The sequence below is a fragment of the Streptomyces sp. WMMC1477 genome (genome assembly GCF_027460245.1).
GTDB lineage: Bacteria > Actinomycetota > Actinomycetes > Streptomycetales > Streptomycetaceae > Streptomyces.
Genome location: NZ_JAPZBD010000003.1, coordinates 1,701,301 through 1,757,838 on the forward strand (window position 1 = coordinate 1,701,301; position 56,538 = coordinate 1,757,838).

53 protein-coding genes, 1 tRNA gene and 1 riboswitch (2 of these 55 cut by a window edge) are annotated in these 56,538 nt (G+C 73.7%); of the genes, 29 read left to right on the forward strand and 25 right to left on the reverse strand.

From position 1 onward, the window contains the following. Together O7609_RS07765 and O7609_RS07770 are read right to left on the reverse strand one after the other, a co-directional pair. Positions 1-341 carry the 5' portion of an ATP-binding protein gene (locus tag O7609_RS07765; protein WP_269734219.1) on the reverse strand. 163 nt of this gene lie to the left of the window's left edge, so only the first 341 of its 504 coding nucleotides appear in the window; it begins with the start codon at positions 339-341; the stop codon falls past the left edge of the window. A gap of 187 nt (positions 342-528) precedes the next feature. Then, entirely contained in the window at positions 529-912 is a 384-nt protein-coding gene (locus tag O7609_RS07770; protein ID WP_269734220.1) for an STAS domain-containing protein, read from the reverse strand. 291 nt (positions 913-1,203) lie between these two features. Between O7609_RS07770 and O7609_RS07775 the strand changes: the two genes are divergently transcribed. Further along, on the forward strand, positions 1,204-2,145 hold the full coding sequence (locus O7609_RS07775) for an RNA polymerase sigma factor SigF (RefSeq protein WP_269743303.1): 942 nt from the start codon (positions 1,204-1,206) through the stop codon (positions 2,143-2,145). Between the two features lie 185 nt (positions 2,146-2,330). After that, positions 2,331-2,864 (forward strand): fibronectin type III domain-containing protein, encoded by a 534-nt coding sequence (locus O7609_RS07780; RefSeq protein WP_269743304.1) that lies wholly within the window; start codon positions 2,331-2,333, stop codon positions 2,862-2,864. Here the strand turns inward: O7609_RS07780 and O7609_RS07785 are convergent. From O7609_RS07785 to O7609_RS07815, 7 genes are all read right to left on the reverse strand, one after another. Beyond that, complete coding sequence (locus tag O7609_RS07785) at positions 2,848-3,483, reverse strand: TIGR03086 family metal-binding protein (RefSeq protein WP_269743305.1); 636 nt, start codon at positions 3,481-3,483, stop codon at positions 2,848-2,850. The genes O7609_RS07780 and O7609_RS07785 overlap by 17 nt on opposite strands. A 65-nt stretch (positions 3,484-3,548) precedes the next feature. Further along, positions 3,549-4,730, reverse strand: coding sequence for an imidazolonepropionase (gene hutI, locus O7609_RS07790; protein ID WP_269743306.1), 1,182 nt, complete (start codon positions 4,728-4,730; stop codon positions 3,549-3,551). A gap of 87 nt (positions 4,731-4,817) precedes the next feature. Then, on the reverse strand, positions 4,818-6,152 hold the full coding sequence (locus tag O7609_RS07795) for a formimidoylglutamate deiminase (RefSeq protein ID WP_269743307.1): 1,335 nt from the start codon (positions 6,150-6,152) through the stop codon (positions 4,818-4,820). Continuing rightward, positions 6,143-7,330 (reverse strand): allantoate amidohydrolase, encoded by a 1,188-nt coding sequence (locus tag O7609_RS07800; protein ID WP_269744325.1) that lies wholly within the window; start codon positions 7,328-7,330, stop codon positions 6,143-6,145. Before O7609_RS07800 ends, O7609_RS07795 begins: the two co-directional genes overlap by 10 nt. An 11-nt stretch (positions 7,331-7,341) precedes the next feature. Continuing rightward, positions 7,342-9,063, reverse strand: a complete 1,722-nt coding sequence (gene hutU / locus O7609_RS07805) for a urocanate hydratase (protein ID WP_269734226.1) — start codon at positions 9,061-9,063, stop codon at positions 7,342-7,344. A 210-nt stretch (positions 9,064-9,273) separates the two neighbouring features. Then, positions 9,274-10,392: a hypothetical protein gene (locus tag O7609_RS07810; protein WP_269743308.1), complete on the reverse strand. Its 1,119-nt coding sequence runs from the start codon at positions 10,390-10,392 to the stop codon at positions 9,274-9,276. Between the two features lie 233 nt (positions 10,393-10,625). Next, the gene (locus O7609_RS07815) at positions 10,626-11,846 is read right to left on the reverse strand and encodes an acetyl-CoA C-acetyltransferase (protein WP_269734228.1); all 1,221 of its coding nucleotides are present in this window, start codon (positions 11,844-11,846) and stop codon (positions 10,626-10,628) included. 327 nt (positions 11,847-12,173) lie between these two features. On the opposite strand from O7609_RS07815, the gene O7609_RS07820 reads away from it, so the two are divergent. Next, positions 12,174-12,998, forward strand: a complete 825-nt coding sequence (locus tag O7609_RS07820) for a Bax inhibitor-1/YccA family protein (RefSeq protein WP_269734229.1) — start codon at positions 12,174-12,176, stop codon at positions 12,996-12,998. Positions 12,999-13,185: 187 nt separating this feature from the next. Here the strand turns inward: O7609_RS07820 and O7609_RS07825 are convergent, their stop codons facing one another. Then, positions 13,186-13,419: a DUF4287 domain-containing protein gene (locus O7609_RS07825; protein ID WP_269734230.1), complete on the reverse strand. Its 234-nt coding sequence runs from the start codon at positions 13,417-13,419 to the stop codon at positions 13,186-13,188. Positions 13,420-13,536: 117 nt separating this feature from the next. Here O7609_RS07825 and O7609_RS07830 point away from each other — a divergent pair, with 117 nt between their 5' ends. Beyond that, positions 13,537-13,887 (forward strand): hypothetical protein, encoded by a 351-nt coding sequence (locus O7609_RS07830; protein ID WP_269734231.1) that lies wholly within the window; start codon positions 13,537-13,539, stop codon positions 13,885-13,887. Positions 13,888-13,950: 63 nt separating this feature from the next. Here the strand turns inward: O7609_RS07830 and O7609_RS07835 are convergent, their stop codons facing one another. Next, positions 13,951-14,820 carry a MurR/RpiR family transcriptional regulator gene (locus O7609_RS07835; RefSeq protein ID WP_269734232.1) on the reverse strand — a complete coding sequence of 290 codons (870 nt, stop codon included), beginning with the start codon at positions 14,818-14,820 and terminating at the stop codon, positions 13,951-13,953. 107 nt (positions 14,821-14,927) lie between these two features. Here O7609_RS07835 and O7609_RS07840 point away from each other — a divergent pair, with 107 nt between their 5' ends. Then, on the forward strand, positions 14,928-15,344 hold the full coding sequence (locus O7609_RS07840; protein ID WP_269734233.1) for a hypothetical protein: 417 nt from the start codon (positions 14,928-14,930) through the stop codon (positions 15,342-15,344). A gap of 261 nt (positions 15,345-15,605) precedes the next feature. On the opposite strand, the gene O7609_RS07845 is transcribed toward O7609_RS07840, so the two are convergent. Next, positions 15,606-16,988 (reverse strand): cystathionine beta-synthase, encoded by a 1,383-nt coding sequence (locus tag O7609_RS07845; RefSeq protein WP_269734234.1) that lies wholly within the window; start codon positions 16,986-16,988, stop codon positions 15,606-15,608. Between the two features lie 181 nt (positions 16,989-17,169). On the opposite strand from O7609_RS07845, the gene O7609_RS07850 reads away from it, so the two are divergent. Together O7609_RS07850 and O7609_RS07855 are read left to right on the forward strand one after the other, a co-directional pair. Continuing rightward, positions 17,170-18,234, forward strand: a complete 1,065-nt coding sequence (locus O7609_RS07850; RefSeq protein WP_269734235.1) for an SGNH/GDSL hydrolase family protein — start codon at positions 17,170-17,172, stop codon at positions 18,232-18,234. A gap of 86 nt (positions 18,235-18,320) precedes the next feature. Continuing rightward, positions 18,321-18,503, forward strand: a complete 183-nt coding sequence (locus tag O7609_RS07855) for a hypothetical protein (protein ID WP_269734236.1) — start codon at positions 18,321-18,323, stop codon at positions 18,501-18,503. Positions 18,504-18,568: 65 nt separating this feature from the next. Here O7609_RS07855 and O7609_RS07860 read toward each other — a convergent pair whose 3' ends face one another. Beyond that, the gene (locus tag O7609_RS07860; RefSeq protein ID WP_269734237.1) at positions 18,569-18,790 is read right to left on the reverse strand and encodes a hypothetical protein; all 222 of its coding nucleotides are present in this window, start codon (positions 18,788-18,790) and stop codon (positions 18,569-18,571) included. Positions 18,791-18,875: 85 nt separating this feature from the next. Continuing rightward, positions 18,876-18,958: transfer RNA gene (locus tag O7609_RS07865), tRNA-Leu, on the reverse strand. Positions 18,959-19,406: 448 nt separating this feature from the next. Between O7609_RS07865 and O7609_RS07870 the strand changes: the two genes are divergently transcribed. The 5 genes from O7609_RS07870 (at position 19,407) to O7609_RS07890 (ending at position 24,059) form a co-directional block, all read left to right on the forward strand. Next, positions 19,407-20,195: an ABC transporter ATP-binding protein gene (locus O7609_RS07870; protein WP_269734238.1), complete on the forward strand. Its 789-nt coding sequence runs from the start codon at positions 19,407-19,409 to the stop codon at positions 20,193-20,195. Between the two features lie 69 nt (positions 20,196-20,264). Further along, the gene (locus O7609_RS07875; RefSeq protein WP_269743309.1) at positions 20,265-22,796 is read left to right on the forward strand and encodes an ABC transporter permease; all 2,532 of its coding nucleotides are present in this window, start codon (positions 20,265-20,267) and stop codon (positions 22,794-22,796) included. 189 nt (positions 22,797-22,985) lie between these two features. Next, on the forward strand, positions 22,986-23,354 hold the full coding sequence (locus O7609_RS07880) for a hypothetical protein (protein WP_269734240.1): 369 nt from the start codon (positions 22,986-22,988) through the stop codon (positions 23,352-23,354). Positions 23,355-23,356: 2 nt separating this feature from the next. After that, positions 23,357-23,485 (forward strand): hypothetical protein, encoded by a 129-nt coding sequence (locus O7609_RS07885; protein WP_269734241.1) that lies wholly within the window; start codon positions 23,357-23,359, stop codon positions 23,483-23,485. A 409-nt stretch (positions 23,486-23,894) separates the two neighbouring features. Then, positions 23,895-24,059, forward strand: coding sequence for a hypothetical protein (locus O7609_RS07890; protein WP_269734242.1), 165 nt, complete (start codon positions 23,895-23,897; stop codon positions 24,057-24,059). 56 nt (positions 24,060-24,115) lie between these two features. Here O7609_RS07890 and O7609_RS07895 read toward each other — a convergent pair whose 3' ends face one another. Continuing rightward, positions 24,116-27,586 carry an AfsR/SARP family transcriptional regulator gene (locus tag O7609_RS07895; RefSeq protein WP_269743310.1) on the reverse strand — a complete coding sequence of 1,157 codons (3,471 nt, stop codon included), beginning with the start codon at positions 27,584-27,586 and terminating at the stop codon, positions 24,116-24,118. Between the two features lie 245 nt (positions 27,587-27,831). Here O7609_RS07895 and O7609_RS07900 point away from each other — a divergent pair, with 245 nt between their 5' ends. From O7609_RS07900 to O7609_RS07930, 7 genes are all read left to right on the forward strand, one after another. Then, positions 27,832-28,989 (forward strand): IS701 family transposase, encoded by a 1,158-nt coding sequence (locus O7609_RS07900; RefSeq protein ID WP_269734244.1) that lies wholly within the window; start codon positions 27,832-27,834, stop codon positions 28,987-28,989. Positions 28,990-29,125: 136 nt separating this feature from the next. Beyond that, positions 29,126-30,979 (forward strand): acyl-CoA dehydrogenase, encoded by a 1,854-nt coding sequence (locus tag O7609_RS07905; protein ID WP_269743311.1) that lies wholly within the window; start codon positions 29,126-29,128, stop codon positions 30,977-30,979. 55 nt (positions 30,980-31,034) lie between these two features. After that, positions 31,035-31,925 (forward strand): 4'-phosphopantetheinyl transferase family protein, encoded by an 891-nt coding sequence (locus O7609_RS07910; RefSeq protein ID WP_269734246.1) that lies wholly within the window; start codon positions 31,035-31,037, stop codon positions 31,923-31,925. A gap of 141 nt (positions 31,926-32,066) precedes the next feature. Further along, a complete protein-coding gene (locus O7609_RS07915) occupies positions 32,067-33,659 on the forward strand; it encodes an acyl-CoA carboxylase subunit beta (RefSeq protein ID WP_269737062.1) in 1,593 nt (530 codons plus the stop codon). Between the two features lie 46 nt (positions 33,660-33,705). Beyond that, the gene (locus tag O7609_RS07920; RefSeq protein WP_269734247.1) at positions 33,706-34,092 is read left to right on the forward strand and encodes an acyl-CoA carboxylase epsilon subunit; all 387 of its coding nucleotides are present in this window, start codon (positions 33,706-33,708) and stop codon (positions 34,090-34,092) included. A 214-nt stretch (positions 34,093-34,306) separates the two neighbouring features. Further along, positions 34,307-35,137: an AfsR/SARP family transcriptional regulator gene (locus O7609_RS07925; protein ID WP_269734248.1), complete on the forward strand. Its 831-nt coding sequence runs from the start codon at positions 34,307-34,309 to the stop codon at positions 35,135-35,137. Between the two features lie 213 nt (positions 35,138-35,350). After that, on the forward strand, positions 35,351-36,043 hold the full coding sequence (locus O7609_RS07930) for a mycothiol-dependent nitroreductase Rv2466c family protein (RefSeq protein WP_269734249.1): 693 nt from the start codon (positions 35,351-35,353) through the stop codon (positions 36,041-36,043). 94 nt (positions 36,044-36,137) lie between these two features. Here O7609_RS07930 and O7609_RS07935 read toward each other — a convergent pair whose 3' ends face one another. After that, positions 36,138-37,079 (reverse strand): aromatase/cyclase, encoded by a 942-nt coding sequence (locus O7609_RS07935; RefSeq protein ID WP_269734250.1) that lies wholly within the window; start codon positions 37,077-37,079, stop codon positions 36,138-36,140. A gap of 271 nt (positions 37,080-37,350) precedes the next feature. Here O7609_RS07935 and O7609_RS07940 point away from each other — a divergent pair, with 271 nt between their 5' ends. From O7609_RS07940 to O7609_RS07975, 8 genes are all read left to right on the forward strand, one after another. Then, positions 37,351-37,614, forward strand: a complete 264-nt coding sequence (locus tag O7609_RS07940; protein WP_269734251.1) for an acyl carrier protein — start codon at positions 37,351-37,353, stop codon at positions 37,612-37,614. A gap of 101 nt (positions 37,615-37,715) precedes the next feature. Further along, positions 37,716-37,877 carry a hypothetical protein gene (locus tag O7609_RS07945; RefSeq protein ID WP_269743312.1) on the forward strand — a complete coding sequence of 54 codons (162 nt, stop codon included), beginning with the start codon at positions 37,716-37,718 and terminating at the stop codon, positions 37,875-37,877. Next, complete coding sequence (locus tag O7609_RS07950; RefSeq protein WP_269734253.1) at positions 37,874-38,668, forward strand: cupin domain-containing protein; 795 nt, start codon at positions 37,874-37,876, stop codon at positions 38,666-38,668. Before O7609_RS07945 ends, O7609_RS07950 begins: the two co-directional genes overlap by 4 nt. A gap of 8 nt (positions 38,669-38,676) precedes the next feature. Continuing rightward, positions 38,677-40,521: an asparagine synthase (glutamine-hydrolyzing) gene (asnB, locus tag O7609_RS07955; protein WP_269743313.1), complete on the forward strand. Its 1,845-nt coding sequence runs from the start codon at positions 38,677-38,679 to the stop codon at positions 40,519-40,521. Further along, on the forward strand, positions 40,518-41,567 hold the full coding sequence (locus tag O7609_RS07960) for a PrpF domain-containing protein (RefSeq protein ID WP_269734255.1): 1,050 nt from the start codon (positions 40,518-40,520) through the stop codon (positions 41,565-41,567). Before asnB ends, O7609_RS07960 begins: the two co-directional genes overlap by 4 nt. Then, the gene (locus tag O7609_RS07965) at positions 41,546-42,763 is read left to right on the forward strand and encodes an acyl-CoA dehydrogenase family protein (protein WP_269743314.1); all 1,218 of its coding nucleotides are present in this window, start codon (positions 41,546-41,548) and stop codon (positions 42,761-42,763) included. Before O7609_RS07960 ends, O7609_RS07965 begins: the two co-directional genes overlap by 22 nt. Positions 42,764-42,989: 226 nt before the next feature. Continuing rightward, the gene (locus tag O7609_RS07970; RefSeq protein ID WP_269743315.1) at positions 42,990-44,456 is read left to right on the forward strand and encodes a dihydroorotase; all 1,467 of its coding nucleotides are present in this window, start codon (positions 42,990-42,992) and stop codon (positions 44,454-44,456) included. 179 nt (positions 44,457-44,635) lie between these two features. Then, positions 44,636-45,295, forward strand: a complete 660-nt coding sequence (locus O7609_RS07975) for a DsbA family oxidoreductase (protein ID WP_269743316.1) — start codon at positions 44,636-44,638, stop codon at positions 45,293-45,295. Positions 45,296-45,388: 93 nt separating this feature from the next. Here O7609_RS07975 and O7609_RS07980 read toward each other — a convergent pair whose 3' ends face one another. Beyond that, entirely contained in the window at positions 45,389-46,771 is a 1,383-nt protein-coding gene (locus tag O7609_RS07980; protein WP_269743317.1) for an NAD(P)/FAD-dependent oxidoreductase, read from the reverse strand. A 531-nt stretch (positions 46,772-47,302) separates the two neighbouring features. On the opposite strand from O7609_RS07980, the gene O7609_RS07985 reads away from it, so the two are divergent. Further along, positions 47,303-47,827 carry a universal stress protein gene (locus O7609_RS07985; protein ID WP_269743318.1) on the forward strand — a complete coding sequence of 175 codons (525 nt, stop codon included), beginning with the start codon at positions 47,303-47,305 and terminating at the stop codon, positions 47,825-47,827. 88 nt (positions 47,828-47,915) lie between these two features. On the opposite strand, the gene O7609_RS07990 is transcribed toward O7609_RS07985, so the two are convergent. Then, complete coding sequence (locus O7609_RS07990) at positions 47,916-48,254, reverse strand: helix-turn-helix transcriptional regulator (protein WP_269734261.1); 339 nt, start codon at positions 48,252-48,254, stop codon at positions 47,916-47,918. Positions 48,255-48,410: 156 nt separating this feature from the next. On the opposite strand from O7609_RS07990, the gene O7609_RS07995 reads away from it, so the two are divergent. Continuing rightward, entirely contained in the window at positions 48,411-49,463 is a 1,053-nt protein-coding gene (locus O7609_RS07995; protein ID WP_269743319.1) for a TerC family protein, read from the forward strand. A gap of 87 nt (positions 49,464-49,550) precedes the next feature. On the opposite strand, the gene O7609_RS08000 is transcribed toward O7609_RS07995, so the two are convergent. The 7 genes from O7609_RS08000 to O7609_RS08030 all read right to left on the reverse strand — a co-directional run. Continuing rightward, entirely contained in the window at positions 49,551-50,507 is a 957-nt protein-coding gene (locus O7609_RS08000) for a Ppx/GppA phosphatase family protein (protein ID WP_269734263.1), read from the reverse strand. Continuing rightward, entirely contained in the window at positions 50,504-51,061 is a 558-nt protein-coding gene (locus O7609_RS08005) for a DUF501 domain-containing protein (RefSeq protein WP_269734264.1), read from the reverse strand. Before O7609_RS08005 ends, O7609_RS08000 begins: the two co-directional genes overlap by 4 nt. Positions 51,062-51,123: 62 nt before the next feature. Beyond that, entirely contained in the window at positions 51,124-51,624 is a 501-nt protein-coding gene (locus O7609_RS08010) for an FtsB family cell division protein (protein WP_269734265.1), read from the reverse strand. A 115-nt stretch (positions 51,625-51,739) separates the two neighbouring features. Next, a complete protein-coding gene (gene eno, locus O7609_RS08015; RefSeq protein WP_269737063.1) occupies positions 51,740-53,020 on the reverse strand; it encodes a phosphopyruvate hydratase in 1,281 nt (426 codons plus the stop codon). Positions 53,021-53,398: 378 nt separating this feature from the next. Further along, positions 53,399-54,088, reverse strand: coding sequence for a LysM peptidoglycan-binding domain-containing protein (locus O7609_RS08020; protein WP_269743320.1), 690 nt, complete (start codon positions 54,086-54,088; stop codon positions 53,399-53,401). A 6-nt stretch (positions 54,089-54,094) separates the two neighbouring features. After that, positions 54,095-54,250: riboswitch (cyclic di-AMP (ydaO/yuaA leader) on the reverse strand. Positions 54,251-54,514: 264 nt separating this feature from the next. After that, positions 54,515-55,576 (reverse strand): transglycosylase family protein, encoded by a 1,062-nt coding sequence (locus O7609_RS08025; RefSeq protein WP_269743321.1) that lies wholly within the window; start codon positions 55,574-55,576, stop codon positions 54,515-54,517. A gap of 114 nt (positions 55,577-55,690) precedes the next feature. Next, positions 55,691-56,538: the 3' portion of a cytochrome P450 family protein gene (locus tag O7609_RS08030; protein ID WP_269737064.1), read on the reverse strand. Its footprint extends 397 nt past the window's final position; 848 of the gene's 1,245 nt are visible here — the last part of the coding sequence; its start codon lies off the right edge, out of view; its stop codon occupies positions 55,691-55,693.

A 56,538-nucleotide genomic window follows, 5' to 3' on the forward strand; every position in this document is an offset into this window, starting at 1 on the left:
ACCACCTCCACGCGCACCGACTTCGGGCCGCGCGCCACCCGGACCTCCTGGGGCCCGCCCGCGTGCAGGCAGGCGTTGGTGACCAGCTCCGAGACGACGAGCAGCACGTCCTCGGCCGCGGCCTGGGCGTCCCAGTCGACGGCGGGCAGCCAACCCCAGTCGTTGAGGGCCTCGCGGCTGAAGTCCCGGGCCCGCTGGACGGCCCCGCTGACGCCGAGCAGCCGCAGGCGACGTACCTGCCGCAGCTCGCGCACCTGCCCGGACGGCGTGGCGCAGGCAGCCGGAGCGTTTTCGGGCTCCGGGCCGATCTCGCCCGCCGGAGAGGGCCGGGTGGTGCTCATCAGTCCTTCACCTCACCGGTTCCCGAGTTGGACCTATGCCGCCAGCAGATACAGAGGGTCTCCTGCCCGTCCACTCGGCGGGAACACCCACCGATTCCCCCGGGCTGGTGTGATGCGGATTACGCTTCACCGGACGGACGCCGGGGCAGGGGTTCCGCGCGGTGCTCGGCGTGTCCCCGCGCACCGGTCAGGTGTCGGGCAGCGCCTCCAGTGCGTCGGTCAGCGAGTCGTGGACGGTGAAGACGGCCTTGGCCCCGGTGATCTCGAAGACCCGCGCCACGACGGGGCGCATCGCCGCGAGGTGGACGGCGCCCCCCGCGGCCTCGGCCTCCAGCCGGGCGGCGAGCAGCACGTTGAGCCCGGTGGAGTCGAGGAACTCCAGCTCCGAGCAGTCGACGAGGAGGTGCCTGCACCCCTCTTCAAGGGCTGATTCCAGTGGTGTACGCAACAGTTCGGCGGTGTGGTGATCAAGCTCACCCTCGGGCGTGACGACGGCGGTCTCCCCCGTGCGACGCACGCCGACCGTCAGGCGCCCCCGGTGGCTCGTGCTCCCGGGCATTCCGCGGTCCATGCACACCTCATCTGCGTCTTCATCTGCGTTTTCGCGGCCGGTCGCCCCCCTCGCCGCGCGCTGCTCGACCCCCCGTGATCGCACATTCGAACCCTACGCCTTGACGGCTCCCACGGGTACCGGAACGAAACGTCCTATCGGTACGATCCGGACATATCGCACTTGCCATCCCCGCGCAACACCGGATACCCCTAGAAAAGAACCAGCCAGTACGTCAGCCATGGAGGCGCCGCACCTAGCAGTGCACGTCACGGCCCCGGCAGCCTGATGCCGGTCAACGAGGAGGACAGCATGTCGCCCCAGCTCGACGAGATACACGCCGAGCATCCCCTGAGCGAGGGATCCGAAACCGTCGGCGCCGATGCCGTCGACTCGGACGCCGTCGACTCGGACGCCGTCGATTCCGACCCTGTCGATATCGACGCCGCCCTCGCCGGACTTCCCGAGATCCCCCCCTACGACGAGATCGCGCCACACGACGCGCGGGCCCTGTCCAAGACGCTCTTCGAGCGTCTGGCCTCCGCCGAGGAGGGGACGCACGAGCACGCCTACGTCCGCAACACGCTCGTCGAGCTCAACCTCGCTCTGGTGAAGTTCGCCGCCTCCCGTTTCCGCTCCCGCAGCGAGCCGATGGAGGACATCGTCCAGGTCGGCACCATCGGCCTCATCAAGGCCATCGACCGGTTCGAACCGGACCGGGGCGTGGAGTTCCCGACCTTCGCGATGCCGACGATCATCGGCGAGATCAAGCGGTTCTTCCGTGACACCTCCTGGTCCGTGCGCGTCCCGCGCCGCCTCCAGGAGCTGCGCCTCGACCTGGCCAAGGCGGGTGACGAGCTCGCCCAGAGGCTGGACCGCGCGCCGACCGTCTCCGAGCTGGCCGAGCGGCTGAACCTCTCCCGCGAAGAGGTCGTCGAGGGCATGGCGGCCAGCAACGCCTACACCGCCAGCTCGCTCGACGCCCAGCCGGAGGAGGACGACGCCGAGGGCGCCCTCGCCGACCGCATCGGCTACGAGGACCACGGCCTGGAGGGCATCGAGTACGTCGAGTCCCTGAAGCCGCTGATCGCCGAGCTGCCCTCGCGCGACCGCCGCATCCTCTCGCTGCGCTTCGTGGCCAACATGACGCAGTCGGAGATCGGCGAGGAGCTGGGTATCTCCCAGATGCACGTCTCCCGCCTGCTGTCGCGCACGCTCGGCAAGCTGCGCAAGGGTCTGCTCATCGAGGAGTGACCCGCCGGCGCACCGCGCCGTCCGGCACCCGCGCCCGGGGCCCGTCCGGACGCCCGCCTCCAGGCCGAGGCGAGCGTCCAGGCGGGCCCTCGCCGTGTGCGCGCGCCGAGTTGCGGAGGGTCACACCCGGCGCCGCAGAATGAGGGGACGGTAACCGGAAGCCCGTCGTCCCCAGGAGGTCTCCCGTGGCGTTCAGGTGCGCGATCGGCCGGGCGGTTCCGGCCGCGGTGACGGCCGTACTGGTCATGACGCTCACGACGGCGGCCGGGGCGTCCGGCACGGGCGCGGCGGCGGCCGGAGCGTCACCCGCGGGCCCGGGAGAGGCCGCGGGGGCCCCGGCGGGCCGCACGGGGGCGTCCGGCGAGTCGGTGGGCTCCTGGGCAGCCCCGGTCCCGCGGCAGCCTCCGCCGGCGTCCCAGACGGCTCAGGCGCCGCCCCCCGTGCCGCGCGGGCTCGACGCCCGGGTCGTCGGCCCGGGCACCGTCCTGCTGAGCTGGCTGCCGCCCGCCCCGGCCGAGGGGGCCACGCCCGTCGCGGGTTACCGGATCCACCAGCAGGGCACGGCCACCCCGGTCGCCGAGGTGGGGGCGCGCACGCTCCGGACGGAGATCACCGGGCTGGAGCCCGGCATCGGCTACACCTTCACCGTCCGGGCGGTGAACGCGGCGGGCCACGCCTCGCCGGACTCCCGCCCCGTGGACGTCACACTCCCGGAGTAGGGCCCGGGGCAGCGCCCGGAGCGGGGCACAGCGGAGCCCCGGCCGGGTCCCGGCCCAGATAGGCGACCAGCCGCTCGCCCGGCGGCGCCGAGGCCGGCACCGGACGGGGCGGGGCGAACAGCGGCGCCCGCTCCCCCGCGGCGGGCACCAGCAGCGGCGCCACCCGCAGCAGCCCGGCCGCCAGCGGCGCCGGAACCGGCCGCCCCGGCCGACCCCGGGCGCGGTGGACGTCCCAGCCGTGGACGGCGATCTCCAGGGCGCCCGCGCAGGTCACCGCGCGGGTGGCCACCGGGCACCCGCCCACCGCCACGGCCCGCCGACCCGGATCGGCGGCCGACCAGGCGGCCAGCAGCCCCCCGGCCCGGGCCCGCAGCGCCGGGACGGGGTCGGCGGCCTCCTCCGGTGGCTCGGGAGCCGGGAGGAGCGCGACGGCCCCGTCGTCCACGGCCTCCCGCAGCGCGGTGAGCGACTCGTTCAGATGGCGCAGCAGCGCCCGCAGATCCCACCCCCGGCACGGCGTGGGCCGCTCCAGCTCCGCGTGCGTCACGTCCCGCACCGCACCGAGGGCGAAGCCGATGGCCCGCTCCAACAACTCCGTGCCGTCCGGCCAGGCTGTCACCGGGCCCCCTTGTCCTCGTCCGAGCCGACCTTCTCGGCGGTACAGACGGACGGGGGCCCGGGAACTCATCGGTGCACGACGCGCGCCCCGCCCTGCCAGACGTCCGTCACCAGCGGAACGCCGGGACGGTAGGCGAGGTGGACGTGGCTGGGGGCGTCGAGCAACATCAGGTCGGCGCGGGAGCCCGGGCGCAGCCGTCCGACGTCCTCGCGCCGCAGGGCCGCCGCCCCGCCGACGGTCGCGGACCACACCGCCTCGTCCGGGGTCATGCCCATCTCACGCACCGCGACGGCGATGCAGAACGACATCGAACTGGTGAACGAAGACCCGGGGTTGCAGTCGGTGGACAGGGCGACGGTGACGCCCGCGTCGAGCAGCCGCCGGGCGTCGGGGTACTCCGCGCGGGTGGAGAACTCGCAGCCGGGCAGCAGGGTGGCCACGGTCTCGCCGTCGGCCAGCGCCGCGACGTCGGCGTCCGTCAGATGGGTGCAGTGGTCGGCGGAGGCCGCGCCCAGCTCCACGGCGAGCTGCACGCCGGGCCCGTAGGTCAGCTGGTTGGCGTGGACGCGCGGCTGGAGCCCGCGGGCCATGCCCGCGGTGAGGACGGCCCGCGCCTGGTCCCCGTCGAAGGCCCCGCGCTCGCAGAAGACGTCGACCCAGCGGGCGTGCGGCGCGCAGGCGTCGAGCATGGGCCCGGTGACGAGGTCGACGTACCCGGCCACGTCGTCGGCGTACTCGGGGGCCGCCACGTGGGCGCCGAGATAGGTGACCTCCTCCAGCCGAGCGGCGGCGATCCGCAGCGCCCTGGCCTCCTCCTGCGGCGTGAGCCCGTAGCCGGACTTGGTCTCCAGCGTGGTGGTGCCCTGGCGCAGCGCCTCGCGCACGTACCGGTCGAGGGTGGCGGCCAGCTCGGCGTCGGAGGCCGCCCGGGTGGCGGCGACGGTCGTGCGGATGCCGCCGGCCGTGTAGGCGCGCCCGGACATCCGGGCGTTGAACTCCTCGGTGCGGTCGCCGGCGAAGACGAGGTGCGAGTGGGAGTCCACGAAGCCGGGGAGGCAGGCCCGGCCCCCGGCGTCGTGGGCGGCGTCGGCGGCGGGGGCCCCGGCGTCCGGGCCGACCCAGGCGACGCGCCCGTCTTCGATGAGCACGGCCGCCCGCCGCAGAAGGCCGAGCGGCCCTTCGCCCAGCTCCGGATCGCCCGTGACCAGCGTTCCGATGTCACGGATGAGGGTGGTCGCGGCGGCCATGGGGCTCCTTCACGGGGGTGCGGGGGTGCGGGGGTGCGGGGGTGCGGGGTGCGGGGGTGGCGCGTGCGGCGGGGCGGGTGCGGTGGGTCAGCCGGTCACCGCGGAGACGGCCGCGGCCAGCGCGGCCGCCGTCTCGGGCACCGTCGTGTGGACGCCGTCGCGGACGACGTGCCGCCCGCCGACGACGGTGTGCCGGACGTCCGCGCCGCTCGCCGCGTACACGGCGGTCTCGGCGGCCAGCCGGGGCGGGGGACCGGCCGTGCGGACGCTGTCGAGGGCGACGGTGGTGAAGTCGGCGAGCCGGCCCACCGCGATGCGCCCGGCGTCGGGCCAGCCGAGCGCGTCGTGCCCGGCCTCGGTGGCGGCGTGCAGCAGCCCGGCGGCCGTCCAGTGCCCGCGGGTGCGGGTGCGCAGCCGCTCGTCCAGCTCCATCGCGCGGGCCTCCTCGAAGAGGTCGACGACGGCGTGGCTGTCGCTGCCCAGGGACAGCGGACTGCCGGCCCGCTGGAGGGCGACGGCGGGGCCGATACCGTCGGCCAGGTCCCGTTCGGTCGTGGGGCACATGCACACGCCGGTGGCCGAGCCGCCGAGCGCGGCGATGTCGGCGTCGGTGAGGTGGGTGGCGTGGACGGCGACCGTGCGGGGCCCGAGCACGCCGTGGTCGGCGAGCAGCTCGGTGGGGGTGCGGCCGTGCGCGGTCTGGCAGGCGTCGTTCTCGGCCGGCTGCTCGGACAGGTGGACGTGCAGCGGCAGGTGCCGGTCGGCCGCCCACAGGGCGACGGTCTCCAGCTCCTCGGCGGGCACCGCCCGCACGGAGTGGACGGCCGCCCCCAGGCGGGTGTTGCCGTCGGCCTTCAGCTCGCTCGCCCGCGTGGCCCAGCGCTCGGCGGTGCCGTCGGAGAACCGGCGCTGCGGCGGCGTGGGCGGCTGTCCGAAGCCGGCGGACAGGTAGCAGGTGTCGAGCAGGGTGATGCGGACGCCCGCGTCCGCCGCGGCGGCGGTCAGGGCGTGGCCCATGGCGTTCGGGTCGTCGTAGGGGGTGCCGCCGGGCGCGTGGTGCAGGTAGTGGAACTCGCCGACGCAGGTGATCCCGGCCAGCGCCATCTCCGCGTAGGCCGCCCGGGCGAGCGCGTAGTAGGTGTCGGGGGTGAGGCGTTCGGCGACGCGGTACATCTGCTCGCGCCAGGTCCAGAAGTCGCCGCCGCCGGCCTGGACGAAGCCGCGCAGGGCCCGGTGGAAGGCGTGACTGTGGGCGTTGGCCAGGCCCGGCAGGGTGAGGCCGCGGAGCGCCTCGGCGCCGGGCGGCGGGGCGGGCACGCCGTCGCGGACGGCGCTGACGTGGCCGTCCGCCACGTCCACGGCCACACCCGAGGCCACCCGGCCGTCCAGCCAGACGTGTTCGGTCCAGTAGGTCACCGGCACGCGAGGTCCTCCAGTACGTCGGCGAGGGCGTCGACCCCGGCGTGGCAGTCGTCCTCGGTGGCCTGCTCGGCCGGGGAGTGCGAGACGCCGGTGGGGTTGCGCACGAACAGCATGGCGGTGGGGACGGTGTCGGCCAGGATTCCGGCGTCGTGTCCCGCCCCGGTGGGCAGGACGGGCACGCCGTCGAGCCGCGCGGCGATGCGGTCGCGCAGGTCGTGCGCGAACTCCACCACGGGGGTGAAGGACTCGCGGGTGACGCCCACCCGGACGCCGTCGCCGCGGCCGTGCTCGACCGCCGCCCGCTCGATGGCGGTGACGACGGCGTCGAGCGTCGCCTCGTCGGCGGCCCGCGAGTCCAGCCAGCCGCGGACGCGGGAGGCGATGGCGTTGACGCCGTTCGGGTCCACCGCGACCTTGCCGAACGTGGCGAGCGCCCCGGCCGCCTCCGCCTCCGCACGGGCGGCGAGGACGGTGCGGGCGTAGGTGAGCATCGGGTCGCGGCGGTCGACGATGCGGGTGGTGCCCGCGTGGTTGGCCTCCCCGTGGAAGTCGAACCGCCAGCGCCCGTGCGGCCAGATGGCGGAGGCGACGCCGACGGGGTGCGGGGTGTCGGCCAGCGCCCGGCCCTGCTCGACGTGCAGCTCGACGAAGGCGCCGACGCGTGCCAGCCGGTCCGGGTCCGGCCCGAGGGCCTCGGGGTCCTGCCCGGCCCGCTCCATGGCCTGCGCGAGGGTGACGCCGTCGGCGTCCCGCAGTGCGCGCGCGGCCTCGGCGCCGAGCTTGCCGGAGCTGAGCCGGGAGCCGGTGCAGGCGACGCCGAACCGCGCGCCCTCCTCGTCGCCGAAGTTCACCACGGCGAGGGGACGGTCGAACTCCCGTCCCCGGGAGCGCAGCTCGTCCAGGGCGGCGAACGCGGAGACGACGCCGAGCGGCCCGTCGAACGCGCCGCCGTCGGGCACCGAGTCCAGGTGGGAGCCGGTGACGACGGCGTCCCCGGCGGCCGGGTCGCCCAGCCAGGCCCACTGGTTGCCGTTGCGGTCCGTCTCGCAGGCCAGCCCGCGCGCCGCCGCCTGGTCGTGGAACCAGGCACGGCAGTCAGTGTCGGCCGGGGTCCAGGCGTAGCGGCGGTAGCCGCCGGTCTCGGCGCTGCGGCCGATGCCCGCGAGGTCCCGCCACATCTCCAGGAAGGTCACGCCCGCTGCCCCTCGCCCTCGGAACCCCGGCGCTCGGCGCTCCCGGCGCCCTCGCGCATGGGGACGCGGACGGCGCGCTCGGCGGCGACCTCGTCCGCCCGCTCGTACCCGGCGTCCACGTGCCGGATGACGCCCATGCCCGGGTCGTTGGTGAGGACGCGCCGGATCTTCTCCCCGGCCAGCGGGGTGCCGTCGGCCACCGTGACCTGCCCGGCGTGGATCGATCGGCCCATGCCGACGCCACCGCCGTGGTGGACGGAGACCCAGGACGCCCCGGAGGCGACGTTGACCATGGCGTTGAGCAGCGGCCAGTCGGCGATGGCGTCGGAGCCGTCGAGCATGGACTCCGTCTCGCGGTAGGGGGAGGCGACCGAGCCGCAGTCCAGGTGGTCGCGGCCGATGGCGACGGGTGCGGACAGCTCGCCGCTCGCCACCATGTCGTTGAACCGCTCGCCCGCGCGGTCGCGTTCGCCGTAGCCGAGCCAGCAGATGCGGGCGGGCAGGCCCTGGAAGTGCACCCGCTCCCCGGCCATCCTGATCCAGCGGGCCAGCGACTCGTTCTCCGGGAAGAGGTCGAGGATGGCGCGGTCGGTGGCGTGGATGTCCTTCGGGTCGCCGCTGAGGGCGGCCCAGCGGAACGGGCCCTTGCCCTCGCAGAACAGCGGGCGGATGTAGGCGGGGACGAAGCCGGGGAACTCGAAGGCCCGGCCGTACCCGGCCAGCTGGGCCTCGCCGCGGATGGAGTTGCCGTAGTCGAAGACCTCCGCTCCCGCGTCCATGAAGCCGACCATCGCCTCGACGTGCCTGGCCATCGACTCCCGGGCCCGCGCGGTGAAGTCGGCGGGCTTCTCGGCGGCGTAGGACGCCATGTCCGCGAGGTCCACGCCGAGGGGGAGGTAGGCCAGCGGATCGTGGGCGCTGGTCTGGTCGGTGACGATGTCGATGGGGGCGCCCATGGCGAGCAGTCGCGGCACGAGGTCGGCGGCGTTGCCCAGCACGCCGATCGACAGCGGCTTGCGCTGGTCGCGGGCGGCGGTGGCCAGCTCCAGGGCGTGGTCGAGCGAGTCGGCCCGCACGTCGAGGTAGCGGTGCTCGATGCGGCGGTCGATGGCGCGCGGGTCGCAGTCGACGCACAGGGCGACGCCGTCGTTCATGGTCACGGCGAGCGGCTGGGCGCCGCCCATGCCGCCGAGCCCGGCGGTGAGCGTGATCGTCCCCGCGAGCGTGCCGCCGAAGCGCTTGGCGGCGACGGCGGCGAAGGTCTCGTAGGTGCCCTGGAGGATGCCCTGGGTGCCGATGTAGATCCAGGAGCCGGCGGTCATCTGGCCGTACATGGTGAGGCCGAGCTGCTCCAGGCGCCGGAACTCCTCCCAGTTGGCCCAGTCCCCGACGAGGTTGGAGTTGGCGAGGAGGACGCGCGGGGCCCACTCGTGCGTCGTCATGACGCCGACGGGGCGGCCGGACTGGACGAGCATCGTCTCGTCGGCCTTGAGCGTGCGCAGGGTGCGGACCATGGCGTCGAAGGAGCGCCAGTCCCGCGCGGCCTTGCCGGTGCCGCCGTAGACGACGAGCTGGTCGGGGTGCTCCGCGACCTCGGGGTCGAGGTTGTTCTGGAGCATCCGCAGGGCGGCCTCCTGCTGCCAGCCGAGCGTGGTGAGCTCGCTCCCCCGGGGTGCGCGCACCGTGCGCGGTCCACTCTGCCCTGCCTGTGCTGCCATGAGCCCCTGCCTCCCGGACGCCGGTGTGTGCCGCTTGAACGGATCGAAGTATTCACACACTCTACGAACTGAATATAACTAGTCAACACCGCCGGCGCCCCGGCACGGCGCACCGGGCCCCGGCATGACGACGTCGCCCCGGACGGATCGCGGTGCGACCGTCCGGGGCGGCGGAGGAACGGTGACAGGGCCCGCCTCGGCGGGCGGGGCTCACAGGGAGGCGATGACGCGGTCGGCCAGGACGTAGACCGTCTCGTCCTCGCACCCGAAGGTCAGGGCGTAGCCGCCGGAGACGCCGGAGCCGCCGAGCAGCACGGGCGGCTTCCCCGCGCGCAGGGCGTCGGCCAGCCGCTCCGCCGTCTCCCGGTGCCCCGGGGACAGGCAGACGGTGGTGCCGTCGGCGAACAGGTAGACGTCCAACGTGCCCAGGGGGCCGGGGCGCACGTCTGCCAGCTCCGTGCCCGCCTCGGCCACGGCGGCCAGCCGGGCGAGCGTGCGCTCGGGGTTGCTCTCCGGCGCACCGGCCTGCGCCGGAACCACCGGCTCACCCGCCAGGGTGTGGTGCGGGTTGGAGGGGTGACGGCGGCGGGCGGCGGCCCGCCCGGCCGCCTCGGCGTCCGCCCGCGCGGACTCCGCCGGGTCGACGTCGACGTGCCCGGCCTCGACGTGCGCCGCCTCGGCGGCGGGCTCGACACGCGCCTCGACGTCCACGGGCTCGGCGTCGTACTCCCCGTCGGAGTACGCCATGCCGTGCTGCTCGTGCTTGGCGTGCTGCTCGTGCTCGACGTCGGCACGCTCGGGGACCAGCTCCCCGGGGCCGGTCTCACCCCCGGGCTCCCCGGGGTTCCCCGGCCGGGCGGCGGGGGCCCGGTCGCCGGAGTCGCGGTCGGGCTGGCGCGGCACCACGGGCTGGCCGGCCGACGTCGCCACCTCGTCGAGGAGGGCGTCCAGCAGCGCGGCGTCCATGGCGCTCACGATGTGGTCGGAGTGGCCGTCGTAGGGCCCGGCCGCGAGCTCGGAGGCCAGGCCGGGGGGCGGCCCGTCGCCCAGCCCCTCGGCGTCCCGCGCCTCCTGGGCGGCCCAGAAGGCGCGCGCCTCGGCGAGCTCACGCTCGCGTTCGGCCGCGAGCGCGTCCGCGACCGCGGCCCGGACCTCCTCGCCGACGGGCTCCGCACGGGCGGCGGGCACGGCACGGCGTGCCCGGGTCGCGAGGTCACGGCGGAGTCCGGCCACCTCGCGGCGCAGCCCGCGCACGGCGTGCAGGGCGGCCCCGCCGAGGGCCGCGACGACCACGGCGGCCAGCAGCAGGATGAGGGATATGGCGATCACTGGACGTTCTCCCGACTCGGCTTCAGCCCCGATTCCTACCTCACCTTTACCGCGCCCCGGGCTCAAGCACAGCGGAAAACGTCACAAAACGTGCATGTACCCCCGAACGAACCTCTGGCCAAAGCCTTACTGAGCTGCGAAAAGAGTACGCCCCTGGGAGGTAGATCACATCCCAGGGACGTACCACCCCCGGGGTCACCCGGCCCGGCGGCCGGACGACCCGCGGGGCCGCGTCAGCTCAGGCGCTCCAGGACCATGGCCATGCCCTGGCCGCCGCCCACGCACATCGTCTCCAGCGCGAACTGCTTGTCGTGCCACTGGAGCGAGTTGATCAGCGTCGTCGTGATGCGGGCGCCCGTCATGCCGAAGGGGTGGCCGACGGCGATCGCGCCGCCGTTGACGTTCAGCCGGTCCAGGTCGATGCCCAGGTCCCGGTAGGAGGGGATGACCTGCGCGGCGAAGGCCTCGTTGATCTCCACCAGGTCCATGTCGCCGATGGTCATCCCCGCCCGGGCCAGCGCCTGCCTGCTCGCCTCGACGGGGCCGTAGCCCATGATCTCCGGCGACAGCCCGGAAACCCCGGTGGAGACGACGCGGGCCAGCGGCGTGATCCCCAGTTCGCGGGCCTTCGTGTCGGACATGACGACCAGCGCCGCGGCACCGTCGTTCAGCGGGCAGCAGTTGCCCGCCGTCACCAGGCCATCGGGGCGGAAGACCGGCTTCAGCCCCTCGACGCCCTCCAGCGTGACGCCCGCACGGGGGCCGTCGTCCTTGCCGACCACGGTGCCGTCCGGCGTCGTCACCGGCGTGATCTCGCGCTCCCAGAAGCCGTCCGCGATGGCCTTCTCGGCGAGGTTCTGCGAGCGGACGCCGAACTCGTCCATGTCCCGCCGGGTGACGCCCTTCACCCGGGCCAGGTTCTCGGCGGTCTGCCCCATGGCGATGTAGACGTCGGGGAGCTCGCCGGCCTCGCGCGGGTCCGTCCAGCCCTCGCCGCCCTGCTCGGCGCGGGCCTCCGTACGGGCCTCGGCGTCGGCGAAGATCGGGTTGTGGGTGTCCGGCAGCCCGTCCGAGCTGCCCTTCACACTGCGGGAGACCGTCTCGACGCCCGCCGAGATGAAGACGTCGCCCTCGCCCGCCTTGATCGCGTGCATCGCCATCCGCGTCGTCTGCAGGGAGGACGAGCAGTAGCGGGTGATGGTGCAGCCGGGCAGGTGGTCCATGCCGAGCTGCACGGCCACCACGCGGCCGAGGTTGTGACCCTGCTCACCGCCGGGGAGACCGCAGCCCAGCATCAGGTCGTCGATGTCCCGCGGGTCGAGCTGCGGGACCTTGGCCAGCGCGGCGCGCACGATCTCCGTGGTGAGGTCGTCGGGGCGCACGTCCTTGAGGGAGCCCTTGAAGGCGCGCCCGATCGGCGAACGGGCGGCGGAAACGATCACTGCTTCGGGCATGACGACTCCAGGAAGAACGGACGGGCCGGAACTCCTCGCGAAGCTACCCGTGCGTAGCGCCGAGGTCACGGTTCCCGTCGTGTGAAACGGCTCGCAACGGCGGCCCGACCGGCGCGACCGGCCCCGGCACGGACCGCGACCGGCGCGCCGGGGGCCACCGCGCAGGCCCCCGAAGAGGCGTCGCACGGGAACGCCTGTACGAAGGGTGTCACGTAAAGGGAACAATTTCCTCTCTTCCCCGCGTTGGAGCGGTGGACTACCGTGCGACTTTTGCTCAACCATTACCCTGATCGAAGACGCCGTGCCGTGCGGCCATGGAGGAGTGAGATGAGGAGCAGCAACCCGGTCTTCTCGCGACGGGGGTTCAGTCGGGACGGTTCCGCCGGCTTCCAGGCCGGCCAGCCGCAGGCCGGGAACCCCTACGCTGCCCAGGCGGGGAACCCGTACGCCCAGGCGCAGCCGGGCGTGGGCCATGCGCCCGCCGCCCCGCGCACCGACCGCATGACGATGGACGACGTGGTCTCGCGCACCGCGATGACCCTCGGCACCGTCGTCCTGACCGCCACCGCCGCCTGGATCCTGAACGTCGGCCTGGGCATCGCCATCGTCGCGCTGCTCTTCGCCTTCGGCCTGGGCATGTGGCAGTCGTTCAAGGCCAAGGCCTCACCGCCGCTCATCATCGCCTACGCCGTCTTCGAGGGCGTGTTCCTGGGCGCGATGAGCAACTACATCAACACCTACGCCCCCGGGGCCGCCATGCAGGCGGTCATCGGCACCATGGCGGTGTTCGGCGCGGTGCTGTTCCTGTACAAGTCGCGGATCATCCGGGTCAACGCCCGCTTCGCCCGCTTCGCCATCGCCGCCGGCATCGGCTACGGCGTCCTCTGCCTGGTCAACCTCGGCTTCGCGCTCTTCGGCGCGGGTGACGGCTGGGGCTTCCGCACCGGCACCGTCGGCATCCTCATGGGCATCGCCGGTGTCGTCATCGCCTCGCTGTTCCTCGCCCTGGACTTCAAGCAGGTCGAGGACGGCATCGCGTACGGCGCCCCGCGTGAGGAGGCCTGGCTGGCCGCCTTCGGCCTGACGATGACCCTGGCCTGGATCTACTTCGAGTTCCTGCGCCTGGCCTGGATCCTCAACAGCAGCGACTGACACTGCTGACGCGGCTCCACCGCCGCGACGAACGGCCCGCGAGGCGATGCCTCGCGGGCCGTTCCGCGTCTGCTCAGGGCGCCCTTCCCGGACTCCGCCCCACGGGTATCCGCGCCGCCTCGGTCAGTACCGCGTATCCGGCAGAACCGCACGGCGTTCCCGCGTGCCGCCGGCTCTGCGTGTCGGTTCAGTGCTTGCGTGCGGCCCGGCCGCGACGGCGGTCGTGCTCGTGGATGATGGCCTTCGCGTGGCCGTAGGCGAGGTTGTGCTCCCCGCGCAGCCAGCTCACCTTGTCCTCGAAGCGGAAGAACGACGGACCGTCGTCGACGGTCCGCATCCAGTCCCCCACTTCACGGCCCGTGCACTCGGGGATGCGGGCGAGCAGGTTCTGATGGGTCTCGTCGGAGAAGAGTTGGGACATCGGCGCCTCCGGACGCGTTCGCTGAGTCCTTCCCGACACCGTGCCCGAGGAGCGGGGCCTTGGCAACAGGCCCTCCGGGGGCCGAAGGCTTCCACCGGGGGCGCATAGGCTTGCGGCGTGCTCGATGTGATGCCCCTGATGACCGCCGTCGACGCGCTCGCCGACCGGCTGCGCGCCCTGCCGCAGAGTGCCCTGCGGCGCGGCGCCGCCGCCGAGGCGCTGGCACTGGCCCGCGAGCTCGCGGCACGGGCCCAGCGCGTCGAGGGGCCGGGGCACGCCCCCCGGGAGCTGCCGGACGCGGGCCTGTTCGCCGTCGGCGACCAGGTGGCGGTGGCCGGGCACGACCTGGCCCAGGCCCTGCTGGCCGAGACGGCGCGGGCGGGCGGCACGCCCTCGGAGGCGGTCGGCCGGGAGCTGGCCGAGGCGCTGGAGCGGGTGGCGGCCACGACCCGCGCCACCCTGCACTGAGCTCACGGGCTCACGGGCTCACGGGATCGGCCTCACGGACCGCGGGCTCGGGCGCTCGCGGGCTCAGGGCAGGAAGAGGCCGCGTTCGGCCGCCCGGGCGTCGAACTCCTCCAGCCGCGCCTGGGCGTCGGGGAGTTCGTCGCACATGGCCTCCAGCAGCACCCGGCCGAGGAGCATCGGCGCGCAGGCGGTGTCGAAGACCAGCCCGGTGCCGACGGCGGCCGGCAGCAGGATGTCCTCGGGGTGCGCGACGGGTGTGAAGGCGCTGTCGGCGACCGTGACGACGCGCAGCCCGGCCGCCCGGGCCTGCTCGACGGCGTCGAGGACCTCGCGCGGGTGCCGGGGCAGGGCGAAGCACATCAGGGCGGTGGCCCCGGCCCGCCCGGCGGCGTCGATGCGGTCGGCGAGCATGGTGCCGCCCTCGTCCAGCAGCCGCACGTCCGGGTGCACCTTCGCGGCGAAGTAGGCGAACCCGCGGGCCTGCGCGGAGGCGGCGCGCAGCCCGAGCACGGGCAGCGGCCGCGAGCCGGCCAGGACCCGTGCGGCCTCGGCGACGGGGGCGGGGTCGGCGAGCTGGGCGGCCAGCAGCCGCAGGTTGGCGATCTCCTCGCGCACGGCCTGCTGGTAGGCGTTCGCCGTGTGCTCGCCCTCGCCGCCCGGGGCTCCGCCGCCGGGGGTCTCCCGCAGGTGGCGGCGCAGCGCGGGGTAGCCGTCAAAGCCGAGCGCCACCGCGAACCGGGTCACCGAGGGCTGGCTCACCCCGGCCAGCTCGGCCAGCTCGACACTGGAGAGGAAGGGCGCGTCGTCGGCCCGCCTCACCATGCACTGCGCGATGCGCCGCTGCGTCGGGGTGAGCCGGTGCCCCTCGAACAGCTTGTGCAACCGTGCCGCCGCGCCGGACATGGCCTCCACCCGCCCTCCCTGTGCTTTCATCCCTCGCCGTTCCTGTATGACTCTATGCAAAGGGTGGGCGGGCCGGTGCGGCGACCGGGGGGTTAGCCCCCGTGCCTTCCGCACCAACGCGGCCTACCGTCACCGGTATGAGTGCGGTGGACCCCGAAATGAAGCGGGAACTGGACGCGACCCTGCAGACGCGCGAGGAGCTGGGCCCCGAGTACGACGACGCGCTCGTCGACTCGTTCCTGGAGAAGGTCGACGTCCGGCTGAACGAGATCGTGGACACCCGGGTGCGGCGGCGCCTGGCCGAGCAGCGCATGTCGGCCGTGCGGGAGGCGTCGTCCGGGCGTCGCGGGCTGGACGGCCCGTCCGGCCCCGGCGCCGTCTTCGCCCTGGCCGTGATCTCCCTGGTGCTCGGCATCCCGCTCTCCGCGGTGGCCGGGGACCAGGCGGGGCTGGCCGGGATCCTCGTCGCCTGGGCCGGGATCGTCGGCGTCAACGCCTTCCACTCGGCCGGCCGGCTGCCCTGGGGCCACCGCCGCGCCGAGGACGGGGACTGAGGCGGGAGGAGGGAACGGGGGACCGTCGAACCCCCGGTGTGACACCGGGGTCGGGACGACGACGGTCCCCCGGGGCGCGTGAGACGTGCCCGGGCGGCGCATTCTCCGGGAGCCGCTCCGGAGTGCCGCAACGCATCGGCGCCGTTGCCGACACCCGTCATGATGCCGGGCCGCTGTTAACGGACCGTTGCGCGGCCGTGACTCCTGTGCCACCGGCCGCGCACCGTGTTTCCGCCGTGTTCCACGGCCCGTCGAGAGCCCCTACTTGGCCAGGAACGCCAGCAGGTCCTGACGGCTGACGACACCCGTCGGCTTGCCGTCGAAGAGCACGATCGCCGCGTCCGCGTGCTCCAGCACGGCCATCAGGTCGTTTACCGGCTCGCCCGAGCCGACCTGCGGCAACGGTTCGCTCATGTGCTTCTCCAGCGGGTCGCCGAGGGAGGCGCGCTGGGTGAAGAGCGCGTCCAGCAGTTCCCGCTCGACGACGGAGCCGACGACCTCGGCCGCCATCACGTCCGGGTGGCCCGCGCCGGGCTTGACGATCGGCATCTGGGAGACCCCGTACTCGCGCAGCACGTCGATCGCCTCGCCGACCGTCTCCTCGGGATGCATGTGGACGAGCGAGGGCATCGCGCCGCCCTCCTTGTGGTTCAGCACGTCCGCGACCCGGGCCGCCGTCGGCTCACCCTCGGCGAGGAAGCCGTAGTCGGCCATCCAGTCGTCGTTGAAGATCTTCGACATGTAGCCGCGCCCGCTGTCCGGCAGCAGGACGACGACGACGTCCTCGGGCGTGAGCCGCTCGGCGACGCGCAGCGCGGCGACCACGGCCATACCGCAGGAGCCGCCCACCAGCAGGCCCTCCTCCTTGGCCAGGCGGCGGGTCATCTGGAAGGAGTCCTTGTCGGACACGGCGATGATCTCGTCCGTGACGTCACGGTCGTAGGCGGAGGGCCAGAAGTCCTCGCCGACGCCCTCCACCAGGTAGGGGCGACCCGAGCCGCCGGAGTAGACCGAGCCCTCCGGGTCGGCGCCGACGATCCGCACCCGGCCCTCGGAGACCTCCTTGAGGTAGCGGCCGGTACCGGAGATCGTGCCGCCGGTGCCGATGCCCGCCACGAAGTGGGTGATACGGCCGTCCGTCTGCTCCCACAGCTCGGGACCGGTCGTCTCGTAGTGGGACCGCGGGTTGTTCGGGTTGCTGTACTGGTCCGGCTTCCAGGCCCCGGGGGTCTCCCGCACCAGCCGGTCGGACACGTTGTAATAGGAGTCGGGGTGTTCCGGCGCGACGGCGGTCGGGCAGACGACGACCTCGGCGCCGTAGGCCCGCAGCACGTTGATCTTGTCCGTCGACACCTTGTCCGGGCAGACGAAGATGCAGCGGTATCCCTTCTGCTGGGCGACGATCGCCAGCCCCACGCCCGTGTTGCCGGACGTCGGCTCGACGATCACGCCGCCGGGCTTCAGCTCGCCGGAGCGCTCGGCCGCCTCGATCATGCGGACCGCGATGCGGTCCTTCACCGAACCGCCGGGGTTGAAGTACTCCACCTTCGCCAGGACGGTGGCCCCGGAGGCGGACGTGACGTTGTTCAGCTTGATCAGCGGGGTGTTGCCGACCAGCTCGATCATCGACTCGTGATACTGCAATGTGGTCTCCGCATCGGAAGGAGCGACCGCGATCGCGGTCCCGTGACAGCAGCCTATTCCGCGGACCCGCCTTACGGGGCGTTGCAGCGGGGACCGGGGCGGGCAACAACCGGATAGGCGCGCGAACGGGAGACGGGGCGGGCCGCCGACGGAACGGCGCGACGGGAAGGGCGGGCAGGGGATGTCCAGGGCGAGGGTGGCGCGGCGTATCGCGGCCGCCGCCGCGTACGGCGGGAGCGGGATCGGACTGCTGGGCGGCGCGGCGGTCGGCGTGCTGGTGGCGGAGGTACAGCTCACCAGACGGAAGGTCGGCGGCCCCCCGGAGCTGCCGCCCCAGGCCGACGGCCGGTACGGCGCCGCCTTCGGACAGCGCGGCGTCCCCGCCCTGCGCCTGGCCTTCCTGGGCGACTCCACAGCCGCCGGGCAGGGGGTCTACCGCGCCCGCCAGACCCCCGGCGCGCTCGTCGCCTCCGGCCTCGGCGCCGTCGCCGAGCGCCCGGTACGGCTGCGGAACGTCGCCCTCCCCGGCGCGTGCTCGGACGACCTCGACCGCCAGGTCAGCCTGCTGCTGGCCGACCCCGACCGCGTCCCCGACGTGTGCGTCGTCATGATCGGGGCCAACGACGTCACCGAGCGGATGCCGCTCGGCCGCTCGGTGCGGTACCTCTCGGACGCCGTGACGCGGCTGTGCTCGGCGGGCTGCGAGGTCGTCGTCGGCACCTGCCCGGACCTGGGCTCGGTGGAGCCCATGGGCCAGCCGCTGCGCTGGCTCGCCCGGCGGCTGAGCCGGCAGCTCGCCGCCGCGCAGACCATCGCCGTCGTCGCCCGCGGCGGCCGCACCGTGTCCCTGGGCGACCTCCTCGGCCCGGAGTTCGCCGCCAACCCGCGCGAGCTGTTCGGGCCCGACCGCTACCACCCTTCCGCCGAGGGCTACGCCACGGCCGCCATGGCCGTCCTGCCGACCGTGTGCGGGGCGCTCGGGCTGTGGCCCGAGGCCGAGGAGCGGCCGGACGCCGCCCGCCGCGAGGGCCTGCTGCCCGTGGCCCACGCCGCGGTGCAGGCCGCCTCCGAGGGCGGCACCGAGGTCAGCGCCGCCCGGGGCCCCTGGGCCCTCCTGCGCCACCGCAGGCGCCGCCGTCTCCCCGCCGAGGACCCGGCCCAGGCCCCGGAGACCACCGACCCGAACGCCACCGCGGACACCGACACGCGCCCCGACAGGGACGCCGGGGCCGGACGGGCGAACTGACCGGACGTCAACTTCGCCCGCTCCGCTGCCCATCCGTGGCCAAAACCCGACGCACAGTGTCAGTGGGTGCCCCTATTCTGTAACCCATGACCTTCTCCTCCCCGTCTCACGACCCGGCTCGCCCCGCCCCGGCCGACGACGTGAACGCCGCCATCCGGCGCCTGATGGAGCAGCCCGCCGACGCCCGGCGGGCCGAGGAGTACAGCCGCCTGCTCACCCTGTGGGCCCGCGCCGCGTCCGACACCTCCGCCTGGACGACCGCCGCCTGAGCCGGACGGGGACTCACAGCACGGCGATACCCAGGAGCCACACCGCGGCAACGGCCGCCCACCGGTCAAGGCGCCGGCATGACCGGCTGGCCCGTCTCGTCGACCGTGAGGGACCAGTCCGGGTCGTAGGGCACGACGGGCTCGGCACCCGGAACGCAGACGGGCTCGGCCGCGGAGGTAGCCGTTCCGTCGGTGGAACACGGCGGCTCGGGGAATGGCTCGCCCGTGCAGGCGGCCAGGACCAGCAGCAGGGAGAGGGCGGGGAGAAGGGGGCCGGGGGACGGCACGGGCGGCTCTCCGCGTCGACGGGGTGGGTGCCTGGGCGCGGGTGGGGGCTGGAAACGGCCCGTCCGGCGCCGGGGAGCGCCGGTGTGCCCGGAGCCGGACTCGAACCGGCACGGCCCACGAGGCCAACGAGGTTTAAGCTCGTCGTGTCTACATTCCACCATCCGGGCACCGACTTCCGGGTCCGCCAGGCGGCGGGGACCCGCTTCGAGGGTGCGCAACGAGAATAACCGGATCTGTGCTTCCAACGTCGCGTTCGGTGAACGATGTTGTCTTATTTTATTGCTGCCTGACGCTCCGTCAGACGTTACCAGCACGATCAGGCTCTCCGGTTGGCATATGCCGGTGGGTCAGGAATGTCGCAAAGTCGTCGGGTGGGCGGCGGGAAGGGCCCGGCCCAGGCCCGCCCGGGGCCGTCCGGTTTCGGCCGGGACCGGCCCCCCGGGGGGGCGCCGGAGACGGGTCGGGGTCGGAGTCATCCGGAGGTAGGACGGAGCCGCCGGGGCGGATACGCCGGAAGGCGGCCCCAAGACGGGCGGCAGGGCTGATCCCCGGGGCCGGGCGCGGGCCCACGATGGGGTGGTACCCCTTCGCCTGACCGAACAGGAGCCCGTTCCCGTGACCACCAGCACCACCCAGCCAGGCGCGCCCGCCACCGTCCGTACGGGGGCGGCGGCCGCCAGCGCCGCCGACCTGTCCAAGGTCTACGGCACGGGCGAGACGAAGGTGATCGCCCTGGACCGGGTCTCCGTGGAGTTCCGCCGTGGGGAGTTCACCGCGATCATGGGCCCGTCCGGATCCGGCAAGTCGACGCTCATGCACTGCATGGCCGGGCTCGACTCCGTCTCCAGCGGCTCCGCGCGCATCGGCGACGCCGAGCTGACGACGCTGAAGGAGAAGAAGCTGACCCGGCTGCGCCGGGACAAGATCGGCTTCATCTTCCAGGCGTTCAACCTCCTGCCCACCCTGAACGCGCTGGAGAACATCACGCTGCCCCTGGACATAGCGGGGCGCAGAGTGGACCGCGCCTGGCTGGACCAGGTCGTGGAGACGGTGGGCCTGAGCGGGCGGCTGAAGCACCGGCCCAGCCAGCTCTCCGGCGGGCAGCAGCAGCGGGTGGCCGTGGCCCGCGCCCTCGCCTCCCGGCCGGAGATCATCTTCGGCGACGAGCCCACCGGCAACCTGGACTCCCGCTCCGGCGCCGAGGTCCTCGGCTTCCTGCGGAACTCGGTGCGCGAGCTGGGGCAGACGGTCGTGATCGTCACCCACGACGCGGTGGCCGCCTCCTACGCGGACCGCGTGATCTTCCTCGCCGACGGCCGGATCGTGGACGACATGGCCGCGCCCACCGCCGACAAGGTGCTGGAGCGGATGAAGGGCTTCGACGCCAAGGGGCGCACGAGCTGAGCCCGGCGCTCCCCGTCGCGCCCGTACCCTCCCGCCCGGCCTCCCCCGAACCTCCCGTAGGACTCCACCATGTTCCGTACCGCTGTGCGCACTGTGCTCGCGCACAAGGCCCGGTTGCTGATGACCGTGCTCGCCGTCCTGCTCGGCGTGGCGTTCGTCGCCGACACCCTGGTGTTCACCTCGACCGTCTCGACCGCGTTCCAGAGGAGCTCCGAGAAGGGCTTCGAACACGTCGACGTGGCCCTCCGGCCCGACTCCGACGCGTCCACCACCCCCGGCGACGCCCCGGCGCTGCGCCAGGAGCTGCTGGACGAGGCCGCCGGGCTGCCCGGGGTCGCGCGCGCCACCGGCACCGTGTCCGGGTTCGCCGCCCTGGCGGACCGGGACGGCGACCTCGTCGGCCAGGGCTGGTCCTCACGCGGCGCCAACTACTCTCCGGGGGCGGACGGTTCGGACGACCGCTACCCGATGCGGAGCGGACGCGCGCCGCAGCGGGCCGGTGAGATCGCGCTGGACGCGAAGACCGCCGAGCGCACCGGCTACGAGGTCGGTGACACCGTGCGGATGTCCGTGGACGGACCCGTGCGCACCGAGGAGGTCACCGGCGTCTTCACCACCGACGACGGCAACGTGGCGGCCGGCGGCACGCTCGTCCTCTTCGACACCGACACGGCCCAGCGCCTCTACGGGGAGGCGGGCCAGTACGACGAGATCACGCTGACGGCGGCCGAGGGCACCTCGCAGGCGGAGCTGAAGCGGACCGTGGAGGACGTCCTCCCGACGACCGCCGAGGCCGTCACGGGGGCCAGGCTCGCCGACGACCAGTCGCGGATGATCGCGTCGGAGATGAGCGGCATGAAGACGAGCATGCTCGTCTTCGCGGGCATCGCGCTCTTCGTGGGCGTCTTCATCATCGCCAACACCTTCACCATGCTCGTCGCCCAGCGCACCAAGGAGCTGGCGCTGCTGCGGGCCGTGGGGGCGAGCCGGCGGCAGGTGACGCGGTCGGTGCTGATCGAGGCCACCGTCGTCGGGCTGGTCGCCGGGGTCGCCGGGCTGGCCGCCGGGGTCGGCATCGGGGCCGGGCTGCGTTCGCTCATGGGCTCCCTCGGGGTCACCGTCCCGGACGGACCGCTTCAGGTCGGCACGGACGCGATCGTCACCTCGCTGCTGGTCGGCGTCGTCGTCACCGTGCTGGCGGCGTGGCTGCCCGCCCGCCGGGCCGCCAAGATCCCGCCGGTCGCGGCGATGAACAGCGTCCACGCGAAGACCTCGGGCCGCGGGCTCCTCCTGCGCAACACGGTCGGCTCGCTGCTGGCCGGGGGCGGTGCGGCGCTGGTGCTGGCCGGCACCGGCATGGACGCGGACGCCGCCAAGGGCCCGATGGGGCTCGGCGCCGCCCTCCTGGTGATCGGCGTCTTCGTCCTGACACCGCTGCTGTCGCGGCCGCTGATCGCCGCCGCGTCCCCGCTGCTGCGCGTGTTCGGGGTCTCCGGGAAGCTGGCCCGGCTGAACGCCGTCCGCAACCCGCGCCGCACGGCCGCGACGGCCTCCGCGCTGATGATCGGTCTGACGTTGATCACCGGGATGACGGTGCTGGCCGGGGGTGCCCAGAAGGGCATCGAGAAGATGGCCACAAACGCCCTGAAGGCCGACTACGCCGTCTCCATGGCGAGCTTCAGCCCCCTGGCCCCCGAGGTGGCGGAGGCACTGGCCGACGACGAGCGGGTGACGGCGGTCAGCCCGCTGCGCAACTCGCCGGCCGAGGTCGACGGCTCCACCGAGTACCTGACCGGCGTCAACGGGCGGGACCTCGGCGAGCTGCTGTCGCTGGACTTCGCCGCCGGCTCCCTGGAGGGCCTCGGCGGTGACGCGGCCATCGTCGACGCCGACACGGCCGAGGAGTACGACTGGACGCGGGGCTCCACCATCCCGCTGACCTACGAGGACGGGGAGCGCGGCGAGCTGACCGTCTCCGGCGTCTACGAGGGCAACGAGATGCTCCGGGGCATCATGCTCGACACCGCCACCCTGGACCCGCACATGGAGCGGGTGACGGACATGCAGGTGCTGGTCAAGACCGAGGGCGGGGCGAGCGAGGCCACGCAGGACGCGCTGGAGCGGACGCTGGGCGACAACCCGGCCGTCCTGGTGCAGGACGAGGGCGACATCTCCGAGGAGATCGCCTCCATGTTCACCCTCATGCTCAACATGCTCTACGGGCTGCTGGCCATGGCGGTCGTCGTCGCGGTGCTCGGCGTCGTGAACACCCTGGCGATGTCCGTCTTCGAACGGTCCCCGGAGATCGGCATGCTGCGCGCGGTGGGCCTGGACCGCCGCTCGGTGAAGTCGATGGTCCGGCTGGAGTCCGTCGTCATCTCCCTCTTCGGCGGGGTGATGGGCCTCGGCCTCGGGGTCTTCTTCGGCTGGGCGGCCGGGGAGATCGTCGGCGGCGTCCTGCCGACGTACGAACTGGTCCTGCCCTGGGGCCGGATGGCCCTCTTCCTCCTCCTGGCCGCCGTGGTCGGCGTGCTGGCCGCCATGTGGCCCGCCCGGCGGGCCTCCCGCCTCAACATGCTCGCGGCCATCAAGGCCGAGTGAGGACGGGCCGGGCGGAGCGGTGAGGACGGGCGGGGCCCGGTGCGTTCGCACCGGGCCCCGCCCGCCGTCGCGAGCCCGTCACGGGGCGGCCGCGGCGCAGGTGCGGCGGGAACCGCCGGGGAGCGAAAGGGGATGGTGCCGTCGCACGCTTCACCGAAGCAATGCAAGCGCGTTCTGAGGAGGAACCCGGTGCCTGCTCTGCTCCACTCCCCCAACGCCAGGCCGAACGCGCGCACCGCTGCGGGCACGCCGCGGGAGAACCCGTCCGGCTGGTCCCGGCTCCTGGGTCTGGCCGCCTGCCGGGGCGCCCGCTTCCGGTTCCGGCCCGCCGCCTCCGAGGGCGTCGCCCGGTGCGTCGTCCTGCGGGTCAAGCGCGGCAAGCGGACGCTGCGCCACGTGCTGGCCGTCGTCCCGGAGGGCTGCGCCCTCGACCTCATCGCGGTGGCCCGGCTCTACGGCGCCGGTTCGGCCGGCTTCGTCACCCCGGAGACGGCCGCGTCCGTCACCGGTTTCAGCGGCCCCCTGCGCCGTACTCGGCCGACCCGGCGCTGGAGCTGATCGTGGATCAGCGTCTGTGCGAGCTCCCGGAGATCGTCTTCAACGACATCCGGCCCGAGGCGTCGATCGCCTTCGACACGGGCGACTTCCTCGCCCTCGCCCGCCCCCGGCTCGGCTCCATCACCGCCTGACCCCGACTCCGCTCGTCTCCCGCGGACCCGCTCCCCCGCTCGCCCGCTCCGCAGGCCGCGGGCCGCGGGTCCGCGCCTGTGGCCCCGGGCCGCGGGACGGTGTCTCCCCCCGTTGACCCGTTCCGCGGCCCGGTCTCGTGCGCGCGCCGAACCGGGTATCGCCACCGCCGGGGACGGGTACGGGAACCGGTCAACGGCGCCCGCGGCTCCGCATACGCCCGCAGAGACGGCCGAGGAAAAGCGCCGGTCGGCCCGGTGTACCGCGACATGAGGAAAGGCGAATCGACGGCTCCACACGCTGGGAATGCGTCGGTAAGCTGGCAGTGACCGAGGGGGAACGACTCGGGAAGCCACGGTGCTACTCTCGTTGTGTCGAAAGAATCCACGACAGTCGAGAGGGGGCAAGGGAATGCGCATCAAGCTGAGCAGCCTGGTCGGAATCCTCGCCGCAGCCGCGTTCTCATGGGGGGTTGCCATCACCGGGCCGAACGTCGCGGACCCTGCGCCGGGTGTCGCCATCAGCGAGCAGGGCGGTGGAACCTTGGGCACGTTCGACGACAAGGGCACACCCTGACCGCCGCCCGCTGACCGCAGCCACCATGTCGGCTCTCCTGCGGAGGATCTCCCTCCTCAGAAGAGCCGACGCGCGTTTTCCGGCACGCCCATCTGCTCGAACAGCGCATCGGCCCGGCACCGATAATCGTGCGCGCCGTCCTTGTCTCCGACGCTCTTGCTCGCATCGGCCAATCCGTCAAGAGCCTGCGCCATCTCATAACGGAATTTGATACTCATGGCCATGTCATAAGCGCGGCGCCCGCTGGCCAGCGCCAACTTCGGTTCGCCCAAAGCCTGATAGACGCGGCCGGCGATGCTCTCCACCGTCGCACGGCGGATCGTCACGTCCTTCATCGCGGGAATGTGCAGCGCCAGCCCGATGTACTCCCGCGCCTCCCGGTGGTGCCCGAGCATGATGTGGGCCCCGGCGTGCTGCGCCAGGATGAGTGCCGTCGTGGCGGGGCCGTCCAGCTCCTCGCACAGCCGCCTGGCCGCGCCGAGCTCCCTCAGGGCCTCCGCCGGACGGCGCAGCCCGAGCAGGGCGAAGGCGAGGCTGGAGCGCGCGACGATCGTGTGGCCCAGGTCGCCGATGTCCTGCCACAGCTCGATGGCCCGCTCCGCTGCGTCGGCGGCCTCATCGAACTTGCCCAGCCGGGCGGTGACGGAGCTGAGCACGTTGAGCGTCCCGGCCTGTTCCCGCGTCGTGCCGAGCCTGCGCTCCATGAGGCTGGCGCCCTCCAGGCAGCTGAGCGCCTGGTGGAACTCGCCCAGGCTGTTGTAGATCTGGCCGAGCCGCCCCATGCACCCCGCCTCGCTCTCCTCGTCACCGAGCGAGCGGGCCAGCTCCAGGGCCTCCTCCAGGCAGACGATGCCCTCCTGGAAGGCCCCCACCATCCAGTGCTCCACGGCGAGGATGGTGAGCACGAGGCGCAGCATGTCCGGGTCGCCCAGGCGGCGGGCGGCGGCGACGGCCAGCTCGCACACCCGGCGGGCGTCCTGCGGGTAGTTGCGGATCGCCGAGTGGAAGGACAGCGTCCGCGGCAGGTAGGCGGCGTGCCGGTCCATGCCGTGGCGGTAGGCCAGCTCGACGGCGGCGATCAGGTTGTCCCGGTGCGCGTCGAGCCAGTCCAGCGCGGGGGCGCGGTCGGCGAAGGGCGGCGGTTCGGGGGCCCGCGTCGGCAACAGCCCGGCGTGCCGGGAACGTTCGGGGAACAGGGCGTCGCAGGCGCGCTCGGCGTGCACCACGTAGTGGTCGAGCAGCCGCCGCACGGCGTTCTCCTCCCGTGCTGCGGTGGTCGCGCTGCGCAGCCCGAGCGCGAAACTGCGCACCAGGTCGTGGAAGCTGTAGTAGCCGGGCTCGGGCTCCTCGATCAGATGCGCGTCGAGCAGCGCCTCCAGCGCGTCCTCGGCCTCCAGGACGTCGCGGCCGAGCAGCGCGGCGCCCTCGTCCGCCGTGATCGTCTGCCCCGGGTGCAGACCGAGCATCAGGAAGTCCGCCCGCTGGGCCTCGGTCATCGCCTGGTAGGACATCCGCAGGGCGACGGCGACGCTGCGGCCCGCGGAGTTGAGCTCGCTGAGCCGGCGCGTCTCGTCCCTCATGCGCTCGGCCAGCCGCTGGATCGTCCAGTGGGAGCGGTTGCGCAGCCGGGCCGCGGCGATGCGGATGGCCAGCGGGAGGCGTCCGCAGAGCCGGATGAGCTCGGCCGCGGCCTGCGGCTCCCGTTCCACGCGTTCGGTGCCGAGAGTACGGCGCAGCAGGTCCAGCCCGTCGACCTCGGAGAGCGTGCCGAGGGAGAGCCAGTCGGCGCCGTCCAGGTCGACGAGGCGGGGGCGGCTGGTGACGAGCGTGAGACAGCCGGAGGAGGCGGGGATCAGCGGCCGGACGTGGTCGGCGTCGGCGGCGTTGTCCAGCACGACGAGCAGCCGCAGCTGCTTGGTGATGGACCGCCACAGCGCGGTTCGGCCCGCGGGTGCGGTCGGCATCTCCTCGCTCTGCACCCCGGCCGCCGCGAGCAGGGCCTCCTGGGCCATGGACGCGCTCAGGGGCTCCTGGCCCGGGGTGTAGCCGCGCAGGTCCACGAAGAGCTGGCCGTCGGGGTAGTTCTCGGCCAGCCGGTGCGCGGCCCGGATGGCCAGGGCCGTCTTGCCGCTGCCGCCCATGCCGTCGATGGCGATGATCCGCGCGCACTCGCCGGGGGCCCGGCGGACGGCGACGGTGATCCAGTGCAGCTCCTCGGCCCGGCCCGAGAAGTCCCGCAGGTCGTAGGGGAGCGCGCTGGGGACGGTGGTGGACACGGGCGACCGCTGCACGGGCGACGGTGTGCCTCCGGAGCCCGGTTCCGCGGACGGGACGTCGCCGCCCGCCGGGTCGGAGGGACTGCCCGTGGGCGGCTCGGGTGCCGTGGGCGGCTCGGGTGCCGTGGGCGGCTCGGGTGCCGTGGGCGGCTCGGGTGCCGTGGGCGATAAGGCCGCCGTGGCCTCGCCGGAAGCGGCGTCCGCCGTGGGCGGTGCGGCACCGGGCGCCGGGCCGGGCTCGGCGCCCCCGGAGCCGGGCGGCGACGGCTCGCCCGCAGAGACCGCGGAGGCGGCAGAAGCCCCGGAGGCCGCAGAGGCTTCGGCACCCGCCGCAGCCCCCGCGGCAGCCGAGCCACCGGAGACGTCGGGGGCGCCGGCCCCGGCGTCGACGGGCCCGGGGCCGGACGTGGCGGGAGCCGGGGCGGTGGAAGCGGTGGCGGCGGAGGTCGGCGCGGCCTGGGCCGAGGCGGTGTCCGGCGCCTCAAGGGCCGGGTTGTGGCGCAGGATGCTCTCGTGGAGGCGGCTCAGCTCCACGCTGGGGTCGATGCCCAACTCGTCCGAGAGCAGGGTGCGCACCCGGCTGTACTCCTCCAGGGCCTCCGCCTGCCGCCCCGTGCGGTAGAGCGCGAGCATGAGCTGACCGCGCAGCGTCTCGCGCAGCGGGTACTGGTTGACCAGGCCGCGCAACTCCCCGATGACGGCGGGGGCCTGACCGGCCGCGAGCTGGAGGTCGAAGAGCTGCTCGCACGCGCCGAGGCGCTGTTCCTCCAGCGCGGCCGAGGCCGCGTCGATCACGGGGCCGCCGAAGCCCGCCATCACGGGGCCGCGCCAGAGCTCCAGCGCCGACTGGAGCGCGGTGACGGCACCGGCGCGGTCTCCGTCGACGACGGCCTGCCGGGCCCGGCTGACCCCCGCGCGGTACCGCGCGAGGTCGAGTTGCTCCTCGGCGATGACGGCGCGGTAGCCGGGGCCGTCGGTCTGGATGAGTTCGGCGCCGTCGGGAATGCGCTGGCGCAGTTCGGCGACGGCCTTGCGGATCTGGTGGAAGGCGCTGCTGGGTGGCGAGCTGTCCCAGGCCGCCTCGACGAGCCGGGCGACCGGCACCACCCGGCCGGCCTCCAACAGCAGCATGACCAGGGTGCGTTCGCGCAGCGCGCCGCCGAGGCGCAGCGCCGCTCCGTCGTACCGGCCTTCGAGCGTGCCGAGAATCCGGAAATCGGGTCCATGCGTCGTCCGTGCAGCACCCAGCATCATGAGCTCGCCAGCCCCCCGTCGCTGTACACCGCCCTGCCTGAGTATCAGCGTTCGATTCTAGGCACGCGGTCAAGGGCTCAGCAATGAACGGACAACGGTGAGCAACCATGCGAACACGGGACTTTGAAAAGTGAACGGTAACCGATCGGAACCGAGGCGGTAAGGACGCAGGACGGGACGGAGCAACCCTCCAGGCAACCGTGGATGCACTGCATCCGGCAGGACGTCGGTTAGGGGGAACGATGGCTACAGGTCATGATCTGGTAGGGAATCTCTGTGAGGGGCTCTTCGCCTCGCTGCTGCGCCGGGACCAGCGGCTGAAGGCGGAGAGCTACGTGCGGGCCCTGCTCGCGGCCCAGGGCCGCAAGACGCTGCGGAACATCGCCGAGCAGATGGGCGGTGAGGCGGCGCAGCAGAGCGTCCACCACTTCATCAGCTCCTCCTCCTGGGACTGGGCGGCCGTGCGCCGTTCCCTCGCCCAGCGCGTCGACGCGCTCCTGGTTCCGCGCGCCTGGGTGGTACGCCCCCTCGTCATCCCCAAGGCCGGACCGCACTCCGTGGGCGTGGACCAGCAGTTCGTGCCGCACCTGGGGCACACGGTCAACGCCCAGCAGGCCTTCGGGGCCTGGCTCGCCTCCGAGCGGGCCGCGGTGCCGTGCAACTGGCGGCTGGTGCTGCCCGCCAGCTGGCTGGAGGACCCGCTGCGGCGGCACCGCGCCTGCATCCCGGAGACGAGCCGCGCGGCGGGTCTCGAGGAGTGCGCGAGCGACGCGGTGCGGCAGCTCGAGAGCGCCCGGGCCGGGCGACGCCCCGTGGTCCTGGACGCCGAGGGGCTCGACGTGCGCCGCTGCGTCCGCCACTTCGGCGACCGCCGCGCGCCGCTGCTGGTGCGGATCGGCCCGCACACCCCGGTCCGGGTGGACAACACCCGGCTGCACGCCTACAGCGACAAGCCCGTGACGGCCGGGCAACTCGTCGCGACCATGAAGCAGTTCCGCCGCCAGGCCGAGAGCCCGGGCGGATACGGAGGGCCCGGCGCGGACGGCGGTGTGGCGGCCGCCATCCCGGTGCTGCCGGGGGAGTTCGACGGGCCGGGCCCCCGGACGCCGATGCTGCTGCTCGCCGACTGGCCGAGCGCCCCGTACGGCGCCGCCCGGATGTGGCTGGCGCGGGCCGCGGGCACGCCGGTCCCGGGGCTGCTGCGGCTCGCCCGGCTCGCCGACACCGCCGAGCGGGACTGCGCCGCCGTCTCCGAGCGCATCGGCATCCGGGACTTCGCCGGGCGCTCGTTCCGGGGCTGGCACCGCCACATCACCCTCGCCTCGGTGGCCCATCTGGCGGCCGTCCTGACCACGGCGGAACGGAACACTCCGGCCTCCGCCCTCTCCAGCGTCGCCTGACGCCGCCGACCGCCGCCTGACGCCCGTCGGCCGTCGCCCGCCGACCGTCGGCCCGCCCGCCGGGCGCGCCCGGGCGGCGGGGCCCTTCAAGCACTGTGCGAGCCGCGTTCCAGCCGCCCTGGGGACAGTGAGGCCCATGATGCGACTCCCGCCCACCGAAGACCGGGTGGCCGAGCTGGAGCGGCTGCTCGGAGACCCGCGAGAGACGACCCTCCCGCTCTCCGACGCGGCGGTGCTGGCGGCGGACCGGCGCGGCGAACTGCCGCTGGGCGGCGAACCGACGCTGGCCTCCTTCGGCCTGCACGAGGAGTTCGTCCCCGCGGACCTCGGCGGCCGGCTCACCGGCCTGGACACCGTGGCCCGCCTGCTGCGCGCCGTCTACCGGCGGGACAGCGCGCTCGGCGGCGGCTACGGCACCGCCAGCCTGCTGCCCGCCCTGTCCGTGTGGCACTACGGCGACGCCGCTCAGCGCCGGGCCGCGGCCACCGTCCTGCTGGACGGCGGCCGGCTCGTCGCCGCGCCCCGCGAGGCCCCGGCCGCGGCCCGGGCGGGTATCGGGCTCCGGGCCGCCGTGGACGCGGGCGGGCTGTCCCTGTCCGGGCACAGCGCGCCCCTGCTCAACGCACCCCGCGCCGACGCCTTCGTCGTCCTGGCCGAGCACGGGAACGGGAACGGGGACGAGCACGAGGGCGGGCCCGGGAACGAGGGGGCGTCCGGGGCGGAACCGGGAGCCGGCGGCGGCGACACGGCGATGCTGCTCCCCCGCCAGGAGCTGCCGGCCTCCGCCATGCGCGAGCTGCCGTCCCAGGAGTTCGTCGGCCTGCGGCGGCTGCCCGTGGGCGAGCTGCGCTTCGACGGCTGGCCGGTGGGCGCGGGCCGGGTGCTGGGGACCACCGGGCACGGCTCCGCCGCGCTCGTGCGGGCGCACCAGATGGCCCGCCCGCTGGTGCCGGCCATGGCGATCGGCTGTGCCGACACGGCCCTGCGGTCGGTGCTGTCCGTGGTCCTGGCCGGGGGAGACAACGGCCACTCCTTCGGCTCCCGTTACGCGCAGGAGGTCATCGCCTCCGCCTTCGCGGACCTCCTGATCGCCGACTGCCTGTCCCTGGCCACCCTCCGGGCCCTGCACCTGCTGCCCGCGCTCTCCAGCCTCTGGTCGGCCGCCAGCACCTACCTCGGGCACCGGCTGCTCCAGCAGAGCACCGGCGACCTGCTGCCCGTCCTCGCGCACGCCCGGCACGACGGCGTGGGCTACGGGACGTTCCGCAAGCATCTGATCGACCTCTCCGAACTGCCGCCGGGCCGGACCGGCGCGGTGGCGGCACTCTCCTCCCTGGTGCCCCAGCTCGCCACCCTGGCCCGGCGGTCCTGGAAGCGTTCGCCGCACACGGCGCCGGAGGAGCTGTTCGGGCTGCACGACGCGCTGCCGCCGCTGGACGCCTCCCGGCTCAAGGTGGCGGCGGCCGACGACCCGCTGACCTCGCTGCTCGCCGACGTCGACGGGCTCCTGGACGGCGGCCCCGCGCTCGACTCCGCCCACGGCCGGGTGGTGCGCGAGCGGGCCCGCGCCCTCGCCGGGCAGCTCGGCGTCGTCGCCGGGGAGTGCCAGGAGCTGCCCGAGCGGGACCCGGCGGTGCTGGCCAATCCGCGCGGCTACGCGCTGGCCGAGCGCTACACGCTGCTCACGGCGGGCGCCGCCTGTCTGGGCCTGTGGCGCTACGGCGTCCGGCAGTCCGGCTGCGGCTTCCTGTCGGAGCCCGCCTGGCTGGCCGCGGCGCTCGGCCGGATCTGCCTGCGGCTCGGCCTGCCGGGCTCGGAGGCCCTCCGGGAGGACACCGACGCCATGGTGGCCCACGTGGTGACGCGGTACCACCAGGGCCGCTCCCTGGACCTGTACGGAACGGCGCTGGGCGGGGCCGCCGGCGACGGGCCGCCGGCCTCGGCGGCCGCCGCCGTCCCGCCGACGTGGCAGGCCGTCGGACGGAGTTAGGGCCCCCGGCCGGGCGGTGCCGGGAGGCGGAGACAGCGAGGCGAAGGAGACGGTCATGGCGGTAGGCAGCGGACTGGTGGGCCCGCCCCCGGTGCGGGTGAGCGGCGAGGACGGCCCGTGGCACGGGCTGGACACCGCCCTGCACAGCGGCGCCGGCGAGTACGTCACGGCGTACGGGTTCCTCTCCGACTGGGAACCGGGGCGGCTGTCCGAGGGCGAGCTGACCCGGCTGCTGGGCAGCGAGGCCGGGCGCTACGAGCGATTCGGCAACCCCGAGGCGCGCCGGCGGTTCGCGGCCTCGCGGGTGCTGCTCAAGCGGGTGGCGGCGACAGTGCTGGACGCGGACCCCGGCCAGCTCGAACTGGCCCGCAATCCCAACGGGCGCCCCTACATCCGGGGGTGCGGGCAACTGGAGATGTCCCTCAGCCACACCGGCGAGGTGATGGTCGTCGGGCTCAGCCGCCGGGGCGCGATCGGCGTCGACGTCGAACCCGCGAGCCGCTCGGTGTACGGGCGGGGGCTGGAGGACGACGTGTGCACCCAGCACGAGCGGGACGCCCTGGAGTGGCTCCCGGAGGAGGACCGCAACGCGGCGTTCATCCGGCTGTGGACGCTGAAGGAGGCCTACAGCAAGGCACTCGGGCACGGGCTGCGGCTGCCGTTCCACTCCTTCGGCTTCACCACCCCGCTCACTCCGACCGCGGTGCCCAGGCTGCTGCGCGCGGACGGTTCGCCCGCGCCCGACACGGGCTGGCAGTTCGAGACGCATCCGCTGCCCGAGGGCTTCACGGTGAGCGTCGCGGTGGAGCCGGGCCCGGCCGGGGACCGCCCCGGGGCACACGCCTCCGCGCTGCTCGACGGCCGCGTCACTTCAGCCGTTCTCGGCTGCTATCTCAAGGACGACGCGAAGCGCGGCGCCGAAGCTGGAGGAGGCACGGGCCGCTGATCCGCGGGCCCGCGCCGAACCGACCGAATCCACCGAGACGTCAGGCGGCCGGCGAGCCGCCGGTCATGCCCGTCCCGGCACCGCACCGGCGCGGGGACGGGCAGGAAAGGGGCACGCGTGAGCGTCGCACAGGACACCCCGCTGCGGAACACCGCCGAGCCCGAGCAGAGCACGCCGCCCCCGAACGGAACCCGGGCCCGTGCCGCGGAGCTGGCGGAGCTGCGGGAGCGCGTCGAGGCGGGGCCGGGCGAGAAGGCCACCGCCGCCCAGCGGGCCAAGGGGAAGCTCACCGCCCGGGAGCGGCTGGAACTCCTCTTCGACCCGGGGACGTTCGTCGAGACGGAGCGTCTGCGACGGCACCGGGCGACCGGCTTCGGGCTGGAGGCCAAGCGGCCGCACACCGACGGCGTCCTCACCGGCTGGGGGAAGGTGAACGGGCGGACGGTGTTCGCCTACGCGCACGACTTCCGCATCTTCGGCGGCGCGCTCGGCGAGGCGCACGCGCAGAAGATCCACAAGGTGATGGACCTGGCGGAGAAGGCCGGGGCGCCCATCGTCGGGCTCTGCGACGGCGCCGGGGCCCGCATCCAGGAGGGCGTGACGGCGCTCGCGGGGTACGGCGGCATCTTCCAGCGCAACGTGCGCAACTCCGGGGTGATTCCGCAGATCAGCGTCATCATGGGGCCGTGCGCCGGCGGCGCCGCGTACTCCCCCGCTCTCACCGACTTCGTGTTCATGGTCAAGGGCACGGCGCAGATGTTCATCACCGGCCCCGACGTCGTGCAGGCGGTGACGGGCGAGCGCATCACCCACGAGGAGCTGGGCGGCGCCGACGTGCACGCGACCACGTCCGGCGTCGCGGGCTTCACGTACGACGACGAGCGGTGCTGTCTGAAGGACGTCCGGCATCTGCTGTCCTACCTGCCCTCCAACAACCGCGAGCTGCCGCCCGTCGAACCCGCCGGCGATCCGGCCGACCGGCGCACGGACGCGCTGCTCGACCTCGTCCCCGCGGACCCGAACCGCTCCTACGACGTCACCCAGGTGCTCGCCGAGATCGTGGACCACGGCGAGTGGTTCGAGGTGCACGAGCGCTGGGCGCCCAACGTGGTGTGCGCGCTGGCCCGGATGGACGGCCACGTCGTCGGCATCGTCGCCAACCAGCCCTCGCGGCTGGCCGGCGTCCTGGACATCGAGTCCTCGGAGAAGGCCGCACGCTTCGTCCAGATGTGCGACGCCTTCAACATCCCGCTCGTCACGCTGGTGGACGTGCCCGGCTTCCTGCCGGGCGTCGGCCAGGAGCACGGCGGCGTCATCCGGCACGGGGCAAAGCTGCTGTACGCGTACTGCAACGCGACGGTCCCGCGCGTCCAGCTCATCATGCGCAAGGCCTACGGGGGCGCGTACATCGTGATGGACTCGCGTTCCATCGGCACCGACGTCTCCCTGGCCTGGCCGATCAACGAGATCGCCGTCATGGGGGCGGAGGCGGCGGCGAACGTCGTCTTCCGGCGGGAGATCGCCGCCGCGCCGGACCCGGACGCGGCCCGGAACGAACGCATCGCGGAGTACCGCGGGGAGCTGATGCACCCCTACTACGCGGCGGAACGCGGCCTCGTCGACGACGTGATCGACCCCGGCGAGACGCGGACCGCCCTCGTCAAGGCGCTGGCCATGCTGCGCGACAAGCACGCACCGCTGCCCAGCCGCAAGCACGGAAACCAGCCGCAGTAGACGGCCCGGCCGCACGGCCGGGCCGCCGTCCCCACCGGGAGGACCCATGGCACAGGCGACACAGGCGACGCCCCGGACCGACACGCCGCGGCCGGTGCCGCGCGCGGACGTCCGGCCCGAACCGGCCTCCGCACGCGAGCGGTTCGCGCAAGCGCCGTCCGCACCGGAGGGGCCCGCCTCCGAGCCGTCCGCGATTGCGCCGTCCCAGGTGCTCGGCGCGGCGTCCTGGCGCGTCACCCGCGGCTCCCCCACCGTCGAGGAGCTGGCCGCGGTGGCCGCGGTGCTCAGCGCCCGGCTGCGGGCGCGGGCGGCCGAGGAGGATGCCGAGGCGACGCGCACCACCGTGCACTGGGGGACGATGAGCCGTCCCGACCACCCGGCGGCCCGGTCGTGGGTGCACCAGCCGCTGCCCGGCTGGCGCAGCGCGGCCTGACCCCGCCCGCGCGGCCGGAGCGGCGGCCCGGTCGGCCCGGGCGGTCCCTTCCCGTCAGGGCGTCGGCCCAAACGGACCGATCCGGTTTGGCCCGATGTGACACTCTCGGCCATCCGCGATGGGGAATTGCCCGCACCCCGCCTACCGTTTCGGAAGGCACCCTCGGAGAAGAACGCGGTATCGCATTCTTCACTCGTGAAGAGGAGCATGTGCAGTGCGATTCAATCTCATCGGCCCGTTCGAAATCGTGAGTGACGACGGCAGGACGCATCTGCCCAGTACCCCCAAGGTCTGCCAGACGCTCGCCCTGTTGCTGACCCGGCCCAACGAAATCGTGACCTCTGACTGCCTCATTCAGGAGCTCTGGGGCGAACGGCCGCCGCGCAGCGCCATAACGACGCTTCAGACGTACATCTACCACGCCCGGCGCATGTTCGAGAGTGAACAGCTCATTCCCTCCGAACGCGCCCTGCTGGTGACCCACGCTCCGGGGTATCTGATCGCGGTGGAGGACGACGAGGTCGACATCCGGATCTTCGAACGGCTGGTCGCCCGCGCCCACACCGAGCTGAGCCAGGGGCAGCCGGCCGCCGCGGCTGGGCATCTCAACCGCGCCCTGTCCCTGTGGCGGGGGCCCGCGCTGTCCAACATTCCCGCCGGCGACATGCTGGGCGGTCACATCGTCCACCTGGAGGAGGTGCGCATCCGCGCCCTGGAGCTGCGGATCGAGGCCGACAACCAGCTCGGGCGGCAGCGCGAGTCGATCCCGACGCTGCGCAAGCTGGTCAACGACTACCCGCTCAACGAGTGGTTCCACGGGCAGCTCATCGCGGCGCTCGGCGCGGCGGGGCGGCGCGCCGAAGCGCTGCAGGCCTACCAGAACCTGCGCCGCATCCTGCACGACGAGCTGGGGCTCGAGCCCAGCCCCGAAATGCAGCGCCTCCAGCTGCAGGTCCTCAACCCCGCTCCGTCGGACAGCGCCTCGTCGACGCCGGTGGGCGTCTCCGAGCCGCGGGACCAGTTGCGCATCCCCACGTTCGCCTGACCCCCGCGGGCTGCCCGACGCGTCACCGCCCCGCTGAACAGGCCCAGCGGGGCGGTGACGTGTTCGGCTCCACCGGCAGCCCGCGAGAAGCGCCACCGTGACGCCACCGCCAGGACCGCGGGGCGGCGCACCGGACGGGTCCACCGGGGTTCGAGTCGTACTCGAACCCCGGTGGAGACCATGGCCGACGGACTTCCGAGGAGAGGCGAACCGATGGACCAGAGCAGAGTCGTCTACGACGAAGCGGACCTCTGGTTCGACCCCCTGTGCAGCCGTACGTGGATCACCTACCGCTGGCTGCGGGAGGTGGAGCGGGTGCGGCCGGTGCGGGTGCGGCCGCACTGCGCCGGGGGCGCCGTGCTGCGTGCCGACGCCCTCCCCGGCGGCGCCCCGGGCTGCCCCGACCCAGCCCGCGGGCCGGCCCGGGTGCTGGCCGCCGCCGCGATGGAGGGGGGACGCTGCACGCTCGGCCCGCTCTACGAGGCGATGGCGCGGCGGCTGCACGCCGAGGGCGGCGGGCTGGCCGGCTGGTGCGAGCGGTGGGACGGCACCGACCCCGGGCCGACGGTGGACGATCCGATCCGGGCGGCGCTCATGGAGGTCGGGCTCTGCCCCTCGCTGGCCCGCGAGATGACGGTGAGCACGTGGGACGACGTCCTGCGCGCGGAGCACCGCAGGATACCCGCCGCCGGGGAGGGCCTCGGCGTGGCCGCGGTGACCGACGTGCCCGTGGTCTCCGTCAACGGCCACGTGGGCCGGTACGGACCGGTGTTGAGCGCGATTCCCGCGGGCGAGCGCGCCGGGCGGGTGTGGGACGGCTTCCGGGCCATCGCGAGCGAGGACCTGATCGTCGAGGTGCGCCAGGTGACGTGGGGCGGGGCGCCCGCGCCGGACGCCGGGCCGTGACGCCGCGGCCCACCCCCGGCCCCGCCGGGACTCCGTCGTCCCGGCGGGGCCGGAAGGAGTGGGCGACGAGCCGGAGCCCCGGGCTCGTCGCCGCTCATACGCGGGCCCGCTCCGCGTGGTCCCTGGCGAACTCCAGCGTGGTCCGGCTGGTGGCGCCCAGCACGGACCGCACGAAGTCCCCGGCCTCCCCGATCCCGGCCTCGAGGCCGAGCACTCCGGGGATCTGGCGCGAGTCGAGCACCACCGTGTGGTGGACGGTGGCGGTGGTGACGCCGGTGACGTCCTCGTCGAACTCCCAGTGCCCGGTGTGCAGCCGCAGCAGGGCCGGCAGCGTCGTCTGCTTGAACGCGACGAGCCGGTGCGGGAGGCAGACCCGCAGCGACTCGGTGGTCTGCGAGGAGCCGTCCCCGGTGAGGGTCTCCAGGCGCAGGCGCTGGATTCCGGCGTTCGCCTCGCGCACGTCCACGTCGACGATGTGCGGCAGCCGGTCCCGCCAGTGCCGGGCCTCGGCGACGAAGGCGTAGACGTCTGTGACGGGGCCGTCGATCCGTACCGACTCGCGGAAGGTGAGCGTCAGTTCCGGGGGGCCGAGGACGCGTTCGAGGTTGGCCCGCAGCGCGTCGAGCTCCACGGGGCTGCCGTGGTCGACGGCGCTGTCGATGCGGGCGAGCAGTTCGGCGTCGTCGTCCTCCGCGCGGTAGGTGAGCATGAGCCGCACCCGGCACCGCGCCGCGCCGAGCGGCTCGACGACCCAGGTGCCCCCCATGGCCGCGACCGGCGGGGCCGGTACCTCCTGCCGGAACGTGATGCGTCCGGCCGCGGGCTCCAGGGTGCGCCGGGACGTCCAGTGGCGGGCCTCGCCGTCCACGCTGGCCCAGACCCGGATGCGCTCCTCGTTCCCCGCCAGGTCCCGCTGGTCGACGTGGACGGCCGGAGGGAAGATCAGCGGCCAGTTCGCGACGTCGGCGATCAGCCGGTACACGTCCGACGCCGACGCGTCGACCACGGTGTCGTGCTCGACCTCACGCACGGTCATCAGGCTGCTCCTTGAAGCGGGAGAACGGTCGCGCGACGAGCCGACCGCCGGGCCGGGGCACCCACGCCGAAAGCTCACAGACCGCCCTGGAACGTGGCTCGAAACGATCTCGCGTCCCGGCCGACGCCGGGTCCGGGCCACACGGCGTACCCACGCGACCACGCTTCGAATGCGGGTCGAGCACGCCCGGCCACGCTCGGCGCGAGCACGTCGAACGGGGCGGTGCCGCGACCGGGCACCCCTCCGCCGCACCGACGAAGGAGCGATCACCGTGCCCGAGTTGACCACCGCCGGCCTCAGCCGGCTGCTCCGCGAGAGCGTGGGCGACGACGAGACCGTCAACCTCGAAGGCGATCTGCTCGACGCGTCCTTCACCGATCTCGGCTACGACTCGCTGACCGTGCTCCAGACGACCGGCCGGATCGCCCGCGACCACGCGGTGCGGCTGGACGAGGGCCGGGTCGCCGAGGCCGAGACGCCGCGCGCCCACCTCGCTCCGGTCAACGGCGCGCCGGCGGTGCGCAGCCGCACCTGACCGTGCGCGGCGGACGGCGCGCCGGCGGCAGCAGTCGGCCCCCTGGGCCGGCCCGTCCGCCTTCCACCGCCGGTCGAGCGGTTCGCGCAACCCTGCGGCACATGGAGGATCAGATGGTCATCACACGCACACCGCGAACGCGCCGCGAACCCGGCGTGTCCGACGCGCCGCTCGCCGGGGTGGCACGGATGACCGTCGCCGCCATCTCCGACCCGGACGGCACGCTCGACGCCCTCCTCGCCCCCGAGGAGGCCGCGGCATGAGGGGTCTCGCCACCCGCGGGGCGGTGCTGCCCGCGCGGGAACTGGAGTACGTCACGCGGAACGGCTGCCTGGTGGCCGAGGCCGTCGGACCGCACCTGGGTGCCCGGATCGTGCGGCTCGACGTCGTCCGCGTCCCGGCGAACGGGTTCTGGCGGCCGGGCGGTTCGGCGGAGGAGGAGAACGTCGTCGTGGTGTTCGAGGGCGCCGGCCGGGCCCGCGCCGGACGGGCCGAGCGGCCCGTCGGCCGCGCGGACACGGTCTACGCCCCCACCGGCGAACCGTACGGCCTCACGGCCGGTCCGGCCGGGCTGACCGCCTACGTGTGGCGCACCGCGCTGCGCCCCGGCCGCTCTCCCGGCCCCTCTCCGCGCCGCTTCTCGACGCTGTGGAACGGGGAGACGCAGCTCAGGGGCTTCACCGGCGTCGGCGCGGGGCCGGAGGCCTCACAGCGCACCGCGACGATGAACTTCCTCTTCTGGCCCGGCACCGGCTCCCCCCAACTCTGCCTGCACTGCGGGGTCATGAACCCCGGCGAGTACTTCAACGTCCACGTGCACCCGGAGAGCGAGGAGGCGTTCATCGCTTTCGAGGGCGAGGGGCAGCTCCACCTGGACGGCAGGTGGTACGACGCCCGGCCCGGCGACGTGCTCTACGCGCCGCCCGGCGTGCCGCACGGCACGCGGCATCCCGTCGAGGACCCCGGCGCGCCCCGGTTCGCCACCTGCGGCGGCCCGACCCCGTTCGATCCGGTCCTCTACGAGCGAGCCGGTGTATCGGCCAAGGTTCGGTGATCTCTTCGATGTGCAGGATTCTCGGTCACTTCGACGCCCACTGCACGCGGGACGCCCTGCGCGCGGTGGCCGAGGCCCAGCGCCACGGCGGCCCGGACGGGCATGGCCTGCGATCCGGGGCCGACTGGGCTCTCGGCAGCAACCGCCTGGCCGTCATGGACCCGGACGGCGGCGCCCAGCCCTACGCGCTGCGGACGGCCCCGGGAGAGGTCGTCGCCGTCTTCAACGGGGAGCTGTACAACCACCGGGAGCTGCGGGAGAAGCTCGAAGCGCGGGGCCACGCGTTCGCCGACGCCTGTGACGGCTCCGTCATCCCGGCCCTGTTCACCGAGTTCGGACCGCGCTTCACCGAACTCCTCGACGGCATGTACGCGATCGCGCTGGTCGATCTGCGCGGCGAGCCCACGCTGTGGCTGTTCACCGACGACGTCGGCATGAAACCGCTGTACCACCACTGGGATCCGGCGCGGCGGCGGCTGCACTTCGCCTCCGAGCTGCCCGCCCTGCTCACCTTCCCGGACGTGCCCGCCGCGCCGCTGCCCACCGGGCTCGACACCTACCTCGCCACCAAGACGCCGTTCGGCGAGCGGACCATGTTCGAGGGCGTCCGCGTCCTGCCCCCGGGCGCGACGGCCAGGGTCACCCGCTCCAGCGGGCTGACCCTCGTGCGGCGCCCGCCCGCCCCGGCCGCCCAACCGCCGCACGGCACCGAACCGGAGGCCGGCGACCGGGTGCGCGAACTGCTGCGCGCCCAGGTGCACCGGCTCACCGAGGCGGACGTCCCCGTCGCCGCCATCACCAGCGGCGGGCTGGACTCCGGCCTGGTCACCGCGCTGGCCGCGGAGGCCGTGCCGGGGCTGCACACGTTCACCATCGCCTACACCGGCGACTGGCCGGCCGACGAGCGGGCGTTCGCCCGCGCCGTAGCCGACCGGGCCGGCACCCGGCACCACCAGGTCGAGATCGACCCGGCGACGTTCCCCGGGCTGCTGGACACCGTCGTCCGCCACCTCGGCCAGCCCAACGCCGACCCCATCACCCTGAGCACGCAGGCCCTGTTCGCCGCCGTGCGCCGCGCCGGCTTCCCCGTCGCGCTCACCGGCGACGCGGCCGACGAGCTGTTCGGCGGCTACGACCGGCTCCACCGCGCCGTCCACGCCCCCGCCGGCACCGACTGGGTGCCCGGCTACGTGGAGGCGCTGGCCGCCGTCCCCTCCGCCCTGCGCGGCCGCCTCTACAGCTCCGACTACCGCGCCTTCATGGCCGACCACGGCTCGGTGAGCGAGGAGATCACCGCGCGGCTGCGCCGGGACGGAAGCGGCCACCCGGACCGGCTGGCCGCGCTCACCGCGTTCGAGGTGGGCGAGCGGCTGCCCGCCTACCACCTGCGCCGCGTCGACCACCTGAGCATGTCCTCCTCCGTGGAGGTCAGGCTGCCGTTCTGCCAGCCGGACGTCGTCCGCCACGCCCGCTCCCTGCCGTCCCGGCTCAAGATCTCCGGCGGGCGGCGCAAGCGGGTGCTGTACGCGGCGGCCGAGGGCCTGCTGCCCGAGTCCGTCCTCACCCGGCCCAAGCAGCCGTTCACGCTGCCCGTCACCGCGATGCTCCGGCCGGGGCAGCCGCTCATGGAACACGCCCGCGAGGTGCTCGCCCCCGGACGGCTGCGCCGCCACGGCCTGCTCGACCGGCGGCAGGTCGAGGCGCTGTTCCGGGCGCAGTCCGCGGCCCCGAGCGACCGGGCGGCCACGGCGATCTGGGCGCTGATGGTGCACGAGCTGTGGCGGGAGCGGTTCTTCCCGGCCACGGCGCGGCGACGCGTGCTGGACTACAGAATGCCGGAGGTGGCGGTGTGATCGGATACATCGCGCGAGCCATGGGGGCGCCGACCCCCACGCTCGTGCTGGACCAGCGGCAACTGCCCAAGAACGACGTACACCTGCGCCCGGTCCTCAGCACGATCCGGGAGTGGCTGGAGGAGAACGGACGCGGCGACATCCTCAAGTTCGCCCTCGTCGAGCCCTCCGGGCACCCCATGTTCGACCTGGACTACCGGTTCGTGCAGGCCCTGCCCACCGGCGTCGACCGGTTCGACTTCCACGGCAACTGCGGGCACTCCATCCTCGCCGCCGTCGTCGCGGCCGACGGCCAGGCGTGGCTGCCCCGGCTCGCGCCCGGCGGCCGGGTGCGGGTACGCGTCGTCAACACCGGTGACCAGGTGGTGTGCGAGGTGGACGAGGCGCGGCGGCGCAGCGGCAGCTTCACGGTGCACTTCCTCCAGGACGCCGCCGCCCGCCTGGACGACCTCCTGCTGACCGGCAGTCCGGTGGACCAACTGCTCACGTCCACCGGTGTGCAGGCGGCCTCGCTCGTCTCCATCGGCAACCCGTACGTCTTCGTCGACGCCACCGCCCTCGGCCTGCACAGCGCCCGGGAGCTCTTCGAGGCGGGCGAGGAGACCTTCTCCCTGATGCTGGACATCCGCGCGGCGGCGGCCGAGCTGCTCCAGTGGCCCACCGACGGCATCCTCCCCAAGATCGCCGCCGTCGGCTGCTACACCCCGGGGCGGCTGGCCGTACGGGCCATCTCCGTGCCCAGGTGGCACCCCAGCATCGCCCTCACCGGCACCACCTGCCTGGCCGGAGCCGCCAGCATCCCCGGCACCGTCCCCGAGCGGCTGGCCCGGCGGGCCGGGCTCCCCCGCGGCGTCATCGAGATCGACACGCCGGGCGGCTCCACGGGCGCCACCGCCTCCGTCGCCGGGCGCGGGGACGGCGTCGACCTGCTGCACTGGGTCAGCGTCAGCCGCAAGCTCGCCCGGCTCGACGAACCCGCCTGCATCGCCTCCCTGAAGAACTACGACTACAGGGAGGAGCCCGCATGGCAGCCGCTGACGGTCTGACCCGCCCGAGCGCCCCGGCCGAAGCATGTGCCGTGACGCCCGGGCGCGAGCAACTGGCCGCCCGCTACGCGGAGTTCCTCGCCGCCCTGCGGCACCTCGCGCCCACGGCCGACGCGGCGGGCGCGCCGTCCGGGGACGCCCTCACCGCCCTTCGCGGGTCCGGCCTGCTCGCAGCCGCCGTTCCCGCCGCCCACGGCGGCACGGGCGGGGACGCCCTGCTGACCAACCGGCTCGTCGAACTGGTCGCGACCGCCGACCCCTCGGTGGCCATCATCCTGTTCCAGCACTACGCCGTCAGCGCCCGCATCGCCGAGTGGGGCACCCCCGGGCAGCGGGCGCGCTGGCTGCCCCGGCTGGCCGACGGCTCCTGGCTCGCCGCCTCAGCCTGGAGCGAGTCCGGCGCCGGCGCGGACAAGCGGCACCTGGCCACCCGGGCCGTCCGCACCGACGGCGGCTGGGTCCTGGACGGGGCCAAGACCTTCACCACCGGCGCCGGGATCGCCCAGCTCTACCTGGTGCTGGCCCAGTCCGCTCCGTCCGCCGGGCCCGCTGAGCCCGCGGGCGCCGGGTCCGCGGGCGCCGGGTCCGCGGGCGCCGGGTCCGGCTACGGCGGCGACGGGCAGACCTTCTACCTCGTCGAGGCGGAGAACCCCGGACTCACCGCCGACACCGGCATGGATCTCGTCGGCATGCGCGCCTCCGCCACGGGCTTCGTCGAGCTGACGTCCTGCCGCGTCACCGACGCGGCGGTGCTCGGCCCCGCCGGAGACGCGGTGCGCGTCATCGCCGGCGTCCGGGAGTCCGGCGCCACCCTCGGGGCCGTCGCCGTCGGCATCGCCGAGGCCGCCTACCGGCTCGCCCTCACGCATGCCGTGCGGCGCGGGCTCCGGGACCAGCAGGCCGTCCGTCACCGGCTGGTGGACCTCTCGGCCAAGGTGGCCGCCGCCCGCGCCCTGGTGGACGCCTCCGGCCGTCGCGACACGGCGGACCCCGGCGTCACCACGCTGCACAGCAAGCTTTTCGCCTCGCAGTGCTGCGAGGAGGTCACCGCGGAGGCGCTGCGCCTGCTGGGCGGCGCCGGCTACCTCCGCGAGCACCCGCTGAACCAACTGGCCCTGGACGCCCGCGCGGTGGGCCTCATGGGCCCGACCAACGACCTGTGCCGGGAACTGGTGAGCGCACCCTGGACCCACTGACCGACGGGCCCTCCCGGCTCCCGCCCGGGGAGCGCACGCGCCCCTCCCGACCCGACCCGACCGGACCGACCGGACCCGGCCATCCGACCCACCGACAGGACTCGCCCGAACCGCAGGACTCGACCGAGCCGCCCGTCCGGCCCGACCCGCCGGAGGACGGCGCAGGGCACACACGCAGTCAGCACATGGCGCCCGCCCCGGGCGCCGTCCACGACAGGAGTTTCAGGTGAGCACCAACCACGATCTCGTCATCACCGGTGCACGGGTGGTCACACCCGACGGGGTGCACGACGGCGGCGTGGCGGTATCCGGAGAGCGGGTCGCCGCCATCTTCGCCGACGGCGCCGCCCCGCCCGCGGACCACGTCATCGACGCCGCCGGACGCTATCTCCTGCCCGGACTCATCGACTCGCACGTCCACTTCCGCACCCCGGGCCTCACCCACAAGGAGGACTGGCCCCACGGCAGCCGGGCGGCGGCCGCCGGCGGGGTGACCACCGTCATCGACATGCCCAACACCAAGCCCCCGCTCGTCGAACCCGAGCTGGCGGCCGAGAAGGCGGCGCTCGTCGCGGGGAACTCGCTGGTCGACTACCGCTTCCACATGGGCGTCACCGCGGACAGCGTCGAGAGCCTGCACCGGCTCCGGCCCCAGCAGGCCACGACGGTGAAGGTCTTCATGACCGGCCACCACACCGCCCCCCACGTCATCCGCGACCCGGTCGTCCTCGACCGCGTCTTCGCCGTCGCCGCCGAATGCGGCATCCGGCTCGTGCTGCACGCCGAGGACGACAGCGTCTTCGCCCTGCTGGACGAGTACCAGGACCCGCCGGCCGGGTACGACGCCTACGAGTCGGCGCACCCGCGCAGCGGCGGCATCGTCGCGGTGTCCCGCGTCATCGAGCTCGTCCGCAAGTACGGCACGGCGGCGCACATCCTGCACGTCTCCTCGTCCGAGGAGTCGGACCTGCTCAAGGCGGCGGGCCGGGTCGGTCTGCCGATCACCTACGAGGTCACACCGCACCACCTGTCCTTCTCCGCGCCCGACACCCAGCGGCTCGGCGCCCGCATCCGGCTACGCCCGGCCATCCGCTGCCTCAAGGACCAGGGGCGCCTGTGGGAGGCCGTGATGGACGGCGGTGTGGCCACCATCGGCAGCGACCACGCGCCGCACACGAAGGAGGAGAAGGTCCTGGCCGTGGCCGACGCCCCGCCCGGGCTGCCCGGCACCCAGGAGATGCTGATCGCCGTCCACACCGGCATGCGCCGCCGCTATCCGGACCTGGAGCAGGACGAGGTCATGACGCGCGTCGCCCGGCTGTGCGCCGAGCGGCCCGCCGAGCTGTTCGGCCTCACCGCGCGCAAGGGCCGCATCGCCATCGGCCTCGACGCGGACCTCACCCTCTTCGCCCCGGACGCGACGTGGATCATGTCCGCCGAGCACACGGAGGCGAAGGTGGGCTGGTCCGCGTACGAGGGCTGGACGTTCACCGGGCGCACCGAGCTGACCGTGCGGCGCGGTGAGGTGATCTTCGACGGCCGGGAGGAGAAGCCGCGCTTCGGCACCCCGACGGGCGTCTGGCTCGACGCGGAACCCGCCGTGCCGACCGACCCCGCCCCCACCTCCGACGCTCCCCTCGCCCCCCTCCCGGCGGAACCCCACCAACCCGTGCGTCTGGGCGGCCCGCGCTAGGCGCGCTCGTGCGAGGTCTGCGCGAAGGCGCAGGACCGGCAGGCGCAGGACCGGCCCCGGGCGCCTAGGCGCCCGGGGCCTCGCGCGCCCACGACGTACCCGGCGCGCCCCGAGCCCGGGGCGCGAAGGCCCCCGAAGCCTCGTGCCGCCACGACCACAACCGAAACCCTGGAGCCCCCATGCCCGCCGACACCGCACGCCGCGTCGTCGTCTACTCCGACATCGGCTGTCCCTGGGCCTCGCTCGCCCTGCACAACCTCCGCCGGGCCGCCCGCGCCCAGGACGTCGAACTCGCCGTCGAGCACCGGGCGTTCCCCCTGGAGCTGTTCAACTCCCGGCCCACGCCCAAGCGCATCCTCGACCCCGAGGTCGATGTCGTCGCCGAGGTGGAGCCGGAGCTCGGCTGGCGGCCCTGGCGGCGGCCCGAGTCCGAGTACGCCGTGACCACGCTGCTGGCCATGGAAGCCGTGCAGGCGGCCCAGCACATCGACGGCCTCGCCGCCGGCGACCAGCTCGACGCGGCGCTGCGGCACGCCTTCTACGCCGAGTCCCGCTGCGTCAGCGTGCACCCGGAGGTGGTCGACGTCGCGGCGGCCTGCCCGCTCGTCGACGCCGAGCGCCTCGACCACGCGCTGCGGCACGGCACGCACCGGGCCGGGCTGTTCACCCAGTGGGAGGAGGCTCAGGGCCCCTCGGTGCAGGGCAGCCCGCACTTCTTCCTCCCCGACGGCTCGGACGTCCACAACCCCGGCATCACCTTCACCTGGGCGAAGGGCACCCCCGCCCCCGTCGTCACCGCCTACGACCCCTCGGTGTTCGAACGCCTCGTGAAGCGGTGAGCCGGCCGCCCGGGCACGCGAAGGGGCCGCCCTCCCCACGGATGGAGGGCGGCCCCTTTCGGCGTACCCGGCGTACCGGCCACGGCGTACCGGCTACTTGGCGCCGGCCTTGGTGCGCTTCTCGGCCGAGGTACCGGTCGGCACCGGGCGCGCGGCCTCGTAGAACTCCTCGCGCGGGTTCTCCATCGCCCCGAGGGAGACGACCTCGCGCTTGAGGAACATACCGAGCGTCCAGTCGGCGAAGACGCGGATCTTGCGGTTCCAGGTCGGAACGGCCAGACCGTGGTACGTGCGGTGCATGTACCAGGCCAGGCGACCGCGCAGCTTGATCTTGGCCTTGCCCATGACGATCATCGCGACGCCCTTGTGCAGGCCCAGGCCGGCCACCGCACCCTTGTTGGCGTGCTTGTAGTCGGACTGCGGGAAGCCGCGCATGCCCGAGATGACGTTGTCACCGAGCACCTTGGCCTGACGCAGCGCGTGCTGGGCGTTCGGCGGGCACCAGGCGTTCTCGTTGCCCGCCTCGCGCGCGGCGAGGTCGGGGATCTGCGCGTTGTCGCCCGCGGCCCAGATGTAGTCGCTGCCGGCCACCTGGAGCGTCGGCCGCGTGTCCACGTGGCCGCGCGGCCCGAGCGGCAGACCGTACCGGGAGAGCACCGGGTTCGGCTTGACGCCCGCGGTCCACACGATCGTGTTGGACTCGGCCTCCAGGCCGTTGCTGAGCTTGACGAGGCCGTCCACACAGGACTCCATGGACGTCTTCAGGTACACCTCGACGCCGCGCTTCTGGAGGTGCTCCTGACCCCACTTGCCCAGTTCCGGGCCGACCTCGGGGAGGATCTTGTCGGCCACGTCGACGAGGACGAACCGCATGTCCTCGCGCCTGATGCTGGGGTAGTACCTCGCGGCGTCCCGCGCCAGGTCCTCGACCTCGCCGACCGTCTCGGCACCGGCGAAGCCGCCACCGACGAAAACGAAGGTCAGCGCCTTGCGGCGGACGTCCTCGTCCGTCGTGGAGTCGGCCTTGTCGAGCTGCTCCAGGACGTGGTTGCGCAGGCCGATGGCCTCCTCGACACCCTTCATGCCGATGCCCTGCTCGGCCAGGCCGGGGATCGGGAAGGTGCGGGAGACGGCGCCGAGCGCGACGACGAGGTAGTCGAAGGGAAGCTCGTACGCCTCGCCGACCAGCGGTGTCACGGTGGCGACCTTGCGGTCCTGGTCGATGCTGCTCACGCGGCCGGTGAGGACCTCGGCCTTGGGCAGGACGCGACGCAGCGGGACGACGACGTGACGCGGGGAGATGGAGCCGGCGGCGGCTTCGGGGAGGAAGGGCTGGTACGTCATGTAGGAGCGCGGGTCGACGACGGTCACCGTCGCCTCGCCGTACCGCATCTTCTTCAGTATGCGGCGCGCTGCGTACAGACCGACGTACCCACCACCTACGACGAGGATTCGAGGACGCTCCGTGGTGCTCATGCCATCGAGTATCCAGCACCCGATGGGACGGCGCTCGTGAGCCCCTTCACAAGGTTTCCCCGCTCCTCTGCTACACTCCGCCGCCCCGTGATGGGAGACACATCCGGCACGGGAACTCACCACAACTCACCGGCCCCTCCCGCAGGGCTGTGAGCTGCGAGGTTTCGGCCGCACCCGGCGAACCGGACGGGAGCGGCGGGCTCCGCACCCGCCGCGATGCCACCTCTGAAACGCAACCGAAACCCGCCTCTCACCTCCGGAACGGATCTCCAGCCCACCCAGAAGCAACGAATCGAGCCCCCCGGGGCACTTTTCCTTGTGAAGAACTTCACGAATTTTCTCGTCGGAGCCCCCGCGAGCCGCCTCACCCGGCCCCACGGCGGGGCACCCCCCGGCGGCCCGCCGGAGGAACAGGCCAGCACGGAGCACCTGCGCGACACGTTTACGCGAAAAATATTTCGCGTAAACATTGACGCACTTCACAGTGCCGGGGGACACTGCACGTACCCCCTCCCAGAAGGCTCGAAGGCCATGAACACCACCCCCCACCCGAACCCCTCACACGCCTCGGGTTCCGGCCGCGAGGTCACCCGCCACCGGTTCCCGGTAGGCGCGGTACTGGCCGACCGCCTCGACGACGCCGCCGTCGCGGACGCGGCCGTCCGGCTCGCCACCGCGCGCGGTGTACCGCTCCTGCTCATCGCCGTACTGCCGCCGTCTCCCTCCGGGCACACAGCCTCCCGCCCGGACTCCGCGGCGGCCCGGGCGGTGCTGGGCCGGGCCCTGCCACGCCTGGCGCGCGCCGGGATCGCCCACCACCCGGCCGCCTTCCACCGCCCCACCGGCCGCGCGCGCGGCCGACTGCACGCGGCGAAGGCCCTGCTGGACTCGGCCGCGGCTCACGGCTGTTCACGGCTGGTGGTCTCGCGCAGCGGGCCGGCCGAACTGGACGCCCACACGGTGATGGAGGCGGCCGCCCTCCGCGGCACCCCGTTCGTCCATGCGGCCCCGCCGGTGCCGTGGGTGCCGCTGGCCGGGCCCCACGCTTCCCGCTGAGGAGCGCCGGGCGCAAAGGCCGGGGCCGGCCGCCGCACACCCCGACGCCGCGTGCGGACTCCGGCTCCGGCTCCGGCTCCGGCTCCGGCTAAGACGTGGTGCGCCGGGCCTCGACGGTGGGAACGTCCTCGCGGTACAGGAAGGTGGCCAGGAGATCACCGACGGGGTGGTCGGCCTCGCTGGGGTGGCGGAGGGCGACGGTGGGGTCGATGGTGTAGCGGTTGCGACGGCCGACGCGTTCCCGGGTGAGGTAGCCGGCCGCTTCGAGGTCGGCGACGATCAACTGGACGGCGCGTTCGGTAATGCCGATGGCGTCGGCGACATCACGCCCGCGCGCTTCGGGTTCGCGAGCGAGGGCGATCAGGACGCGGGCGTGATTGGTCAGAAAGGTCCAGTGGTCGGCGCGCGAGCTGGAGGGCTGCCTCATGGCCCTCATCATACGAAGTCGGCTTCGCACAACCGACGGCTTCGCATGAAAACTTATTGGCGAAAAAATATTCGCGTAAAACTTGACGGGTTTCTCTGGGTGAGTGACGCTGGACGTACACCGGTCCGCCGACCCGTTCACGGAAGCCGATCCACCATGAATGACCTGTCGTTCGCCGTCCCCCTGTGGGTGTGGGCCGCGGTCAGCCTCGTGATCGCCGTCATGCTCGCCGTCGACCTCATCGCCCACCGCGACAACCACGTGATCGGTTTCAGGGAGGCGGCCATCTGGTCCGCCGTGTGGATCGCCATCGGCCTCGCCTTCGGCCTGGTCCTGCTCTGGTGGCAGGGCAGCGAGGTCTCGTCCACTTACTACGCCGGCTACCTGATCGAAAAGGCGCTGTCCATCGACAACGTCTTCGTCTTCGCGCTGGTCTTCTCCTTCTTCGCCGTCCCCGACGCCTACCAGCACAAGGTCCTGTTCTGGGGTGTCATCGGCGCCCTGGTCTTCCGGCTGGTGTTCATCTTCGTCGGTGCCGAACTGCTCCAGCTGTTCTTCTGGACCGCCTACCTGTTCGGCGCGTTCCTGATCTGGACCGGGTACAAGATGGCCGTCTCCAAGGACGCGGAACTCCACCCCGACCGCAACCCCGTCGTCCGCCTCGTCAAAAAGGTCGTTCCCACCGACCCCCACTACCACGGCGGGCGGTTCTTCACGCGGATCGGCGGTCGGCAGGTGGCCACGCTGCTGTTCGTGGCACTGATCGCGATCGAGGCGACTGACCTGGTCTTCGCCGTCGACTCCGTCGCCGCGATCCTGGCGATCACCACCAACACCTTCCTGGTGTGGACGGCCAACGCCTTCGCCGTCCTCGGCCTGCGCAGCCTGTACTTCTGCCTGGCCGGACTGCTACGCCGCTTCACCTACCTCCACTACGGCCTCGCCGTCCTGCTCATCTTCGCCGGCGTCAAACTCATCCTGTCCGAGACGCCCGTCGGCAAGCTGCCCATCCCCCTGACCCTGGGTGTCATCCTCGCCACCATCACCGTCTCCATCGGCTGGTCCCTCATCGCCACCCGCGGCGAGGACAACGGTGAGCCCACCCCCGGGACGGGCCACCCGGCCGGTGCCGAGCCCGAACCCGCCGACGACGCCCCCGCCGTGACTCCCTCCACCGGCGGACACGAATCCCGAACGCGACCGCGGTGACCCCGTGGGCCGGCCGCAGGCCAGTCGCTCCGTGCGCGCCCTCGTCGACGCGGAGCACGGCCGCGGCCGGCCCCACCGCGACCCGGCTCAGTCGGCGTCGCCGCCTGCTGCCAGCTTGAACGCGATGCCGTCGAGGATGTCGTGTTCCGAGACGACGACCTCGGTGGCGCCGGAACGCTCCATGACGGCCTGGAGGATGACGGCACCGGCGGTGATGACGTCGACGCGGCCGGGGTGCATGACGGGGATCGCCTCGCGCTCGGCGTGGGTGGAGTGGACGAGACGGTCGGTCACCTCGCGGACCTGGTCGAGGGAGACGCGGGCGTGGTGGATGGCGGCCGGGTCGTACTCGGGCAGGCCGAGGACGATGCCGGCGACCGTGGTGACGGAGCCGGCGAGGCCCACCAGGGTGCGTGCCGAGGTGAGGGGGACGGTCTCCTCGACGAGGGTGAGGGCTGCGTCGACGTCGGCCCTTATGGCGGCGACCTGCTCGGCCGTGGGCGGGTCGGTGACGACGCCGTCCCGGACGAGGTGGCGCTCGGTCATGCGGACGCAGCCGATGTCCACGCTGCGGGCGGCGCTCACCTCGTCGGTGCCGATGACGAGCTCGGTGGAGCCGCCGCCGATGTCGGTGACGAGGTACGGGGTGTCCAGCCCCGAGGCGGTGAGCTCCTTCGTCGCGCCGGTGAAGGAGAAGGCGGCCTCCTGGTCACCGGTGACGACCTCGGGCTCGACGCCGAGGATGTCCACCACACCGCGGACGAAGTCGTCCCGGTTCTCGGCGTCCCGGGAGGCGGAGGTGGCGACGAAGCGGACGCGGGCGGCGTCGAGGGAGCGGATGACGTCGGCGTACTCGCGGCACGCGGCGAAGGTGCGCTCCAGGGCCTCGGAGGCGAGGCGCCCGGTGCGGTCCACGCCCTGGCCGAGCCGGACGATCCGCATACGGCGGTCCAGCTCCTTGAAGGCGCCGGTGGCCGGATCGAGGTCGGCGACGAGCAGGCGGATGGAGTTCGTGCCGCAGTCCACGGCGGCCACGCGGGTCATCGGTCGGTCTCCTCGGCGTCGGCGGCCCGGGTTCCGGTCTCGTCGGTGGTGACGCAGGGGCCCTTGCGCCACCACTCGGGAAGCAGCGCGATGGCCTCGTCGCCCAGGGGGTTGACACCGGGGCCGGCGACGAGCGAGTGGGCGACGAGGACGTGCAGGCACTTGACGCGGTCGGGCATGCCGCCCGCGCTGGGGAAGCCCGCGAGGACGTCGATGGCGTCGCGCCGGGCGATGTAGTCCTCGTGTGCCGCCCGGTACGCGGCGGCCAGCTCGGGGTCGGTGGCGAGCCGTTCGGTCATCTCCTTCATGACGCCCTCCGCCTCCAGGGTGCCGATGGCGGAGGCGGCCCGCGGGCAGGTCAGGTAGTACGTCGTGGGGAACGGCGTGCCGTCCTCCAGCCGCGGGGCCGTCTCGACGACGTCGGGCTGTCCGCAGGGGCAGCGGTGGGCGATGGCCCGCAGGCCGCGCGGCGGTCGGCCGAGCTGCGCCTTGAAGGCGGCGACGTCCGCGTCGGTGGGCGGCGTGGGGTCGGTCGGGGGCGGCGGAGTGTCCATGCGGGCGGTGTGTCTCTCGGGTCGGATCGTCAGGGGAGATGAGCAAGCGGAGGGGCGGGGGCTCAGCCCGCGTCGGCGCGGTCGAGGCCGTCGAACAGGTTGGTGTACCAGGCGCGGCCGGCGCCGCCGTCCTCGCCGCGGTGGCGCGGTGCGTCGGTCTCGTCGGCCCCGCCGGTCCCGCTCCGCACGATGTAGCCGCGCTCGCCGGTGCGGACGTAGTGCAGGTGCTCGCGGGCGAGCTGCTCGACGTAGGCCGGGTCCTGGAGGCGGGCCTTGAGCTCGCGCAGTTCGGCGACGCGCTCCTCGGTCTCCTTGAGCTTGCGGCGCTCCTCGGCGATGTCTGAGCGCTGGGAGACGTAGCTGCGCGTCGGGTAGGCGAGGGCGACGACGAGGGAGCACAGGACGAGTGCGAGGAGGGCGGCGCGCCCGGTGAGGCGGCTGCGGCGCGGCCCGCCGCGGAGCCGTCGGCTCTGCGCGCGGTAGACGCGCTCGGCGGCCTGCTCACCCAGCGCCCTGAGCCGGGTCGCGGTGGAGAACCGTTCCCGTTCCGGGGCACCTCCCAAGGGTCCACCTCCCTGATCGCTGTCCGAACGGTACGTCCCGGCCCACGGTACGCGGGACCGTGGGCCGGGACGCGGCGGCGTTCGACGTCGGCCGTCAGACGCCGGCCGTGAGACGTCAGCCCTTGAAGCGCGGGAACGCGCTGCGGCCGGCGTAGACCGCGGCGTCGTCGAGGATCTCCTCGATGCGCAGGAGCTGGTTGTACTTGGCGACGCGCTCGGAGCGGGCCGGGGCACCGGTCTTGATCTGGCCGCAGTTGGTGGCGACGGCCAGGTCCGCGATGGTGACGTCCTCGGTCTCGCCGGAGCGGTGCGACATCATGCACTTGAAGCCGTTGCGCTGGGCCAGCTCGACGGCGTCCAGGGTCTCGGTCAGCGAGCCGATCTGGTTGACCTTGACCAGCAGGGCGTTGCCGGCCTTGTCGTCGATGCCGCGCTGCAGGCGCTCGGGGTTGGTGACGAACAGGTCGTCACCGACGAGCTGGACCTTCTCACCGATCTGGGCGGTGATGGTCTGCCAGCCCTCCCAGTCGTCCTCGAACAGCGGGTCCTCAATGGAGACCAGCGGGTACGCCTCGGCGAGCTCGGCGTAGTAGGCGGTCATGTCGGCGGCGCTGCGGGACTGGCCCTCGAACTGGTAGGCGCCGTCCTTGTAGAACTCGGAGGCGGCGACGTCCAGGGCGAGCGCGATGTCGCGGCCGGGCGTGTAGCCGGCGGCCTTGACGGCCTCCAGGATGAGGTCCAGGGCCTCGCGGTTGGAGCCGAGGTCGGGCGCGAAGCCGCCCTCGTCGCCGAGGCCGGTGGACAGGCCGCGCTCCTTCAGGACGGCCTTGAGCGCGTGGTAGACCTCGGTGCCCCAGCGCAGCGCCTCGGAGAAGGACTCGGCGCCGATGGGCGCGATCATGAACTCCTGGATGTCCACGTTGGAGTCGGCGTGGGAGCCGCCGTTGAGGATGTTCATCATCGGCACGGGCAGCAGGTGCGCGTTGGGCCCGCCGAGGTACCGGAAGAGCGGCAGGTCGGAGGCCTCGGAGGCGGCGTGCGCGACGGCGAGGGAGACGCCGAGGATGGCGTTGGCGCCCAGCGAGGACTTGTCGGCGGTGGCGTCCAGGTCGAGCATGGCCTGGTCGATGAGGCGCTGCTCGGTGGCGTCGTAGCCCACCAGCTCGGGGCCGATCTGCTCGATGACGGCGAGGACCGCCTTTTCGACGCCCTTGCCGCCGTAGCGGCCCTTGTCGCCGTCGCGCAGCTCAAGGGCCTCGAAGGCGCCGGTCGAGGCGCCGGACGGCACGGCCGCGCGGCCGGTGCTGCTGTCGTCGAGGCCGACCTCTACCTCGACCGTGGGGTTGCCTCGCGAGTCGAGGATCTCGCGGGCTACGACGACGTCGATGGACGGCACGAGGTTCTCCTTCGTGTGGGTCGGTCTTCCTGAGGCAGGAGCCTAGCGGTCCGGTGGCCCGCGGTGGGCCTGCGGGCCGCGTCCGGGGCGAGGCGCCGCGGTGAATTCCCAGCTCAGAGGCGAACCAGGTTTTGTTCATTGACTGAAGATAATGCCGTCGTCTCGCTGTGCGGACGGATACGCCGACGGCTCGGCGGGCCCGCGGCGGGGGACCCGGCCGGCCCCGGCGCGAGGGCCGCGGCGGGCCGTCGCGGAGTGCACACCGGGTACACACCGGCCGGCACGGGGCGCGCGGCGGGCCCGGCACAGGGGACGCGTGCCGGGCCCGACCGCCAGGGTCACCCTCGGAGGGCAGCCCCCGAGGGTGACCCGCCCCGGTCACACCTCCAAGCGCTGACCGGGGAAGATCAGGTCGGGGTCGGCCCCGACGACGGCCTTGTTGCGGGCGTAGAGCTCCTGCCAGGTCATGCCGTGGCGGTGGGCGATGGCGGCCAGCGTGTCACCGGGGCGCACGACGTACGTGCCGCCCTTCCCCGACTGCCCCTTGGCATCCTGCTGCGCGGGGGCGGCCTGCTGGGACTGCGGCGACTGACCCTGCTGCGGCTGCGGCGGCCGGGGGCGCGGCTGCCGCTGGGCGGCAGCCCCACCCGGCGCCTGCGGGGCGACGTCGGCGGGCGGGGCGTCGGCCGTGAGGCCGCCCTCCTCGGCGCAGGCCCAGGCTCCCGGGCCCTGCATCTCCAGGAGCCGCTCGGCGACGGCGATCTGCTGCTCCTTGGTGGCCAGATCGGCCCGCGGCGCGTACCGGAGTCCGCCGGCCGCCTCCCAGCTCGACTGGGCGAACTGGAGTCCGCCGTAGTACCCGTTCCCCGTGTTGATGCGCCAGTTCCCGCTCGACTCGCACTGGGCGACCTTCTCCCAGGTGTCGACGGAGGCGGCTTGCGCGCTGCTCGCCATCACCACCGGGCCGCCGACAGCGGCGCCGGCGAATCCGGCGAGCGAGGCGGCGAGGCGGACGACGACGGGCTGACGGTTACGACTCTTGGCGGAGTCCTTGTCGGTGAACAGCATGGACGGTCTTCCTCACCGGACGCCTGCGAGGTGAGCTGTCGGGTTCGGACGCGTGAGTCGCCCGGTCCGGCGCGGCGTTCCCGCGCCGGACTTCACCCCGAGCCGCCTGGGCGGCACTCGCCTGGTTCCCCCGCTCCTGCCTGCGGTTCGCGGACGCGACGATGTTCCCGCCGACCGTCGGCAGGATTCGGCGTGACGGTCGACGACCCCACGGGAGTGGGCGATGCGAACGTAGACCTACCACAATAATCCGATCAAACACCCCTGAAACCGACACGAGGGGATGACTTGACGCCTCGTCATATCGATTCCGCAGGTCCCGGCACGCTTGCCCGGGGCCCGCAACCCGGACACGCCGACAAAGGAATGTGACGATCGTCACATTGCATCCGGACGGGTGAGGTCCGCTCCTTCCCGGGCCGTCAACTACTCCTGAACGAGCGGAAGTCGAAGCTCCTGCCCGGGCAGAATCAGGTCCGGGTCGGCGCCGACGACAGACTCGTTCGCCGCGTACAACGCGGGCCAGCCGCCGTCCAGACCCTGCTCCGCGGCGATCCCGGACAGCGAGTCCCCCGCGGCGACGAGGTACTCGACGGCCGGCCCCGCCGGAGCCGCATGCCGCCCGGAGCCGCGCTCGGAGCGGTCCGCCGCCTCCCGGCCGGACTCCCTCGGGTCACGGTCGCCCCGATGACGCCCGGTGCCCTCCGTGCCGCCGTCGGAGTCGACGTCCGGAGCGGAGGAGTCCACGTCGGGGGCGGACGGGTCGCCCGGGGTGGAGGAGTCCACGTCCGGAGCGGAGGAGTCGCCCGAGTCGCCCGGCACTCCGGTCGGCGTCTCACTCGGCCTCTCGGGCGGCGTCTGACCCGGCGTCTGCCCCGGGCGCCCGGTCGCCGCGGCGGAGGGCGCGCCGGACCCGGCGTCGGACCGCTCGCCGGAGCCCGGCTTCTGCTCACCCGGGGTCGCGTCCGCGTCGGGAGCCGCCGGCGTCCCGGTCGCCCCCGGGGTGCCCGGCTCCGGCGCGCCCTCGGCCGGGTGCTCGGCGTCACCCGTGCCGTCCGGCCCGCCGGGGGCCGGGGGCGGCTGGGGCGCGGGCGTCTCGGTCACGCCGTTGACCGCGGCCGTGAGGCCGCTCGTCACGGCGCACGAGGGCCAGGCGTCCGGGCCCTCCGCCGCGAGGACCGCCTCGGCGACGGCGATCTGCTGCCCGCGGCTGGCGAGGTCCGGGCGGTCGGCGTGCACGGTGCCGCCGTACTGCTCCCAGGTGCGTTGGGTGAGCTGGAAGCCGCCGTAGTAGCCGCTGCCCTCGTTCGCGCTCCACGCGCCGCCGCTCTCGCACTCGGCGACGCGGTCCCACACGGCCCCGTCGGCGGCCTGGGCGCCGGAGGCCGCGAAGAGCGGCAGGGCCATCCCCGCGCCGGTCACCCCCGCGGCGACGACGACGGCAGGGGCCTGACGAGGGCGACGATGCCGCCCGCTCCCGGAACGCATGCGGTGACCTCTCCTGAGACGACGAGCGGTCCCGCGACGGGGTCCGCTGACGGCGGAAACCTAACGTCGAACACCCGTCCATCACAACCCAGTGTCGCAAGGATCACGCGACGGTCACGGACTGTCGCCGACTGACCCCCCGTCAGGCGTGAACTCGACGGGCAGGCTGCGCAGACCGCGCATGATGAGGCCGCCGCGCCACCGCAGTTCCTCCGGTTCGGCGGCACATCGCAGGTCGGGGAGCCGGCGCAACAGTGTGGCGAGTGCCGTCTGCCCCTCCAGCCGGGCCAGCGGCGCGCCCAGGCAGTAGTGGATGCCGTGCCCGTACCCCAGGTGCTGGTTGTCGCGGCGGGCGAGGTCGAGCATGTCCGGGTGCGGGAACTTCGCCGGGTCCCGGTCGGCCGCCGCGAGCACCACCAGCACGGGGTCGCCCGTCTCGACGCGCTGCCCGCCCAGCGTCAGCGGCTCGGTCGCGAACCGCCAGGTGGCCAGCTCCACCGGGCCGTCGTAGCGCAGCAGTTCCTCGACGCCGGTCTCCAGCAGCGCCGTGTCCCCCGCGGCCAGGGCGTCCTGGAGCCGACGGCGCTGCTCCGGGTGGCGCAGGAGCGCGTACGTGCCGTTGCCGATGAGGTTGACCGTCGTCTCGAACCCGGCGAACAGGAGGATGAAGGCCATCGCGGCGGCCTCGTTCTCGGTGAGGTGCTCACCGTGGTCGCTGGCGCGGATGAGCCCGGAGATCAGGTCGTCCCCGAGGTCGTCGCGCTTGCGGTGGATCAGCTCGGCCAGGTAGCCGCGCATCTTCTTCACCGCGCGCCCCACGCCGCCGCGCGGCCCCCCGCCGTGGCGGAGCATCATGCCCGCCCAGTCCCGGAAGTCGTCCTGGTCCTCGGCCGGGACGCCGAGCAGGTCGCAGATGGCGTAGATCGGCAGCGGGAAGGCGAACTCGTGGATGAGGTCGGCGC

Coding starts and splice junctions, on each gene's coding strand:
- O7609_RS07770 (WP_269734220.1), bottom strand. CDS start 912: ATGGACCGCGGAATGCCCGGGAGCACGAGCCACCGGGGGCGCCTGACG.
- O7609_RS07775 (WP_269743303.1), top strand. CDS start 1,204: ATGTCGCCCCAGCTCGACGAGATACACGCCGAGCATCCCCTGAGCGAG.
- hutI (WP_269743306.1), bottom strand. CDS start 4,730: ATGGCCGCCGCGACCACCCTCATCCGTGACATCGGAACGCTGGTCACG.
- O7609_RS07800 (WP_269744325.1), bottom strand. CDS start 7,330: ATGTGGCGGGACCTCGCGGGCATCGGCCGCAGCGCCGAGACCGGCGGC.
- hutU (WP_269734226.1), bottom strand. CDS start 9,063: ATGGCAGCACAGGCAGGGCAGAGTGGACCGCGCACGGTGCGCGCACCC.
- O7609_RS07815 (WP_269734228.1), bottom strand. CDS start 11,846: ATGCCCGAAGCAGTGATCGTTTCCGCCGCCCGTTCGCCGATCGGGCGC.
- O7609_RS07820 (WP_269734229.1), top strand. CDS start 12,174: ATGAGGAGCAGCAACCCGGTCTTCTCGCGACGGGGGTTCAGTCGGGAC.
- O7609_RS07825 (WP_269734230.1), bottom strand. CDS start 13,419: ATGTCCCAACTCTTCTCCGACGAGACCCATCAGAACCTGCTCGCCCGC.
- O7609_RS07835 (WP_269734232.1), bottom strand. CDS start 14,820: ATGAAAGCACAGGGAGGGCGGGTGGAGGCCATGTCCGGCGCGGCGGCA.
- O7609_RS07840 (WP_269734233.1), top strand. CDS start 14,928: ATGAGTGCGGTGGACCCCGAAATGAAGCGGGAACTGGACGCGACCCTG.
- O7609_RS07850 (WP_269734235.1), top strand. CDS start 17,170: ATGTCCAGGGCGAGGGTGGCGCGGCGTATCGCGGCCGCCGCCGCGTAC.
- O7609_RS07855 (WP_269734236.1), top strand. CDS start 18,321: ATGACCTTCTCCTCCCCGTCTCACGACCCGGCTCGCCCCGCCCCGGCC.
- O7609_RS07875 (WP_269743309.1), top strand. CDS start 20,265: ATGTTCCGTACCGCTGTGCGCACTGTGCTCGCGCACAAGGCCCGGTTG.
- O7609_RS07890 (WP_269734242.1), top strand. CDS start 23,895: ATGCGCATCAAGCTGAGCAGCCTGGTCGGAATCCTCGCCGCAGCCGCG.
- O7609_RS07895 (WP_269743310.1), bottom strand. CDS start 27,586: ATGCTGGGTGCTGCACGGACGACGCATGGACCCGATTTCCGGATTCTC.
- O7609_RS07900 (WP_269734244.1), top strand. CDS start 27,832: ATGGCTACAGGTCATGATCTGGTAGGGAATCTCTGTGAGGGGCTCTTC.
- O7609_RS07905 (WP_269743311.1), top strand. CDS start 29,126: ATGATGCGACTCCCGCCCACCGAAGACCGGGTGGCCGAGCTGGAGCGG.
- O7609_RS07910 (WP_269734246.1), top strand. CDS start 31,035: ATGGCGGTAGGCAGCGGACTGGTGGGCCCGCCCCCGGTGCGGGTGAGC.
- O7609_RS07920 (WP_269734247.1), top strand. CDS start 33,706: ATGGCACAGGCGACACAGGCGACGCCCCGGACCGACACGCCGCGGCCG.
- O7609_RS07930 (WP_269734249.1), top strand. CDS start 35,351: ATGGACCAGAGCAGAGTCGTCTACGACGAAGCGGACCTCTGGTTCGAC.
- O7609_RS07935 (WP_269734250.1), bottom strand. CDS start 37,079: ATGACCGTGCGTGAGGTCGAGCACGACACCGTGGTCGACGCGTCGGCG.
- O7609_RS07945 (WP_269743312.1), top strand. CDS start 37,716: ATGGAGGATCAGATGGTCATCACACGCACACCGCGAACGCGCCGCGAA.
- O7609_RS07950 (WP_269734253.1), top strand. CDS start 37,874: ATGAGGGGTCTCGCCACCCGCGGGGCGGTGCTGCCCGCGCGGGAACTG.
- asnB (WP_269743313.1), top strand. CDS start 38,677: ATGTGCAGGATTCTCGGTCACTTCGACGCCCACTGCACGCGGGACGCC.
- O7609_RS07965 (WP_269743314.1), top strand. CDS start 41,546: ATGGCAGCCGCTGACGGTCTGACCCGCCCGAGCGCCCCGGCCGAAGCA.
- O7609_RS07975 (WP_269743316.1), top strand. CDS start 44,636: ATGCCCGCCGACACCGCACGCCGCGTCGTCGTCTACTCCGACATCGGC.
- O7609_RS07980 (WP_269743317.1), bottom strand. CDS start 46,771: ATGAGCACCACGGAGCGTCCTCGAATCCTCGTCGTAGGTGGTGGGTAC.
- O7609_RS07985 (WP_269743318.1), top strand. CDS start 47,303: ATGAACACCACCCCCCACCCGAACCCCTCACACGCCTCGGGTTCCGGC.
- O7609_RS07990 (WP_269734261.1), bottom strand. CDS start 48,254: ATGAGGCAGCCCTCCAGCTCGCGCGCCGACCACTGGACCTTTCTGACC.
- O7609_RS07995 (WP_269743319.1), top strand. CDS start 48,411: ATGAATGACCTGTCGTTCGCCGTCCCCCTGTGGGTGTGGGCCGCGGTC.
- O7609_RS08000 (WP_269734263.1), bottom strand. CDS start 50,507: ATGACCCGCGTGGCCGCCGTGGACTGCGGCACGAACTCCATCCGCCTG.
- O7609_RS08005 (WP_269734264.1), bottom strand. CDS start 51,061: ATGGACACTCCGCCGCCCCCGACCGACCCCACGCCGCCCACCGACGCG.
- O7609_RS08020 (WP_269743320.1), bottom strand. CDS start 54,088: ATGCTGTTCACCGACAAGGACTCCGCCAAGAGTCGTAACCGTCAGCCC.
- O7609_RS08025 (WP_269743321.1), bottom strand. CDS start 55,576: ATGCGTTCCGGGAGCGGGCGGCATCGTCGCCCTCGTCAGGCCCCTGCC.